36 protein-coding genes are annotated in these 40,741 nt (G+C 53.6%); 14 read left to right on the forward strand and 22 right to left on the reverse strand.

Annotation, left to right across the window (positions count from 1 at the left end; genetic code table 11):
- The coding region (locus tag G9Q73_RS13930; RefSeq protein WP_218649965.1) for a hypothetical protein at positions 1–488 on the forward strand (488 nt) is incomplete at its 5' end.
- 29 nt (positions 489–517) lie between these two features.
- The gene (locus G9Q73_RS20760) at positions 518–688 is read left to right on the forward strand and encodes a hypothetical protein (protein WP_500814665.1); all 171 of its coding nucleotides are present in this window, start codon (positions 518–520) and stop codon (positions 686–688) included.
- A gap of 382 nt (positions 689–1,070) precedes the next feature.
- Here G9Q73_RS20760 and G9Q73_RS13935 read toward each other — a convergent pair whose 3' ends face one another.
- From G9Q73_RS13935 to G9Q73_RS13950, 4 genes are all read right to left on the reverse strand, one after another.
- Positions 1,071–1,424 carry a hypothetical protein gene (locus G9Q73_RS13935; RefSeq protein ID WP_177420310.1) on the reverse strand — a complete coding sequence of 118 codons (354 nt, stop codon included), beginning with the start codon at positions 1,422–1,424 and terminating at the stop codon, positions 1,071–1,073.
- Positions 1,425–1,630: 206 nt separating this feature from the next.
- Positions 1,631–3,883, reverse strand: a complete 2,253-nt coding sequence (locus G9Q73_RS13940) for a methyl-accepting chemotaxis protein (protein ID WP_369408900.1) — start codon at positions 3,881–3,883, stop codon at positions 1,631–1,633.
- A gap of 82 nt (positions 3,884–3,965) precedes the next feature.
- Entirely contained in the window at positions 3,966–4,883 is a 918-nt protein-coding gene (locus G9Q73_RS13945) for a type IV pili methyl-accepting chemotaxis transducer N-terminal domain-containing protein (protein ID WP_177420311.1), read from the reverse strand.
- Positions 4,884–5,116: 233 nt separating this feature from the next.
- Positions 5,117–5,677, reverse strand: coding sequence for an NUDIX hydrolase (locus G9Q73_RS13950; protein WP_177420312.1), 561 nt, complete (start codon positions 5,675–5,677; stop codon positions 5,117–5,119).
- 210 nt (positions 5,678–5,887) lie between these two features.
- On the opposite strand from G9Q73_RS13950, the gene G9Q73_RS13955 reads away from it, so the two are divergent.
- Positions 5,888–6,541 carry a putative metalloprotease CJM1_0395 family protein gene (locus G9Q73_RS13955; protein WP_246345271.1) on the forward strand — a complete coding sequence of 218 codons (654 nt, stop codon included), beginning with the start codon at positions 5,888–5,890 and terminating at the stop codon, positions 6,539–6,541.
- A 54-nt stretch (positions 6,542–6,595) separates the two neighbouring features.
- On the opposite strand, the gene rimI is transcribed toward G9Q73_RS13955, so the two are convergent.
- From rimI to G9Q73_RS13990, 7 genes are all read right to left on the reverse strand, one after another.
- Entirely contained in the window at positions 6,596–7,060 is a 465-nt protein-coding gene (gene rimI / locus G9Q73_RS13960) for a ribosomal protein S18-alanine N-acetyltransferase (protein WP_369408901.1), read from the reverse strand.
- Positions 7,057–7,806 carry a uracil-DNA glycosylase gene (locus G9Q73_RS13965; RefSeq protein WP_177420313.1) on the reverse strand — a complete coding sequence of 250 codons (750 nt, stop codon included), beginning with the start codon at positions 7,804–7,806 and terminating at the stop codon, positions 7,057–7,059. The genes rimI and G9Q73_RS13965 overlap by 4 nt, the downstream gene beginning before the upstream one ends.
- 12 nt (positions 7,807–7,818) lie before the next feature.
- On the reverse strand, positions 7,819–9,369 hold the full coding sequence (locus G9Q73_RS13970) for a 2-isopropylmalate synthase (RefSeq protein ID WP_177420314.1): 1,551 nt from the start codon (positions 9,367–9,369) through the stop codon (positions 7,819–7,821).
- 315 nt (positions 9,370–9,684) lie between these two features.
- Positions 9,685–10,446 (reverse strand): CDP-diacylglycerol--serine O-phosphatidyltransferase, encoded by a 762-nt coding sequence (gene pssA, locus G9Q73_RS13975; RefSeq protein WP_177420315.1) that lies wholly within the window; start codon positions 10,444–10,446, stop codon positions 9,685–9,687.
- A gap of 53 nt (positions 10,447–10,499) precedes the next feature.
- Positions 10,500–11,822, reverse strand: a complete 1,323-nt coding sequence (locus tag G9Q73_RS13980; protein WP_369408902.1) for a DUF58 domain-containing protein — start codon at positions 11,820–11,822, stop codon at positions 10,500–10,502.
- 352 nt (positions 11,823–12,174) lie between these two features.
- Positions 12,175–12,927, reverse strand: coding sequence for a hypothetical protein (locus G9Q73_RS13985; protein ID WP_177420316.1), 753 nt, complete (start codon positions 12,925–12,927; stop codon positions 12,175–12,177).
- 584 nt (positions 12,928–13,511) lie between these two features.
- Positions 13,512–14,324, reverse strand: a complete 813-nt coding sequence (locus G9Q73_RS13990; protein ID WP_178941514.1) for a hypothetical protein — start codon at positions 14,322–14,324, stop codon at positions 13,512–13,514.
- A gap of 204 nt (positions 14,325–14,528) precedes the next feature.
- Here G9Q73_RS13990 and G9Q73_RS20550 point away from each other — a divergent pair, with 204 nt between their 5' ends.
- The 9 genes from G9Q73_RS20550 to G9Q73_RS14035 all read left to right on the forward strand — a co-directional run bounded on the left by G9Q73_RS20550 (position 14,529) and on the right by G9Q73_RS14035 (position 24,709).
- A complete protein-coding gene (locus G9Q73_RS20550) occupies positions 14,529–15,650 on the forward strand; it encodes a 6-bladed beta-propeller (protein ID WP_177420318.1) in 1,122 nt (373 codons plus the stop codon).
- A gap of 223 nt (positions 15,651–15,873) precedes the next feature.
- Positions 15,874–16,482, forward strand: coding sequence for a cytochrome c3 family protein (locus G9Q73_RS14000; protein ID WP_177420319.1), 609 nt, complete (start codon positions 15,874–15,876; stop codon positions 16,480–16,482).
- A 64-nt stretch (positions 16,483–16,546) separates the two neighbouring features.
- Positions 16,547–17,179: a c(7)-type cytochrome triheme domain-containing protein gene (locus G9Q73_RS14005; protein ID WP_177420320.1), complete on the forward strand. Its 633-nt coding sequence runs from the start codon at positions 16,547–16,549 to the stop codon at positions 17,177–17,179.
- A 1,005-nt stretch (positions 17,180–18,184) separates the two neighbouring features.
- Positions 18,185–18,793 (forward strand): cytochrome c3 family protein, encoded by a 609-nt coding sequence (locus G9Q73_RS14010; RefSeq protein WP_177420321.1) that lies wholly within the window; start codon positions 18,185–18,187, stop codon positions 18,791–18,793.
- 64 nt (positions 18,794–18,857) lie between these two features.
- The gene (locus G9Q73_RS14015) at positions 18,858–19,490 is read left to right on the forward strand and encodes a c(7)-type cytochrome triheme domain-containing protein (protein WP_177420322.1); all 633 of its coding nucleotides are present in this window, start codon (positions 18,858–18,860) and stop codon (positions 19,488–19,490) included.
- A 54-nt stretch (positions 19,491–19,544) separates the two neighbouring features.
- The gene (locus tag G9Q73_RS14020) at positions 19,545–19,883 is read left to right on the forward strand and encodes a c(7)-type cytochrome triheme domain-containing protein (RefSeq protein ID WP_177420323.1); all 339 of its coding nucleotides are present in this window, start codon (positions 19,545–19,547) and stop codon (positions 19,881–19,883) included.
- Between the two features lie 71 nt (positions 19,884–19,954).
- A complete protein-coding gene (locus G9Q73_RS14025) occupies positions 19,955–21,907 on the forward strand; it encodes a hypothetical protein (protein WP_177420324.1) in 1,953 nt (650 codons plus the stop codon).
- On the forward strand, positions 21,904–22,911 hold the full coding sequence (locus G9Q73_RS14030) for an NHL repeat-containing protein (protein ID WP_177421459.1): 1,008 nt from the start codon (positions 21,904–21,906) through the stop codon (positions 22,909–22,911). Before G9Q73_RS14025 ends, G9Q73_RS14030 begins: the two co-directional genes overlap by 4 nt.
- A gap of 259 nt (positions 22,912–23,170) precedes the next feature.
- Positions 23,171–24,709: a cytochrome c3 family protein gene (locus tag G9Q73_RS14035; protein WP_177420325.1), complete on the forward strand. Its 1,539-nt coding sequence runs from the start codon at positions 23,171–23,173 to the stop codon at positions 24,707–24,709.
- A 398-nt stretch (positions 24,710–25,107) separates the two neighbouring features.
- Here the strand turns inward: G9Q73_RS14035 and G9Q73_RS14040 are convergent, their stop codons facing one another.
- Positions 25,108–25,437, reverse strand: a complete 330-nt coding sequence (locus G9Q73_RS14040; RefSeq protein ID WP_177420326.1) for a c-type cytochrome — start codon at positions 25,435–25,437, stop codon at positions 25,108–25,110.
- A gap of 538 nt (positions 25,438–25,975) precedes the next feature.
- On the opposite strand from G9Q73_RS14040, the gene G9Q73_RS14045 reads away from it, so the two are divergent.
- Entirely contained in the window at positions 25,976–27,118 is a 1,143-nt protein-coding gene (locus G9Q73_RS14045; RefSeq protein WP_177420327.1) for a c-type cytochrome, read from the forward strand.
- 19 nt (positions 27,119–27,137) lie between these two features.
- On the opposite strand, the gene G9Q73_RS14050 is transcribed toward G9Q73_RS14045, so the two are convergent.
- From G9Q73_RS14050 to G9Q73_RS14080, 7 genes are all read right to left on the reverse strand, one after another.
- Positions 27,138–28,127 carry an AAA family ATPase gene (locus G9Q73_RS14050; RefSeq protein ID WP_177420328.1) on the reverse strand — a complete coding sequence of 330 codons (990 nt, stop codon included), beginning with the start codon at positions 28,125–28,127 and terminating at the stop codon, positions 27,138–27,140.
- A 91-nt stretch (positions 28,128–28,218) separates the two neighbouring features.
- Positions 28,219–29,388: a DUF4350 domain-containing protein gene (locus G9Q73_RS14055; protein WP_177420329.1), complete on the reverse strand. Its 1,170-nt coding sequence runs from the start codon at positions 29,386–29,388 to the stop codon at positions 28,219–28,221.
- Between the two features lies 1 nt (position 29,389).
- Positions 29,390–30,871, reverse strand: coding sequence for a DUF4129 domain-containing protein (locus G9Q73_RS14060; RefSeq protein WP_177420330.1), 1,482 nt, complete (start codon positions 30,869–30,871; stop codon positions 29,390–29,392).
- On the reverse strand, positions 30,858–31,847 hold the full coding sequence (locus G9Q73_RS14065; RefSeq protein ID WP_177420331.1) for a stage II sporulation protein M: 990 nt from the start codon (positions 31,845–31,847) through the stop codon (positions 30,858–30,860). Before G9Q73_RS14065 ends, G9Q73_RS14060 begins: the two co-directional genes overlap by 14 nt.
- Positions 31,847–32,539, reverse strand: a complete 693-nt coding sequence (locus tag G9Q73_RS14070; RefSeq protein ID WP_369408903.1) for an RDD family protein — start codon at positions 32,537–32,539, stop codon at positions 31,847–31,849. The genes G9Q73_RS14065 and G9Q73_RS14070 overlap by 1 nt, the downstream gene beginning before the upstream one ends.
- Positions 32,540–32,548: 9 nt before the next feature.
- Positions 32,549–33,745: a BPSS1780 family membrane protein gene (locus G9Q73_RS14075; protein ID WP_177420332.1), complete on the reverse strand. Its 1,197-nt coding sequence runs from the start codon at positions 33,743–33,745 to the stop codon at positions 32,549–32,551.
- 87 nt (positions 33,746–33,832) lie between these two features.
- Positions 33,833–37,435: a YCF48-related protein gene (locus G9Q73_RS14080; RefSeq protein WP_177420333.1), complete on the reverse strand. Its 3,603-nt coding sequence runs from the start codon at positions 37,433–37,435 to the stop codon at positions 33,833–33,835.
- A gap of 254 nt (positions 37,436–37,689) precedes the next feature.
- On the opposite strand from G9Q73_RS14080, the gene G9Q73_RS14085 reads away from it, so the two are divergent.
- Positions 37,690–38,106 (forward strand): desulfoferrodoxin family protein, encoded by a 417-nt coding sequence (locus tag G9Q73_RS14085; RefSeq protein ID WP_177420334.1) that lies wholly within the window; start codon positions 37,690–37,692, stop codon positions 38,104–38,106.
- A gap of 209 nt (positions 38,107–38,315) precedes the next feature.
- Here the strand turns inward: G9Q73_RS14085 and G9Q73_RS14090 are convergent, their stop codons facing one another.
- The 3 genes from G9Q73_RS14090 to G9Q73_RS14100 all read right to left on the reverse strand — a co-directional run.
- Complete coding sequence (locus G9Q73_RS14090; protein WP_177420335.1) at positions 38,316–38,777, reverse strand: DUF302 domain-containing protein; 462 nt, start codon at positions 38,775–38,777, stop codon at positions 38,316–38,318.
- A gap of 253 nt (positions 38,778–39,030) precedes the next feature.
- Entirely contained in the window at positions 39,031–39,753 is a 723-nt protein-coding gene (locus G9Q73_RS14095) for an outer membrane beta-barrel protein (protein ID WP_177420336.1), read from the reverse strand.
- A gap of 163 nt (positions 39,754–39,916) precedes the next feature.
- On the reverse strand, positions 39,917–40,741 hold an 825-nt coding region (locus tag G9Q73_RS14100), incomplete at its 5' end, for an outer membrane beta-barrel protein (RefSeq protein WP_177420337.1).

A 40,741-nucleotide genomic window follows, 5' to 3' on the forward strand; every position in this document is an offset into this window, starting at 1 on the left:
TTGATACTTCGTTCGGTGCATTATTGCTCTATTACGTCGCATTAAAGCAAAATAATATTATAGAACAGACGTATATGGTTAAGAGCGCCCCACTAAGGTCGCTACCCAGACTCCTGCTTATCATCCTGCTGGGATTAAGCATGGCTGGCGGCATTACTATCATTACCAGCCATGAAGCCGCTGCGGATAGCTATAAAAAACCAAATCCACCGCCTAAAAAGAGCAACAAGGCCAAAAGCACCACCACTAAAGCCAAGGGCGTTAGCAGTTCCTCGAAGAAGGCATATTCAAAAACACCAGCAAGAAACTATAAGGAAAAATCTCAAGTTTCATCTCTTAACCAATCCTACAAAAAATTTAAAAACTACCCCTTTCCAGTAAGCAAGTTTAATCTCGCCGCCAAGAGCAAATGGTCCACCCAAAGTTCATCAAAGGTTAATCATGAACTTACCAAAGAAGGCACCCCAACGATGCAAAATTTACCTTAACATTCGAAAATATTATTGCCTACGATAGCATGGGACATAAGATATGGAGTGTAACCGAGTCTAGCATGACACCAGATCCCTTTAATGGATTACGATACGATAGCAAGCTAGAGAGCCCAATTGCTTTAACATGGAATGCCAAGAGATATAGAATTAATATGAACAACGGAGAATTATCAACCATTGACACAGGATATTAAATTATTAAATAAAACTTTTGATGACAGGCACAATTTGAAAAATCGATAACTGTCACCCCAAGTTCAGGTCTAACTAGTGTCCATCTGGAAACCCACATCTAACCACAAAGGACACGAAGAGCACGAAGGTAAAAGATTGATTAACCATCAATTTTCTTCGTGTTCTTCGTGCGCTTCGCGGTGAAAACAGTGTTTCCGGATGGGCACTAACTAAAGAAACTGTAATAATTCCGTGTAACTAACTTTTATTTGTCCTCCTGCTGACCAGCTTGCCGATTTTTATTTTACTCTAGCATATTGTAAAACTGGATTAGGCGTCCTAAATCGATTTTAATATACTGGTAACAAATCTAAAGCGAAGCAGCAAGCTTGCTAAAGCACGCTAGGTTATCTGTCCTGCCTTAAAGAGAGGCTGGTAGATACCGATGCCTATCAGTGCTACCCAAAAAGCAAACACTGACAACGACAAAATGGCCGCCCAGACCCCACCGTGCGTCCATTTTGATGGGCTATTGCTACCAGTAACCCAAAATAGGGGTGCCAAGAATGTCAAAAACGCCGTTGTCCATTGGTACTTCTCGCACGCAATCTTTGAGGAGTACGGCAATTTCGCACCAAAGTCCACATAGAGTTGCTGAATAGATTCGGCGTACGTTATTCCAGCAGCCAGGACACCCACAACCGGTACGACTATCACAACCACACCCACCCAACGCAGGATTGTGTTTTTAGTCATCTGTCTGAAACCTTCATGCGTTTTAACTTGACAGTTACCGTCGGCAGGGGAAGGGGGCGAAGTCGGTCAGAGCACTCCCCTGCCCCCCCTCCTATGCTCTTCTATCCCCCCCCACTCTAACCTTTCACTGTTAGAGGGAGGGAACTATCGTGCTTCCGGACATTCATTAGGGTAGACGGGAGGGGGGATCGGGAAACAGGTCGGTCCTACACCTCAAACCGTGCAACCATGCCATTCACCTCTGCCGTCTTATCCGACATGGATGCGGAGGCGGCTGATGTCTGCTCGGCCAGGGCTGCATTCTGTTGGGTCATCTCATCCATCGACGTTACGGCTCTGTTGACTTGGTCGATGCCGGCGGATTGCTGTGAGCTGGCAGCGGCAATCTCGGCGATGATATCGCTGACCTTTTTCACTGCGTCGACGATCTCTTCAAGTGTGCTACCGGATTTATCCACCAGCTCTGCGCCCAATTGAACTTTTTCACCGGAATCCTTGATCAACTCTTTGATCTCTTTGGCAGCAGTGGCGCTGCGCCCTGCCAGGTTTCTGACCTCTGTGGCGACCACGGCAAAACCTCTACCCTGTTCGCCGGCACGTGCCGCTTCGACAGAGGCATTCAGTGCCAGGAGGTTGGTCTGAAAGGCAATCTCGTCGATGACACCGATGATCTCGGCGATCTTGGTGCTTGAGGTATTGATGGCATCCATCGCCTGCACGACCTGGCCGACCACTGCGCCACCTTCTTCAGCTTTGTTGCGGGCGTTTGCAGCAAGCTGATTGGCCTGCTGGGCATTGTCGGCATTGTTACGTACGGTGCTGGTCAGCTCCTCCATTGAGGAGGCGGTCTCTTCAAGGCTGGAGGCCTGTTGTTCGGTGCGGGCGCTGAGGCTGTTGTTGCCGGCAGAGATCTCGTCAGCGGTGGTGCGCATCTCATCCATCGACTCCCGCAGCTCACCAAGGGTGCCTCTCAGGTTGTCGAGGGTGCTATTGACGTTGCCTTTCATGACTTCAAAGGAGCCGTGATATTGTCCTTTTACGGGGCGGGTCAGGTTGCCTTGGGCCATCATGGACATGACCTCTGACAGATCCTGAAAGATCAGTTCGACCTGTTCAATGAGGGAGTTGATACCTCCCCCCAGTTCTTTGAAAAAGCCTTGTTTGTTGTGGGTTTCGATGCGGCGTGAAAGGTCCCCTTCACGGGCCGCGGCTACGATTGATTCGACTTCAGCCTCGACAGCAACTTCAGCGGTTCGTTCTGTCCACTCCACAGCGGTACCCAACCGTTCCCCCTGTGGGTTGATGACCGGGTTGGCGACGGTGCGCATGGTCCTGCCGCCAATCATGAACTCCGATTCATAAGGCTTTTCGAGGTTCTCAAGCAGACTGGCCTGATGATCAGCATGGCTGTGCAATGTGTCGATGCTGCTGCCCAACAGTTGGTCGGACTGAAAATCCGGCAGCTCCTTGCGGAAGTCGGCTTCGGCTTCGCTGAAGAGTTTGTCAGCGGCAAAATTCAGATAGATGATGTTACGTTCATTGTCGGCCATCATGACGCTGCTTGATACATTGTCCAGCGCCATGCGGATACGGGATGCCTCATCGGCACGTTGCTGGGTCTCATCGATATTTCGTTTGAGGTTTTTGATCATCACCTTCATGGAACGGCCCAACTGACCGATCTCATCCTTGCTTGTGATATCGACTGTCTGGTTGAGGTCACCACTAGCGATGCCTTTGGCGATCTCATTGGCACGATTCAATGGTTGAGTGATGGCGCGGGTGAGTAGCACGGCTCCCAGCAGAGAGATGATCGCAGTGATGAGTAGAACACCCGCGATGGCATTGCGTGAAACACTGATCTCACCACTGAATGCTTCGGAGAGATTACGGATATCCTGGTTGGCTGAAACCACGCCGCTGCTCAGCGCTTTGACCTTTTTCAGCTCGCTGGCCAAGGCCTTGATGCTGGCAACCTGGGCGTCGATGTTTTGCGCAAACTCGGCCATCTTGCCGACCGTGCGTGAGACGCTGATCAGGGCCTCACGGCGCATGGTCTCCTCGATATCGCCGACTGCATCAGTGACGTCCTCCAAGGCATAACGGGCATCACCTTCAGGTAGTTCCTCCGCTGTTTCGCTTACCTCTTCTACCAGTTCTTTCATGGTAGACGAGATGCCTTTGAGTTTGCGCTCAAGCACTTTGACATGCATGTTGGTGCGGCTGATATCGTCGACGACCGCGAGCATACCCGCTGATATCTGGGCGAGGTTGTTATCTGCCAAGGTGATGTTCTCTTCAGCGGTACGTGAATTATCAACACCGGTGGCTGATTTCGTCACCACGTCGCTAAAGCCGCCACTCAGGCTGCCAAAAGAGAAGAATGTCAGTATCAGTACCGCAAGGAGCAGAAGGCTGACCGTAATGCCTCCTCCCAGCAATTTTAATTTAATGGTCACCTTTTACCTCGTCCAGAATGATTGAAGATGATGAAACAAGCAGGCAATGGAGCCGCATCTGCTCCATCGCCTGGCGCCCATGTCACTTCGCGGCTTCTTTCTCGTACATGCCGACAGCCTTGTTCATCTGCTTGAGCAATGGCAGGTTGGTTGCGGCCAATACTTTGATTTTGTCTTCAGGGATTTGGGTGGTTTTGTGGTCAGCACCATAATCGATGATGGGTTTGAACTTGGCCCACAAGCCGCTCACCACCCCCAGTTGATCGCGAATATGCTGTGGCTTGGTGCCGGGCAGACCCAGGGTCTCATCGCCATCGAGCAAGCCCTTGAGGGTACGCTCGAACAGTGTACTGGTCTCAAGCAGAGCCAGCTTGCTGTCATCCTGTTGATAACCATAGGCAACAAAAAGAAATTCCTTGCTCATCTTCTGGGTCAGCATACGCTGCTTGCCCGACAAGTTGAGGGTGGCAGCCAGGCCGGGGGCGCTTTTCAGACCGCCTTTTTTTGCATCCTTTTCATAGAGTCCTACCGCTTTATTCATCTGTTTGAGCAGGGGTATGTTTTTAGTCGCAACGAAATCAACCTGCGCCTTGGTGACCGCTTTACTGGCGATGATCTCCTTGACTGTCGGGTAGAACTCAGCCCAGATGGCATCGATTTTATCGAGCTGGCGCAGGATGCGACCGCTGTTGGTTGGTGGCAGGCGTAATTCGTCACTGCCATTGCGCAGTCCCTTAAGGGTTTTATCGAAGAGTACCGAGGTTTTTTTCAGGTTGGTGATGTTTTGTTCTTTTGCCTCATTGAGGGCCACGAGCATGATCTCCTTGCTCATTTTCTGGGTCAGCATGCGCTGTTTGCCTGACAGGTTGAGCACCACGCCATACTCGGCAGAGGTTGGGCCTGCCGCCTGCAGGTTGAGGGGAAAACTGGTGATAGTGGTGAGTAGAATCAAAAGAAAACCGATTCGGTTTGATCGTGTGAGGCGCTTGAGAGCTAACATTTGCAAATTCTCCAGAGTGGTGGATCGCAGAGGACGTAGCTCACTGTTGATCACGCCCCTGCGGCAATCAGGTCTAACAGAACTGCTATCGGCTTATTTCCCCGGGACTTTAGGTGATTTGCGTAGAAACTTCCTGTCCGCATCTGTCAGTAGAATATTGCCTGGCGGGAAGATGGCTTTCATCACCTCAGACAACGAATACTGATCGGAAACAAGGGGTAGGGTGGAGCGAATCAAGACGCTTTGCTCTGTAGGATAGAGCGAACAGTCTCTGGTGCATTTTCCAATTGTCGAACGCGTTTCCACAACCTGTTGGGGGCATTTTCATAAATAGTGAGTAACTTGCCCGCAGCCATCCAAACCAACTCACGCCGTTTCTTAAATCGGCCTACCGTATCGGTCTCCCATTCCCGGTTCAGCACTTCGATATCCCGGTACGGAAATTCGATAAAGAACGTTTTCCACCGTTTGGGGGTGAGAGGATTTCCAGGTGCCCGCCTACACCACCAGTCTGGATGAACCGAAAGTGTCTCATCAAACAGAGCCTCAACTATTGGAGTCTGATTCATTACCCTTTCAGCAGTGCGACTTGCCTGCTGCAGGTCATCGGAGAAATACATTGTTTCGGTTTCTTCGATAAACTCCCGTATAGCGGTCTCCCGACAGTCTTCACCCACTCCCAGACCGCCCCCGAAATCAATAAGATAGCCTGTCTTTCTGCCGGTAAAGGTGGTTTGGAACAAAAAGTAGACTTTGCAGTCGCTTACCGCAAAGGGGATTACGCCAGCACCCATCTCTTGTTCCCCCACGCTATTCCCAATGCTGAGTTTTTTATTCTAGGTTAATCTTCGTCATATGGAAGGAGATACGAGATCAGGGTTGCGCAAGGAGAAGAAAAGGAAGTGGTAGGGCGAATATCATTCGCAAACGAACAGACATCAAGAGATGGATCCCGCAGATTTCTCTATACTCGGGGTAGATCTTCTCCGAACCCCATTTTCGCCATGATCGAACCAACGGCCGCCGCCACTTCTTTGAACCCTATGTTGACCCCGCAGATTCAGCGCCAACAGGCGGAAAGTGAAACGTCTGCCGAAGGGACACAACAGGTTTCGGACTCCCCCCACCAATCCTCCCGGAGTGACGAAAAAACCGTTTCCACCAATGAGCCAAAACCGACACAGACCACCGATGAGTTAGGCACAGCTGAACTACGGTTGATACAGGAGTTGAAAAGCCGGGATCAGGCCGTCAGAGCCCATGAACTTGCGCACCTCGCTGCGGCGGGACAATTCGCCCGTGGTGGCGCCCAGTTCGAATACAGGGTCGGCCCGGACGGCAAGCGCTATGCCGTCGGCGGCGAGGTGAGTATCGATTCCTCCAGGGAAAGCGACCCGCAACAGACACTGGAGAAAGCGGAGACTATACGCCAGGCGGCGCTGGCCCCCGCCGATCCCTCCAGCCAGGACCGCCGCGTGGCCATGCAGGCAACCGCAATGGCGGCCCAGGCACGGGGGGAGATTGCCAGGGAGCAGTCACAGGGAGAGACAGAAGCAGGCAATCAACAGTCGTCTTCAACGGCCAGAGGCATCGGCCGGTTGTTAACGGTACAGTCCGCCGACCAACCAGACCCTGTGTTGATCGACATGAGTGCCTGAGATTCATAAAGTGTCATGGTGCGCACAGCGCACCCTACGATCGAGTAGCCCACCTCAAAGCGGCAACGCCATCACCATCGCATCTTCCCGCCCCTTTGCGGCAGGATAGTAGCCGCGGCGCAAACCCACCTCGCAGAAACCGATACGTTCATAGAGTTTCAGTGCGCTTCGATTACTGATTCGCACTTCGAGAAAGGCAGTGTCGGCCCCACGCTGCCTAGCCAGTTTCAACAGCCTGTCGGCAATCTTTCGTCCAAGCCCCAATCCTTGATATTCAGGATGGACACAGATATTGAGCAGATGACACTCATCCAGTACAACCGACATGACACCGTAGCCGATAATCCTCTCATTGAGACTGAGCGCCCAACAAGAGTAACCTGACCTCAGGCAGTCCCTGAAGATACCCATGCTCCAGGGATGCTCGTAGACCAGCTCCTCGAGTGCCAATACCTCATCGAGATCCGACTGGGCCATGAGCCGGAGGTTGAGCAACGGTTCATCAAGTTGCGCGCTCACTGTTCGCGCAGCAAGGATAGCGCCAACTGCAGATCCTGCCAGGATTTTGCCTTCTGCTCCGGCGAACGCAGCAGATAGGCTGGATGATAGGTCACGACCAGCGGAATGGCAGACTCACCAAAATTGTGGATCCGGCCCCGTAAACGACCGACAGGAATATCGGTCTTCAGCAAATTATGGGCGGATACTGCGCCCAGGGAGAGTATGATCTTGGGTTGGATGAGCGCAATCTGCTGCAACAAAAAAGGCTCGCACTGCAGCGCCTCCTCCTGTTTGGGATTTCGATTACTGGGCGGCCTGCACTTGACGATGTTGGCGATGAACACCGCTTCCCGCTGAAACCCCATCGCCAGCAGCATCGCATTCAACAACTGCCCGGCCGGGCCGACGAAGGGTTCACCCTGCCGATCCTCATCCTCGCCGGGAGCCTCCCCGATGATCAGCAGGTCAGCCTGGGTATTGCCGACACCAAATACGGTCTGGGTGCACCCGGCCCGCAGGCTACAGACGGAGCAGGCGCTTACACGCGCCCGTAGATCGCTCCACTGATCCGCTGCGGACTCAGCCGCCGGCGCTGTTGCGACTGTTTCCACCGCGGCACTCTCACCGGCAGTCCGTTCAGGAGCCGGCAGAGACTCTGTCTCAGATACAATCACTTCCGGGACAGCCGCAGCCGGAGGATCACGGCGCTGCCACACCGTGACCCCCATCGCTGTCAGATAGGCTTTGCGCCGGGCCTCTTCCATGGATTCCGGCTGTTACACATCCCCGGACTGGGGATGCGCCTTCTCCATGGGTTCCAGGATCTTGTTGACCGCATTGATATAGGCCTTGGCGGAGGCGATGACGATATCGGTATCCGCCCCCTGACCATTGACGATATGACCATCCTTTTCCAGTCGCACGGTCACTTCACCCTGGGCGTCTGTACCGCTGGTGATATTGTTGACCGAATAGAGCTGCAGTTCGGTGCCACTCTCCACCAGGGCCTCGATCGCCTTGAATGCCGCATCGACGGGTCCCCCTCCGGCAGCACTGTCGGTCATCTCTTCGCCATCGATACAGATCACTATGGTGGCGTGCGGAATCTCACCGGTTTCCGAGCAGACCTTGAGGGATACCAGCTTCACCCACTCGTTCTCCGCCTTGGATCTTGCATCTGTCACCAGCGCCTGCAGGTCTTCATCGAAGATCTCATGCTTTTTATCGGCAATATCCTTGAAACGGGTGAAGGCCGAGTTAAGGTCCTCCTCCGCCTCGAAGCTGATGCCGAGCTCTTCCAGACGGACACGGAACGCATTGCGGCCGGAGTGCTTGCCGAGGACCATGCGGTTATGGCTCCAGCCTACATCTTCAGCGCGCATGATTTCGTAAGTCTCGCGTGATTTGAGCACACCGTCCTGATGGATGCCCGCCTCATGGGCGAAGGCGTTGGCGCCGACGATCGCCTTGTTGGGCTGCACCGGAAAGCCGGTGATATTGGAGACCAGCTTGGAGCTGCTGACGATCTGGGTGGCATCGATATTGGTGCTGCAGGGAAAGACGTCGGCGCGGGTACGCACCGCCATCACAATCTCTTCCAGCGAGGCATTGCCTGCCCTTTCACCAAGGCCGTTGATGGTGCACTCCACCTGCCGCGCCCCGTTGGCCACCGCCGCCAGCGAGTTGGCCACCGCAAGCCCGAGATCGTTGTGACAGTGCACGGAGAAAATCGCCCTATCGGAGTTGGGGATACGTTCACGCAAGGTCCGGATCATTTCGCCGAACTGGTGCGGTACGGCATAACCCACGGTATCGGGCACGTTGAGGGTTGTGGCGCCGGCATCGATCACCGCTTCGAAGATACGACAGAGAAAGTCGATCTCGGAACGACCGGCATCCTCTGCGGAGAACTCCACGTCGTCGGTGTACTGACGGGCTCTCTTCACCGCGCGTATCGCCTGCTCGACCACCTGATCGGGCTGCATGCGAAGCTTCTGCTCCATATGGATCGGCGAGGTGGCGATGAAGGTGTGGATGCGCGCCGAATTGGCGGGTTTCAACGCCTCACCAACGCGGTCGATGTCCTTGTCCAGGGCGCGGGCCAGACCACAGATGGTGGAATCCTGCACCATCTCAGCCACAGCTTTTACTGCGTCAAAATCCCCGGCACTGGCGATGGGAAAGCCCGCTTCGATGACATCCACCCGCATCTTCTCCAGTGCTTTGGCGATGCGGACCTTCTCGTCCTTGGTCATCGAGGCGCCGGGACTCTGCTCACCATCACGCAGGGTGGTATCGAAAACGATCAATCTGTCTGGGTTATTCATAGTTCTGCTCCAACCACGATCGCCGGAGAAAGGCTGAATCGGGATTTGAATCTAAATCTGTTTGGAATGCTCTGCTGTTGCGTGTTATTTCGGCCCCCGCCGGGGCGCTCTCATGTATGCCCGTCAGGGCAGCAGTCGCAGCAGCAGGCTAAAAAGGAAACCAGGCAGGCACGCGTCACCCGCCCCATGAAGGGATGCGGTAATCTGCTGTTGGCGCGCGAAAGAGATCATCTATCAGTTTCCAATGAAGATAGATCGAATATAGCGCATGCTTTGGGGTATGCCAAGCCATGAAATTCGACCCTGCAGTTTTTTCTACTTCTCATCCGACAGGTTGGATCGTTCCGCCCGTCTGCTTCGCAGTTGGATCAGTGTCAACACGGGACCGGAGATAGCATAGATCAGGAATAGCGCAAAAAGCACTGAAGGCGGATGGGTGAGCACGATGGCAAAACTCAGGGTCACCGCGACGATCACAATGAATGGGACCTTGCCGTGAAAGTCGATCTCTTTGAAGCTGTTATAGCGAAAATTACTCACCATCAGCAGACCGGTCAACAGGGTCAATATCGCCGCAGTCCAGCTCAGACTTTCAGCGCTCATCCCATAATCCACGCCGAGCCAGACCGCACCCGCAATGATAGCTGCCGCAGAAGGACTGGGCAGTCCCTGGAAATAACGTTTGTCGGCAATGCCTATCTGGGTATTGAAGCGCGCCAGGCGCAACGCGGTACTGGCGGTGTAGACAAAAGCGGCAATCCAGCCAAATTTACCCAAGCCTGTGAGCGCCCAAAGATACATCACCAGTGCCGGCGCAAGCCCAAAGGCCACCATATCCGCCAAGCTGTCGTATTCTGCGCCAAACTCTGTCTGGGTATTGGTCATGCGCGCCACACGACCGTCGAGGCCATCCATCAGCATCGCCACGAAGATTGCCACTGCTGCCGGTTCAAAGCGGTTATTCATAGCCGCAAGAATGGCATAAAACCCGGAAAACAGTGTCGCTGTGGTAAACAGGTTCGGCAGCAGATAGATACCGCGTCTGCGTTTTTTGCCTTTATCCGGAGATGATTCCATGGTTCTCACAATCTCTTGGGGAGTCATGACTCAGTATAAGTTGAACAGGAGGATCACAACACCCCTGTCGCCTTTACATCCAGGTAGGTATTGACCAGTTCCACCGGGAGTTTGCCGGGCACGGTGTCGAGCAACAGTGCCCCCTGATGACGTAGACTATCATGGGTCAGGGAACGGTTTGAGAGATAGTCGACCACCGATTGAAAAGTCAGCGCACTCTCAAAACCCTCTACCGGCTGTGACAAAGTCTCATCCAACGAAGTCTCCCGTAGGTCCGCCACCACCACCAGATGTCGCCTTGTGAGCAAGGCCAGGGCACGAGAGAGTTCAGCACGATCATCATCCCGGCTGTTGGTAATCAGAATCACCAACGCCCGCCGACGCTGCAGGGAAGTCAGCTCACGGGCAGCCGCCATGTAATCCGCCGCCTCCAAGGTCGAGTCGAGATCATAGGTGCGATCCAATAAACGGCGGATCAGCCCCCCCCCCTTGGCCGGTGGCTGCCACCGCTTCTGCCCGCCAAAGGCGAGAAAACCCACCGCATCCCCCTGTCTCGCCGCGACATAGGCAAGCAGCAGCATGGCATTGAGCGCATGATCGAGATGGGCCCCCCCCCCATCCATGTGACGCATATGGCGACCGCAATCCAACAAAAAGACAAGTTGTTGATCCCGTTCGTCCTGATACTCCTTAGAGATCAGGCGGCGGTAGCGGGAACTCGCTTTCCAGTCGATCTGCCGCATAGTGTCACCTGCGCGATACTCCCGCAGTTGATGAAAATCACTCCCCTCTCCCCGCCTCCGTCGGTGGCGCACTCCCAACTGGCTCAACTTGTTGTCGGTGGCAAGCAGGGTAAAATGGGCAATCTCGCGGAAGTTGGGAAAGACCCGCACAGTCTCCTGCAGCGGCAGATGTATCTTGCGGCGCCAGAGGCGTAGTGGTGAACGTAGAACGATATCACTGCCGTTGAAGTGGCCATCTCCCCGTCGCTCAGGGAGGATGCGGTAAACCAGTGTCGCCGAGCGGCCTGCCGGAAGTTTAAATTCACGAGACTGCCCTTCCACACCATAATCAGGAGGATGAAAATCATGTACCACCAGACTGAGACCATGACCACTGCGATTCTCCAGCTGCAGTTCCACCGGCGACCATACCCCCACCGGAATACTGCCGCGCACCCGGCGGGTTAACTTTGGTGGAACGATACGCCGTGCCTGAAAAAAATCGAGTAACATCGTGGCAACCAATAGTGCTGCTGCGCTCTTCCAAACCAACCCGAGCGCCGGCTGAAAAGCGGTGATCAGTGCCAGAATCAGCAACGCCAGAACAAGATAGACTAAGTTACGATCCGGGGTCGTGGAAAATAGGGGACGCACCACGTTTTCCTCATATCGGTTGTTATTTGCTAAGGTAAAATACTATATATGAAAAAATGGTCACGGAGGACCATCATCATGCCAAGACGATTTCGCAGAAAATGATTACCGATTCTACCTTCAATGGTTGCGGAAATATGCCAAGAAAACGGACTGCATGGTTGATGAAATCAGAAAGGCGACAAATGGAAATTTTGCGTTAGGGAGTGAACGTTTTAAGAATAGCGTAGAAAAAATGTTGGCAAGGCGTGTAGTGCCGGGTAAGCCGGGGAGACCGCGGAAAGACCGAGATAGTTGACTAAAAACGTGGTGCGTCCCCTATTTCTGGTGCGTTTCCGCTTATTTCATTTCCCTATCGAGATGCCAGTTTCGAGCAGAAGGAAACATAATAGACACCCATAGTGCTGAGCCCATCAATTCCCATAGCACAATAGTAAGGTCTCGCCTCCTTGGCATAGGGATCTATCCCCTGTTTTTCGAGTTGTGCGGCCACGTCTTCCAATAAAATCTCTCCGTTATCGCTAACAGTTTCGTCTTCATTCACCGGGTCGACAAATGTCTGTGGCTGACTATTGAGGGAGGAATCGATTGTAGTTTCATATTGTCGATGTGCATATTGCAGTGTGGATTGAAGTTCTGCAAGGCTTGCATCGAGAAGTGGACTTTCACTGGCCTTCGTTCTGTCCACATCATTTTCCAATATGCTGATTGCCTCTTTCTGAACCAAGGGTCTGATTGATGGATCCAGATCATCTATGCGTTTTGCCAGCTTGAGCAGGAGATCAGGTGAAAGTGAATCGAAGAAGTCAGGATTCGATTCGAGTATCACGGTTTGACCTGCCAGTAACTCGACCTCATCCAGCAAACGCTTTGTATCATACGTTTGAATTGTTTGCCCCCATTGAGTGGTCACGGAATAGGTATAACTATTTGCTGTTGCAAGAACATAAGGCTCTACCGCAGCAACGGGTGTCACCACAAACAGGCTAACAACAAAATGTGCAATTTTGCACCTGTTGAGTATAAAATCTACATGTTTCAGTGTTGCAACGTTTCCGGTATTCATCCTAAGTAGCGTTGCGAAGATGTTATGTAAGACTTTCATGGCTGCACCTGCTGATTATATTTCCGTTACCCAGAATATCGGTGCCATATCAGGACTTCTTCAGTCGCCAGTTCACACTTCTCCCGGTATTGGCGCACACATTTTTTTTACTCCCCGAAGAAGTGAGAATAAGTTCATGATTTTTACCGAAAATGGGTAAAAAAACGTACTTATGCCAACGTGTTATAGGAAATAAAACCGTGCAGGCAGGGAACAGGATTCATTTTCCATGCCTTGATTGAGTTGTTATTGATCGATTTCTGACGACAGCAGGAAGGTACTTCTGATCGTTGGGAAGATATGGACTAGAGAAGAGATGCGGGGGGCTGTTCGAGTGAGTTTAGTCTATCTGCATAGACGCTTGGGGGGCTGTCGGTTTTACCGACTCCAAAAGGAATTTGGAAGGCTTCTTGATTGAGATTCTGCTGATTGGCAAAGCCATGGAGCTGGCACAACTGGACACCATAAACCGGGATTGTGACTCGGCGTCACGGCCGACAAATGGTGTCTTGTTTGCGTTGGCTTGGACCTAAAACAGTTACGCGCCTTGACGGGCCAAGGCTCAATTGTCACCACATTCTAAATCAGGGGGCCACTTTACTTTGCGAAAACGTTGTGTTTTCGAGTATGACCTTGTACGTGTAGCCCGAACCGAGATCGATGTCACTCCTTAGCACACCGCTGGCAATTACCAGGTCGCCGGGTGAAACCAGCTCGGAAGAGGTTGCAATCAACTTGTTGTTCGGCTTTGTGCCGGTACCATCCTGCAGAGTAATCCAGTTCTTGCCCATGATGTTCTGACTAACCTTAATGACTCTTGCGCGCATGCTTACTGACTGGTCTTTCAGCTGGGCCGATCCTTCAAGGATGTCGGCAATCGTCTTGCCGGCAGCCAGCGGGGAGATCTCTCCTAGTGCGGGCGCCTGAACTGAAACAGATTTTTGAAACACCCTATTTTCAGTTCCATGGCCTTCCGCTTCTATCGCTGCACGGTGAACGCTGTTCATATCCTGGCCCACTCGGTGGGCCGCCTGCACAAAGAAGATCGACTCAAACGTCCTGTCCAGGGTTCTGCTGTGAAAATCCCTCATCTCCATGCCGCCGCTGAATTCGACCTTGTCTCCCGCAGCCACCGGCAAGCGGCTGGTTGCAATCCATATACCCAGTTCTTCGAGCCGCAAGTAGGTATAGTTCCCCACGTCGATGACTTCGGCCACGGTACCTGTTCCTGAGCCCGCTTGTTCCGCTGCGGTTGTTGTTGAAATCAGCAGGACGCAAATCATTAATATCGATATTATGAACTTCATGGGAAAGCCTCTTGGTTCCTGCTTATAAGTAAAGTCGCAGCATGGCGGCTTAATAAATTTGGACGTGGTCTTTTCTCGACTAATAAGCAACTCGTCGCACCAGCCGACAGGGATTCAACCCGCATCCAGAAATACTTATTCTTCTCACTAAAATATACCATCTGCCGGCAAGCAGGATAAACCTTGACCTAGGCACCGGATACATACGTGCTAGGCTAACATACATTTAAGCGTACTTGACAAGCATTCCAAATACATAAGTACTGGATGATGCCCTACCTTGGGAGTAGAAAAGTGAATCTTGAGTTGACCAAACGTTCTTTGAAACCCATGTTGCAGTCTGGTTTTCTATTGGCAGCTGTTGTTAGTGGCATGCTGCTGGTTTCCGGGTGTGCCACCCACACGCCAACCCCGGAAGCCAAGGTAATATCACCTGAGCAATTTGTGTGGCCCGCGCCCCCGCAACAACCCCGCGTCCGCTATCTCGGCAGCCTGAAATCCCTCGAAGACGTGGCCGGCAAGCCACAGCAAAACCTGCGTGACAGGCTGCTCGGTAAAAAGGAGGGGGAGCACCGCAGCCTGATTAAACCTTACGGTGTACACAGTGATTCGAAAGGACGGGTCTTCGTCGCCGACTCCGGCATCGCTGGCCTGGTGGTGTTTGACATCGAAAAGAAGGACCTCTCCTTCTGGGGTGTCAGTGGACCGGGAGCGCCGCGCAAACCGTTAGGTGTGACATCCGACGCACAGGGCAATGTCTACGTCAGTGATGTCATTGACCATCGAGTGGTGGTTTTCGACAACGAAGGCAACTACCTCAATGCACTGGGTGGGCAAGATATCCTGATTACACCGGTAGGCATGGTTTTCAATGACAGAACCCAGCGCCTTTACGTGGTGGACTCCAAGAAACATCAGATCATCGTATTCGACCGTGAAGGAAATGTGGATTTCACCATCGGCCAGCACGGTAGCGAAACCGGCAACTTAAACTCCCCGACCAACATCGCTATAGATGAGGAGGGCCGCCTTTATGTAGCCGACACCTTGAACTTTCGCGTTCAAATATTTGCAGCGGACGGCACCCATATCAGCACTTTTGGCAATATTGGCGACGGTAGAGGTGATTTTAGCCGCCTGAAAGGGATAGGGGTGGACAAAGAAGGACACATTTACGCGGTCGATGCCGCATTTAATAATTTTCAGGTCTTTAGCCAGGAGGGGCAGCTGCTGCTGGTCGTTGGCCAGGCCGGTACCGGCCCGGGAGGGTTTTACTTACCGGCGGGCGCCCACGTGGATAAGAACAACCGGATATTTATCGCCGATCAGTTTAACACGCGGATACAGATGTTCGAATACCTCGGAGAATCAGACACACCCCCACCACCACTATCCACAACTTCCAATGATCCATAAAAGATAGGGTAATACCCCCATTGATGATTGTCATTGACTATCATAATATTCCCATTGCGCCGGTGGGACTATATTCCCAATCAATACATAACAAAAGACGCTACCGGACGCCGTCAGAAAATGCATTTGAAGACAGCAACAGTCACAAAGCAGCTAGAAGTAAGCTTGCAGTTAATAAAAAAGCATAGGTGCTCCATATTCAACCGTATAGGGAGTTTTTACCATGAAAAAGAAGTTGGCGGCCTTAGGTTTTCTACTTGTATCCTTAGTCCTGTCTGGCATGGCAGTTGCGGCCAGCATTGTCGGCTCAAGTCATGACTTGACTGGTACAGGTGTTTCAGCATCCGTTTGTGTGTTCTGCCACACGCCTCACAACGCAAGCACTACGAATTTAACAACTCCGTTGTGGAACCGTGTTGACACGACCTCAACTTTCCAAATGTACGACAGCCCCACGTTCGATATGAGTCCTGGCGCGGGTTCCCAGCCGGCTGGCGTCTCACTGGCATGTCTAAGCTGTCATGATGGAAGCCTTTCCGTGGATCAATTACTCAATCAACCTGCCGATTTTGTCGCCAACGCAGACACTGTGGGCGGACTCGGAACCGACCTGCGAAATGATCATCCGATCTCCTTTGGTTACAACGTTGGTTTGGATCCGGCTTTCGAGCCTGCTGGTACCGTAGTTGCTTCCGGGCTGCCATTGTTTGGCACTGCCGGGGATCAGGTCGAATGCGGAACCTGCCACAATGTACATGATCCGGCAATCGGAAAATTCCTGCGCATAAGCAATACAGCCAGCGCTATGTGCGTGGCCTGCCACATTAAGTAACGGCTCAAGCAAACCGAGCCGTATGCATACTAAAGCGGATAAGTTGAAATATGGAGCCAGGGCAATGCAAATTGCCCTGGTTCTTACTAGTGTGCTGATCATATCCTCTTGCAGCACTCAAACCCGGCAGTTATTTTTTGATATCCAGCCACCCACGCCCGAGGAGCTGGCTGAGAAAAAGCAAAAAGAGGAAGCTGCACTGGCTGCATTGCAAGCCAGGAATAAACAGAAAAACCAGCTGACTGGCACTGCGGGCATGTCATTCGGTCGATCTGATGATAATCGGTCGCGACCGGAAATCGAGTCAGTCATGGATTGGAAAAAGGCACAGGAGATGCTGCCAAAGGATTACAAAAAGGGCATCGACTGGTCCGCCGCGCTGGAACAGGGTCTGATACGACCGCGCATCGGGGACGATCCCCGGGCAGAGTGGGCCTCCGCTTTCCAGTGGGACTTTATCATCAAGGCTAAAAAGCCTAAGAACCATGCATATTTCCCGCACTCTGCCCATACCGAGTGGCTGGGTTGCAAGAATTGTCACAACACCTCTCTCTATCCCTATAAAAGAAATCCAGCCACGATGAAGGAGATGAAGAAAGGTGCATCCTGCGGTGCCTGTCATGGCAAGAAGAAAGTTGCTTTCTCCCTGAAGGCGTGCAAGCGCTGCCATCTGAATAGGAAGAAGAAGAAAAAGTAATGCTTTTGCCGTTTGTTCTGGCGGCATGCCGATACATGCTGTAAAGGTAGGTGTATGCGTACAAATAGTCTCATTTCAGTCTATCTATTCCTGTTGGCAATCAGCTCAACGTTGGGAGCCGCTCCCGGGGATATCCAATATGAACGCGAGGGGGGGGGATGCCGAAGAACTGAAGACATTTCCACCATCCATCTTTCCGCACTGGATACACCGGATCAATTACCGTTGTGACGCATGCCATAACAAGCTGTTCGAGTTACGTGGTGGACTCCAAGAAACATCAGATCATCGTATTCGACCGTGAATGGTGGATTTCACCATCGGCCACACGGTAGCGAAACCGGCAACTTAAACTCCCCGACCAACATCGCTATAGATGAGGAGGGCCGCCTTTTATGTAGCCGGGACACACCTTGAACTTTCGCGTTCAAATTATTTGCAGCGGACGCAGCCCATATCAGCACTTTTGGCAATATTGGCGACGGTAGAGGTGGATTTTAGCCGCCTGAAAGGATAGGAGGGATAAAGAAGGACATTTACGCGGTCGATGCCGCATTTAATACCCTTCAGGTCTTTAGCCAGGAGGCAGCGTTGCTGGTCGTTGGCCATGCCGGTACCGGCCCGGGATATTTTATTTACCGGCGGGCGCCCACGTGGATAAGAACAACCGGATATTTATCGCCGATCAGTTTAACACGCGGATACAGATGTTCGAATACCTCGGAGAATCAGACACACCCCCACCCCACCACCACACTATCCACAACTTCCAATGATCCATAAAAGATAGGGTAATACCCCCATTGATGATTGTCATTGACTATCATAATATTCCCATTGCGCCGGTGGGACTATATTCCCAATCAACACATAATTAAAGACGCAACCGGACGCCGTCAGAAAACGCATTAAAAATAGCAACAGTCACAAAGCAGCTAGAAGTAAGCTTGCAGTTAATAAAAAAGCATAGGTGCTCCATATTCAATCGTATAGGGAGTTTTTACCATGAAAAAGAAGTTGGCGGCTTTAGGTTTTCTACTTGTCTCCTTAATCCTGTCAGGCATGGCAGTTGGGGCCAGCATTGTCGGCTCAAGCCATGACTTGACGGGTACAGGTGTTTCAGCCTCGGTTTGCGTGTTCTGCCACACGCCTCACAACGCAAGTACTACGAATTTAACAACTCCATTGTGGAACCGTGTTGACACGACATCAACTTTCCAAATGTACGACAGCCCCACGTTCGATATGAGTCCTGGCGGGGGCGCCCAGCCGGCTGGCGTCTCACTGGCATGTCTAAGCTGTCATGATGGAAGCCTCTCCGTAGATCAATTACTCAATCAACCTGCCGATTTTGTCGCCAACGCAGACACTGTGGGCGGACTCGGTACCGACCTGAGAAATGATCATCCGATCTCCTTTGGTTACAACGTTGGTTTGGATCCGGATTTCGAGCCTGCTGGTACCGTAGTTGCTGCCGGACTGCCATTGTTTGGCGCTGCTGGGGATCAGGTCGAATGCGGAACCTGCCACAATGTACATGATCCGGCAATCAGTAAATTCCTGCGCATAAGCAATACAGCCAGTGCTATGTGCACGGCCTGCCACATTAAGTAACTGCTCAAGTTAATCTCACCGCATGCATACTAGAGCGGATAAGTTGAAATATGGAACCAGGGCAATGCAAATTGCCCTGGTTCTTACTAGTGTGCTGATCATATCCTCTTGCAGCACTCAAACCCGGCAGTTGTTTTTTGATATCCAGCCACCCACGCCCGAAGAGCTGGCTGAGAAAAAGCAAAAAGAGGAAGCTGCACTGGCTGCATCGCAGGCCAGGAATAAACAGAAAAACCAGCTTACAGGTACTGAGGGCATGTCTTTCGGTAGATCTGATGATAATCAGCCGCGACCGGAAATCGAGTCAGTCATGGATTGGAAAAAGGCACAGGAGATGCTGCCAAAGGATTACAAGAAGGGCATCGACTGGTCCGCCGCACTGGAACAGAGTCTGATACGGCCGCGCATCGGGGACGATCCACGGGCAGAGTGGGCCTCCGCTTTCCAGTGGGACTTTATCATCAAGGCTAAAAAACCTAAGAACCATGCATATTTCCCGCACTCGGCCCATACCGAGTGGCTGGGTTGCAGAAACTGTCACAACACCTCTCTCTATCCCTATAAACGAAACCCAGCCACGATGAAGGAGATGAAGAAAGGTGCATCCTGCGGTGCCTGTCATGGCAAGAAGAAAGTTGCTTTCTCCCTGAAGGCGTGCAAGCGCTGTCATCTGAACAGGAAGAAGAAGAAAAAGTAATGCTTTTGCCGTTTGTTCTGGCGGCATGCCGATACATGCTGTAAAGGTAGATGTATGCGTACAAATAATCTCATTTCAGTCTATCTATTCCTGCTGGCAATCAGCTCAACGTTGGGAGCCGCTCCCGGGGATATCCAATATGAACGCAAGGGGGGGGATGCCGAAGAACTGAAGACATTTCCACCATCCATCTTTCCGCACTGGATACACCGGATCAATTACCGTTGTGACGCATGCCATAACAAGCTGTTCGAGATGAAAACCGGCACCACCCCCATCAACAAGGACCTGATGAAGGAAGGAAAAGTTTGTGCCGTCTGCCATAACGGCAAACAGGCCTTTGACGATGGTTTCGAGAACTGTAACCGCTGTCATATCAATGACGAGAAATGATCAACATGGTTCTGGGCGAGACCATGCCAAGAATCATGAAGTATCCGGGTTATTCCTGGTTAATCTTCACGATGATCGCGCTGTGGACCACAAATAGCTCGGCCCTGTCTTGGGAAGAACTGACCTTCTATCCCACTAAATTCGAGGCACTTGTCGATTTCGACGGCACCAACAGACGCAAAAGCGGCAGTTCACGGGAGATCGAGTGGAGAGCCGGTGTGCGTATCGAACAGAATGGCTATGTTCTGGATCCCGGGATCGCATTGTTTCATCTGGACATTGAACCCATGTACACATGGGGCGATTTCGAATCCAGCGACACGAGTCGAGACAGCAGTGGTGAACTCCTCAATTACCTACTCCAGCTGAATCTGTTCCGAGAGACGCCGGGGCCGGTTGGCTTCGACTTGTCCGCACAACGGAGCACGAATTTCAACACAGGTTCCCTGGGTAGCCGAATCGATAATGTGATCGACACCAAGCGCGCGACTGTTAACTGGAAAAACCTTGCCTTCCCCACAAATCTCACTTACGAGGAGAGGTCACTCGAAGAGGAATTTCGATCCAGTCTGAGCAGTGCCGTATCTGAGCGTGATGAAACACTGAAGAGATGGATCATCAAAGGGCGAAGCAGCAAGCTGGATTTACGTCTGGAGCACAAGTCCCTGGACGACCGAACCAACCGTGATCAAGACTACGACATCGATGAAGGTAACATCTCCCACCACCTGCCTTGGGGAAACAACAGTCACCTTCGATCACGTTTCGACTATTACGACCGCACCGGCTTTAACGCCAACAAACGCCTGACATTTGATGAGTTCGCGCGTATACAGCATACGCCGAATCTGTATAGCCGCACTTCCTATCATTATCATTCAATCAAGCAGAACATAAAAAATGTAGAACACCGCGGCATCTTCGAGTTGAATCATCAGCTATATAAAAATCTGAATACGAAGGCCCATACAAACATAACTTCCCGCAACTCAGACAACATAGACGAAGACAAATGGCTAATCGGACTGGATGGTAAATACAATAAGCAGGATCTGTTCGGTGTCAGTGTCACGGCAGGCCTGGGAGGCTCCTACCAGGAGACCGACCGGGTTTCCAATCAGGGAGTGGTGGAGGTCATCGATGAGAGCCACGTTGTACCCCTGACTGGCTCGGTAATCCTTAACCAGCGCTTCATTCTGACAAGCACCATCATTGTTACCGACGAAACCGGCACACTGGTATACACGGAGGGTTCCGATTACACGGTATTCCCTCTTGCAGGGGACCTGACCCAGCTGCAGGCCATTCCCGGCGGACGAATCGACACCGGCGACACCCTCCTGGTGAGTTACCAGGCGCAGCCGCTACCATCACAGATGTTTTCCACTATCCGCACCAACTACAACCTGGGCATCGACCTGGGCTGGATGCGCTTTTCCCACTCCGACAACATATCGGATGACAAACTCATGTCCGGTGCCGGTGAGAGCTTCCTCAACGATACCCGCAACACCATTACCGACATCGAATTTCGTGCGGAACTGGCATCCATCGACACCCTCGTGGGGGCCGCGCGACGCTTCACACTGGCCGGTGGATTCGAATCCACGACTTACACCTCTCGCCAAGTGCTATCCTGGACGACATCCAGTAACACAAGTTCCAGGGGGATTCAGTGGAACCTGAACGCCACTCAGTCTTTCACCGAGCAGGAATCTCTGGATACCGACCTGTACCGCATAGAGCTATCGGCCAATTGGCGACCCTATGCGAGACTGTCAATCCATCCCATACTGGGTGCCTGGAAGCGGTACGACACTGGGGATACCATAAACGGTGGCCGTAGGGATGACGAATTCATCACAGCCGGCGTCAGAGGCAGCTGGCGGTACCGGGAACTCGATCTAAGCTTCAACTATCACCACGACCGCCGAACAACCTCGACCTATGCACAGCCAGCCGGCAGTACAACCGAGTCCATCGAGGACAGGCTGATGTTCACCCTGAGGCGAAGATTCAGATGACCAGACGATGGAGTTTCCTGCTGGCGCTGTTACTTGGCGCCTGTGCGACAACCGGCCCGGAGACGCTTCCCAAACCCGGCGAGACACCACGCATGGTCTGGCCAGCAGCACCGGAGCAGGCGCGAATCGAATTAGTTGCATCGTTCAGCAGCGCGGAAGATCTCGGTCTGCGCAAACCCTTCTTCCGCAGGATACTGGATTTCCTTGCCGGCAGCGATGATCGCCGCCTGTCCCGTCCCTACGCGGTCGCCGTCAATAGCGAAAAGGTCGCCGTTGCCGATCCTGATACGGCGACAGTGCACCTGTTCGAGATACAGAAAAAAACCTATCAACAACTTGATCGTGCAGGAAAGCAGCTTTTCGCATCGCCTATCGGGGTGGCTCTCGGCGGTGACAGGCTGTTCGTAGCCGATTCCAGGTTGAACAAGGTGTTTGTCCTGGACTCCAGCCTTGAGATATTAAAGGTTCTGGAAGATTTCCAGCGTCCGACCAGCCTTGCATTCGACCCGGTACGTCAGCGTCTCTACGTGACCGACACTCCGGCACACGAGGTGCAAGTCTTTGATCAAGATGGCGGACTCCTGTTCAAGATCGGCGAGCGCGGCGAACAAGATATGCAATTCAATTATCCCAGCCACTTGGCATTCGCCAATGACCGCTTGTTCGTCAACGACACGATGAATTTCCGTATCCAGGTTTTCGATCCCGATGGCCACCATCTGATGACCTTTGGAAAACATGGAGACGCATCCGGCTATTTCACACAATCAAAGGGCGTGGTGGCTGATTCCGATGGTCATGTCTATATTGCCGACGCCCTGGCAAACCGGGTGCAGATCTTCGATCAGAACGGTTCATTCCTGCTGGAATTTGGCAATGCCGGTGACGCCCCCGGCGCTTTTCACATGCCGTCCGGGCTGGCAACATGGAATGATAAAATTTATGTGGCGGACTCCTATAACCAGCGGATCCAGGTTTTCCGATACCTGAAGGCGAGTGACTGATATGCGAAGAGTATCTGTATTGTGTATGTGTCTTCTGATTGTCCCGGCTGCCACCGTGGGGGACGTGGCAACTACCGTGCATAACCTGTCGTCCTCGGGACCTGGGACAGGGGCGTTTAAGAGCCTGACTGAAGATCGGATCTGTATTTTCTGCCATACGCCCCACGCGGCCACGCCCGATACGCCTTTATGGAACAGGCTCTCCACCGGAGGTTATACCCCTTATCAAAGCAGCACCACGGACGCAGCTGCAGGAAATATGAGTTCTTCTTCAGATTTATGCCTCTCCTGCCATGATGGCACCATAGCCTTGGGTGACCTGGTCAACCCTGGGACTGGGGTTACCAACGACCTGAGCACCACATTTCTGACCGGCCGGGCTCTCATTGGCTCCGACCTATCCAACGACCACCCGGTCGCAATCGTCTACGACCCAAACTTGCTGGCCACCGACCCGGATCTGCTCTCCCCCGCCGTCGTGGATCTTCCACTAAGAAATGGTGAGCTGCACTGCTCTTCCTGCCACGATCCACATAAGAACATACATCCGCCTTTTCTTCACAAGTCGACGCTCAACGGTGAACTATGCATCACCTGTCACATACCAACGGGGGCAACTTGGGATTGGACAACCAGCTCCCATGCCACATCCCTCGCCTCACCGCCCGTGGGGACCGATCCCTGGTCCGAACGCAAACCGGAATGGGTGGGGCAGAATGTACGTGAGAACGCCTGTATGAATTGCCACACGCCGCACAACGCGGCGACACCGGTGAGACTCATCAAAGATCAGGAGGAACAAACCTGTTACCTTTGCCACGATGGCACCGTGGCACAGGATATTCTCGCAGAAGAACTGAAATTTTCTCACCATCCGGTAGAGATGACGCCCAATCTGGATCACGATTCCGTTCGAGCGGAGAACCCTCTTACCATGTCATTCCACGTCGAGTGCGAAGATTGCCACAACCCACATGGCAGTTATAGTTCTCCACCAATGATCTCCTTCAATCCCTCCAACCCAGCGGATACAAACCACACGACGGCGCCATTCGTCAACGGCAGCATGGTGGGTGTGACAGGCATTGACAGCGGCGGAGCTGTGAAGTCCGAGGTGGATTACGAATACGAGGTTTGTTTCAAGTGCCACGGGGTACCCGGAAAGAGTGCATGCGATAACCAGCGCTGTTCGACTGCCACTGGTTACAGCATGACCCGTCAGGACGGTGTTTACAACTTACGCGACAAGGTTGATCCCGGCAATCCGGCACTGGTTTCTTACCACCCTATCACAGCCAACAACCCTTTCAATAACGGCGAGGTCCCCAGTCTGCGCACTGACACTCCCCTGGATACGACCAGCAGCCTGATCTACTGCAGCGATTGCCATAGCAGCAATGTTTCGCCCGCCGCTGGCGGAGTGGGGCCAGCAGGTTCCCATGGATCCACGTACGAAGGCATTCTGGCACTGCCTTATGATTTTGATCCACAAACCGCCACTTCCGCAAACAACCTCTGCTACAAATGCCACAATACAGCCAGCTTAGAGGTCTCTTTCATACACCGCAAACACGTGGGCGCAAACACTACCTGCATCAACTGCCACGACCCCCATGGCTCAGCGAAGTTTCCCCACCTGCTCAACTTCCTGACTTTTGCCAATGTCACAGGACCCATGGAGATCACCGGAACCGGCACCTTTACTGAGCCAACCTGGGTAGATAACGGGCAGTACAGTGGTACTTGCTATTTGGTCTGCCATGGAAAAAAACATGATGGATGGTCATACCGCCCCTGACGTGGTTAAGGGTTTTGTTGTACCAAAGCGGTTGATAGATTTGTATACTCAGTTAAATACTGTTGATTTAACTGAGGTTGAGAGGGATGACAACAATCAGCTGCATCATGCCTGGATTGTATGAGTCCTAATGATTCTTAACAGCAATTGACAGAACAGAAAAGCAGCCTGATAAATACAACATCTTTCCTGCTAACTACCGATACGGTAGTCCACACAAATCAGCCCCCAAACTTTTACTAGATCCTGGACTGTTAGCCTCAAGTTGCTGTCTAAAATTCACGACATGCGAATATAGTTACTTTGGCATAGAGCAGTCTAACTAGGATCTGTAGATTGGAGGCTGATTGTGAATTTATGGGTCAATAGTCGACTAGACCAGACCCGGTTTAATCATATCACTTCTTCGGGGGCGGAGCTGGCAGCGTAGCATAATAGGCGGCAACGTCAGCCATATCCTGTTCACTGAGATCCTCGGCTTCCATGTCTTCATTTTCGTCGACCCGTTTACCCGACTTGTAGTCCATGAGCTCCTGGATATGTTCTTTTGGATCCATTCCGGCAATCGGCGGATTATCTTCGTCGCCCAGGCCATCGTCACCGTGGCAGTCCTCACAATCTTCTTCCGCCAGCTTCTTGCCCTTGGCAACATCACCGGCAGCCTGGACACTGGCAACCGCAAATATGGAGACGAACATAGTGGCAACAATCAATTTCTTGATCAACATATTACACATCCTCCTCTAGGATTATAGTTAAGCTATCGTGTGAGCCCGTCTTTATTCTCAATTATCTGCATTGGCCGCCGAGCATGTATTGTTAAATACGATAGCTTTATAAAAAATAGCTGCACTTATACTAGCAGTCAAGTATTCCAAAAAACCAATAAACGCTATCACCTTATCTACAACCTAGTTTTGTAAACACTTAAATAGTGTCCGTCCGGAAACTGGTTAAAACCACGAAGCGCACGAAGTACACACAACTGCATGGATGCAGAGCAACTCAAGAAACTGTTGCCGAAAGTAGATTTGTAACTATTTACCCTGCCTTATAAGCAGGGGCATAAGGGTTTCTGTGTACATGAATATAAACAGAAACCTACTGATCTAAATAGTTAAAAAAAATTATTATTAATCAACGCTATTACTTTAGTACTCTTCGTGTTCTTTGTGGTTAGATATGGGTTTCCGGACAGATACTGGTTACTTTAATATAAGTTGTTAATGAAACCACAATCAACGACTCCATTACGGGAGACAATCCATGAAAAACCTCATCCAAATGTTGGTAGTGCTGCCTCTACTTCTAATAATAACTTCTGAAGTATCAGCCGATCTCCCTCCCGCCTTTGAGGGGAGAAAGTTATATGTTTCTCACTGTCAGCTATGTCATGCTGTCGATGGAAAGGGAGATGGCCCTCTCGCAAAATCGATGCAGATCGATGCGGAGGATCTAACTACCGTAGTACGCTCCGGAAGTGATAACAACCTCATAAAGATCATCACGGGCAAGGGCCGACATGCATCCACCCACCGCATCAGCGCCAGCATGCCAAAGTGGGAAGAAGTATTCAGCGAGCATCAGATCAAAGCCCTGGTTGCATATCTACGCTTTCTCAGCAGCTCCAAACACGATCTTGTCGGAGATCCTGAGATTGGCCAACAGCTCTACCAGAAATATTGCTCAATCTGTCACGGTGTTGAAGGTGATGGAAAGGGTATCATGACGGAACTCTTGCGAATCAAGCCGATTGATCACACCAATCCATACAAGACTGACAAGCTTGACAATAAAGAACTCGCATCAAGCATTCTGGATGGCAGAGGAAAGTTTATGCCCGCTTTTCGCGGCGTTCTCAACCAAAACGAGGTCGACGGCTTAGTCAGTTATATACGGCTGCTTTACCAAATATGGGGGAAATTAGAGGATGGAGGATTAGTTATTTTGATGAGACCTCCCGCTGTGAAAACAGGAGAAGAAGGCAGCGACTCCCTGCTTCGTGACCCATCGTGCGAAAGCAAGGAGAATCTATCGGAAACAGGCAAGAAGAATGCAGTCAGAATCAGAGAGCAATTTAAATCCAGAGGCGTACCAATAGAGAGTGTATTGGCAAGCCCTGATTGCCTCGCCAAGGAAACTGCAAAAACTGCATTTGGTCAAGTTGAATCAGTGGAATTTCTATCTTTAATGGATACGCTTTCCGAACAACAGGCAGATTCGTACACCGCACAATTAGAACGTCGAATAGGGTCATATTCAGGCAAGGGGAACCTTATTTTGGTAACACACGAATTAAATATCAACGCCATATCTTTTCAAACTTTAGAGGAAGGATACTTTCTCGTACTGAATCCCATGGGCAAAAACGAGTTTGAAGAAATTGGAATATATAGGTTGGATAATTAGCGTGGGTTCCGGTCCGGTGTCATGTTCGTGGGGCAGCCACACTATCGAGTAGATCAGCGAGCACATCATCGGGCGAATAGCCTTCTATCTCCAGGTCGGTGGTCAGCCTGATTCTGTGCCGCAACACCGCAGTTGCTGCAGCCTTGACATCGTCTGGGGTAACAAAGGCACGGGATTGCAGAAAGGCCTCGGCCCGCGCCGCGCGCAGCAAGGAGATGCTGCCTCGTGGCCCAGGCCCCGCTTCGATGCCACTCCATTCACGGGCGGTGCGCACAATGCGCACCGCATAGTTGATAATCTGCTCATCCATCTCCAGTGCCGCCACATGCTCTTGCAGTGGCAGAATCTCCTCCGCCTTTAGCAGTAGGCGCACCGCAGAGGTGTCGAGTTGATCACCCACGGAGCCGACGGTGACCTGCTGCACCATCTGCTGCTCCTCCACTTCTCCTGGATAGTCGATGAAGACCTTGAGCAGGAAACGGTCGAGCTGGGCCTGTGGCAGCGGATAGGTCCCCTCCTGTTCGATGGGGTTCTGGGTGGCGAGCACCAGAAAGGGGCGAGTTAGATTAAAGGTCCTGCCCTCGATAGTCACCTGTTGCTCCTGCATCGCCTCCAACAGCGCCGACTGGGTCTTGGCCGGTGCCCGGTTGATCTCGTCCGCCAGCAGAAAATTACAGAATACTGGTCCCCGGCGTACCCGGAACTCCTCCGATTTCATATCGAACATGATGTGGCCTGAGATGTCGCTGGGCATCAGGTCTGGGGTGAACTGCACCCGGTTGAACCGGCCGCCCAGCGCAGCAGCCAAACTGCGCACCAGCAGTGTCTTACCCAGGCCTGGCACCCCCTCCACCAGCACATGGCCCGCTGCAAACAGGGCGATCACCACCTCATGAATCACCCGGTCCTGACCGATCACCGCCCGTCTGATTTCGGCTTCCAGTCCTCTGGCGCGGCTTAACAGCTCTGCTGAAATGCCGTTTCCGTCCGTTTGTTGTGAATCCACCATAAATTCAGTTTCCAATAAGTGGGTAAGTCGGGTTCGTGTAAGCCTAGCCCGATGGTTTTTGATTTTTTGGGTTACGCTGCGCTAACCCGACCTACATTTTTTTGCTTCGATGGCTATCCGGATGTAGTGCGGCGAGCAACTTCTGCAAGTTCACACTGGCCTGGATCATCTTCTGCTCCTCCACCGGCACAACATAGAGTGTCTCATAGACCGTCTGCGCAGATAGCCCTGCCCGCTTTCCAATCCACTGACAGCGCTGTTGTTGATCCAGACGTGCCAACTGAGGATGGCGCTGCAACCAGCGCTTCTCCACGATGCCGGCAGAGCGTTCCCGCAGTGCGACCGCACGATCCAGTTTCCAGAGATACTCACCCGCTGCCTGAAGATGCTCCAACAGATTTCGTCTGGGGTACTCACCCGTGGTCAGTATCGGCCCACTACGATAGGTCATACGCCATAAAGCCAAGAGCAACAGCAACAGCGCACTCAAAACGGTATAGGGGGCGCTTCGCCAGATCAGCGTCAGTAGGGACGGCATGTCGGCGCTGTAGAGCAGACGTACCGTACCCTGATCTTCCGTTAGCAACGCCAACAGCAGGGCGTGGTCACGCTCCACGATCCGGGTGTTGGTGAAGAAGCGATTATCACTGAGGATGGTCAGATAACCACGACCCAGCTGAAAACCTACCAGGTGGTAACTGTTCAAGCCCGGTACCAGCCAGTCGGCGTCATCCCTCTCTACCATCAACTCCCGACGGATATCGAACTCCACCTGCAGAGGCTCGTCATACCCGCTGTACTCCATACTCACTGGGCTGTCAGTTTGCGAATCTTCCTTATCGCTCTCCCCATACTCCACCAGACTGACCCCGAAAGACTCCAGCAGATGGTTGCCAGGTTCATCCTCATCCGGAGCCTTGCCAGGCGAAACGATCAGATGCCCACCTGCCTCAATCCACTCCAACAGCGCCGTCTCCCGTTCCGGAGCCAGGGATAGACCCAGATCCTTGACCAACAGCACCCCGACATCCGCATCCGGTTTGGTGAGGTATTCCCGACCCGAGAGACTTTTGACATCCCTCCCCTGACGCCGCAGAAAGAGCTCCGCCGCCAGGAAGGGGTTGCGTCTGGCCTCCGCTGACATCCCCAGGCGCACCTCCGTACTCCTGCGCTCAAAATTTTCAAGAAACCAGGCAGCCATTCCAGCAACAACCGCCAGGAGCAGCAACAGGACAAAAAGGATCAGCCGCCTACTCTTCATGCTACTCTCCGAAAACACGATCCCAATCCTGGCAAAGCGCCTCCAGTTCACCGGTGGACGGCAGACGGTGTCCGTATGCCATGCCCTGCCAGGCTGCCGTAAGTCGCCGAAAAAAGGCCGCACTGGAAAAATCCTGACTCGACTCCACCTGCAACAGACACTCACCCTCGGTGGCACCAATATTAATTTGCAGACGAAAACGAAACACCAACACCGAGAGTGCGCCACGATATAGCAGACTCAATGCCGCCCTTGCCTCACCGGCAAGCAATAGAATCTCTGCCTGGCGCACCAGATCCTCTGGTAGGGATTCCGCACGAATATCAAGTCCCGACAAAGTAACAGGCAGGGGTTGTCGGCGCCGCAAACCGGGTAGTTTGTTCAGGTTGGGCCAGTCACGCATCCGTGACACACGGTAGAGCAGAAAGGCGATAATCAATCCCGCACCCAGCCACAGCAGAAACTCACCCACCGTCGCCATGCCCCGGGTATAACCTTCGAAAAGATCGATCAACCACTGCAGCAGCCAGGGCACATCTTCAGCGGACTCATCCGTGTCCCCGACATACTCCCAGGAATCACGCATCTCACGTTTGCCGAAGACGTCATCCTTCAACACCTCCTGGATAGACTGCTGAACCGCATCCCGATCCGGCAATCCTGCAGCTATAGGCGGCTCACCGGGTAATACAAAACCCACCGTCATCAGCAGCAGACCAGCCACCAGGGAGGATGAAGGATGCTTGCCTTCCACTCGCTCAGCCAGGCGTTTGAAGCCAATCTCTATATCCCACCCCTCCAGTTCACTGCGACGGGTCAGGTAGATAGCGAAACCACCAGCCACATAGAAGGGCGCTATCAGCGACATTGCCAGTAGATTTCCGATGTGTTGCAGCCAGAGCTCGATACCCCCCCCAGAGGTAACCAGACTATCCATCTCAAGCCAGTTCAGTTCAGATGGGATCAACATCACCAAAAACACCAGAAAGGAGAGTTCCAACAGAATTTCGAAATTAATGCCGAAAAAGGTCAGCCAACCGGTCACATGCTGCCCCCGTCCCAGCACGGAGATACGCTCACGCCGTTCGCTGCCTTTCAACCCCTCCAGCAACGCCACCGGCATATTGAAGGAGCGGGCAGTGCCAAAACGCCGCCAGGTCAGGTTGGCGAACAGCTGGGGACGAACGACGCGCCACCAATGCTGCCGCATCTCGCTGAATCCAAGCCGCTCACCAAAGATGCGGCGACTCAACCAAAACAGCAGCGGTGGTTCATAGAGCGGTTTGAACCACCATGTCAGCAAAGCCACCAACATAGGTTCACTGAAAAACAACATCGCCACTACAAGATAGAGAGGTAACGCCGAAGCCAGCCACAATAACCAGAGACGCAGAAATTCGCTGCGGGCAAGCGCAAAACCCAAATCCGCCCCTTCCCAGGGCGTTCGCGGTCGCAGGTTGATGGTAATCCTAGAGAGATCCATGCCGTGACCTGCCGACAAAAACCAGATAGACAACCACCAGCGCCCAAAGCAGTACCGCTACGCCATATTTGATCGCAGCATCCAGTGTACTGGAGGACCAGAATGCTTCGACAAAGGCTGCCACCAACAGCATCAGCGCCGCCCCCAACACCAGTTTCAGCGCTTCGGCTGCCGCTGCCTTCAGTGCAGGAATACGTCTTCGCTGACCGGGGGCCAGCAGGGCGTGGCCCAGCATCAGACCCGCAGCACCGCAGATTACGATCGCGGTCAATTCAAAGGCGCCGTGACCGGCGACGAAGGACCAGAAAGTATCCTGATAACCCAATCGGGTGAGATGACCGGCAACCCCCCCCAGCACCAGGCCATTGAAGAGCAGCATGAAGAGCGATCCGACACCCAGCAGCATGCCGCCGGCGAAGGTGCGGAAACCGATACCTATATTGTTGAAGATGTAGAATCCGAACATCATGAAATCGGTCTCGGAACTGCGCGCCTCGGAGCGCCCCGGATGGCTGCCGACCGGGTCGTACATCGACTCCATCTCAGCCACCTGCCGCTCATCCATCAACGAGTAGATCATGTCGGGGTCGACATAACAGGCAAGACCCAGCAACAGGGCCGGCAAGAGAAACGATGCCAGTGCCAGGAAAAAATAGCCGCGATGACGCCGTAGCGCCCGGGGAAATCCGCCGCCGATAAAATTGAGTATGCGCCATAACCAGGCACCGCGCTGCCGATAGAGACGGCGGTGTCCCCGCAGCACAAGATGATGAAGCTGTTCCAGCAGTGCGGGACTGAACCGCCGACTGCGTGCCAGGGCATAGTGACTGCAGACCTGACGATAGAGGGTGGGAAAAGTGGCGGCACGCGCTTTATCGGGATTGCGTTTGCTTCGGGACAGTTCCATCTCATCGAGTAGTGCCCCCAGCTCATCCCACAGAGGCCTGTAGGCCTGTTCAAACGGTTCCTGGCGCATTAGCGTCCCTTCATCAACCAGTTGGCATATCCGTATATCCCGTCAACAGCCCGCTCACCCTTGCGCCCGGAAATTTCGCTCAGGATCTCTGCCAATTCGACGCGGCGTTCGGAGGATAGACCAGGTGCACGCTCGGCAAACGCCAATACGGCCTGTTGCTCCGACTCGGTCAGTTCCACCCCTGGCCTCACTGCGCTCCTGGAGGGCAGTTCAGATCGTTTTTCATAATTGTCCCGATAGACTACCAGCGTTCCCGCCGCCAGATCGCCCAACCGTTTGAACTCCCGATTGAACAGCATGCTCAACAGGCCAAAACCATACATCAGCGGCATGAAGTCAACCGCACGCAGCAGGTTACGGATGACCGAAGCGGATACGGTGACCGGCGTGCCGTTATCGTGGATCACCCAGATCCCCATCGCCTTTTTACCAGGGGTTGCGCCGCTCTTAACCTCAAACAGCACAGGATAGAACCACTCGATGAGAAAGAGGGCGATCAGGATGATCGCCACGCCAACCCCGCCAAAGTAGGAGAAGGACAAGCCGATAACGATATAGAGTACCGCGCGGATCGCCGCATCGATGGCCCAGGCGCTGGCCCGGACAAGCGGCCCCGCCAGGCGGAATTCCAACATTACACCTTCCGGGATCTCATACTGCCGGGTGGTGTCCACTTCCTCTGTTGTTACCACCGCAATATCCTATCGGGATTTGTCGAAATAGATATCCCGATAACTCACATAGATTGAGGCCACCATCATCGGCAACACTACCAGCAGACCCAATCCGAGAGGAATGACGCCCAGAATAAAAAGCACCATTCCCACGATACCGTAGACCAGAAACGGCAGGACATTTTTCAGACAGCCCCTGATGCTCAGCTTCATCGCATCCATCGCCTTCATACCATCCAGCACGACCAATGCAGGTGCAAACCAATAGGCCATCATCAGAGGTATGGCAAGGGCCATGACCAGAAGGAACAGCAGCAGTATGGTCGGAGACAAGATCATCGCCACCATCGCCTCGGGATTCTGCATCATCTCCGAATCACCCATAGTCGCGAACATGCCACCAGCGAATAGCGCAACGATCACCCCAAGCAACAGAAGGCCTGCCATGTAGATCACACCCACGAGTACCAGTTGCCCCATGTTGTTGGAGAATCCGGCGAACAGGTGGCCGAGTTCGAATTTGCCACCCTCATCCTGAGCTTGCGCACCCAACATAAATCCTCCCACTATCACCGGCGCGAAAAGATTGGTCAGGATGCCTCCGAGTAGCGGCACCAGATTGACCAGTATCATCATCACCAACCAGATTATCAGCGCAAGCACCCAGGCGAGCGGACTCTGTTTGAAGTGCCACCAACCCTTGACAATCCAGGCCCAGCCATGACCTGCCGGCACACTGATTGGCCCCGTTATCTCACCCCTTTCATGATCCACAAGATCCGCCTGTGGTGCAGCATAAGGATCAGTTTCATCTGTGCCGGCATCCGCCGCACTCGCCTGTTTCGCCAGATACTTGGCCACGACGACGCCGCACTCGAGACAGGTGCCATCCTCCACTCTGTCAGCACCACATTTGGGGCAGGGAGGCTCAGGCTGTTTTTCCTTCTCTTCTGCCTCCCCCGCATCCATGGGTTCAAGCGACAGCTGATCCGCCATCGGATCTATACGAACAACCAGTCCCGTCTGCTCCAGCGCGGCCTGATACTGCTCAGCCTGTTCCCGTGTCAGGTTTTTCTTAAGATCCACATCACGGTCGGTCTTCAACAGATGCCGCACCGTCTCTTTATCGACCTTGAAGCGTTCACTGAAGGCCACAACAACCTGCTCTGCCTCAGCACCAGACTGTAGCTGTCCGAAAAATACGACTTTGAACACTTCGCTCACTCTATCCACTCCATGATTTTGGGATGACTCCGTAGAGTCTAGATCAACAGATCCATATTTTAAGACAATGATTCACCAAATGGCGACTCATTCGGTTTCCCGTTTCGGCAGGATCGCCATTACCGCTTTACGATCTGATTCCGATGGTGGCCAGATGCCCCGTGGGTTGTCGGGAGACTGTTCACCCAGACTATTGACCCAGGCCTGAAACTCTTCCACCGCCGTCGCCATCTCCTGCTTGAGTGCCCCGGCCTGGAGAGAGAGGCTCTCTCCCTCCATCAACTCGTCGAAGAGTTCATCGAGTTTCCCGTCCAGCACCTTGGCAAACTTATCATCGTCACTCAACCAGCGCTCATTGAAATAGTGGATGGCGGAGAGGGCCACCATCGTGGGCTCTTTCACCTGCCGGCGCAGGCGGATACCGAAGAAACGCACCAGGTTGAGATAGCGTTTCACTCTCCTCGGCGTCGTCTGCCGGCCCATGATCCAGGGCAGCCATATCTCCAGCGCCTTGGTGAATTCGGGCGAATCCTCGCGCGCTTCGTTCTCCTCCAGCCGACCGGCATAGATCAGCGCACCTATGCCCAGGAGTGCCAGCAGCCAGACCAACCAGGGGGTGCTGCGCTCGGAGAGTCGATCCGGTGCGCTAAAGGCAGGGCCATCACTACCGCCGCGAAGCCACCGCCCCTGAGGATCATCCAGCCCGGATTGGGACGCTGTCGGCCCGCTTGTCTGCCCTGTCCCGGACTCATCCTCATCCTGCACCTGTTTGAGCAGCAGGCTGACCCTGGCGCCTTCGACCCCATAACTTGCCAGTTCGACACCCTTTTCCAGAACCTTTGGCTGGCCTTCCAACTCCAGTTTGAAACCTGGTTTCAGCCGCGCCTTTTCCTCGATCAGCCGTAGCGTCGTTTTTCCCGTTTTGATCTCATCGAGCGTCACTGCGCCCAGCGGCCAAGACTTCATTATCGGCGGCGTCTTGTCCGGAATGCTCATTCCGAACCAACTGCCGTAACCGACTGCCATGGCCAGGACCGCATAGGGCACAAGACGTCTGATCTGGGGTGCAAGATACCTGACACGGGTCAAGATAAACCGCAGATACCCTCTCCAGTCCTGATGAGGGACAGTTTCGACAGCCGGTTCCGCGGAATGCATCAGGGCTGAGGCAGCAGACTCCTCCATTTCCGGCATCGGCACTTCGATGTTGATCATCTTCTCCAGATAGTTACGGGCGAATTCGCGGCGCATCTCAAGGTCGTTTCCATCCTCTGGCGTCTCCCGCGCCATCTCTTCCGCCAACTCCTTGTACTTCAGCGCCACGCAGGAGATCACCCAGCGCTGGGACATGCCCAACACCAGAAAACATTCGCCGGAGGTAGCGAGAAAGTTCACGTTCTCCAGTATATCGATCAGGTTCTCTTTGCTGCAGCGATCCAGATCGTCGATGAAGATCACCATCTTGCGCGGCAGACACTGGGTGACGTCGCGAAACTCGTTGGCAAAACGCCCCCGTGCGCCGGGGTCGAGCCCTTTCCGCCCCCGCTTGTCCGGGTTGATCGTCAGCAGCCGGGCAGGATTGATGGCGAACCCCTTGACGCTTCGGAGCATTGCCAACAGCGGTGCCCCCAGACCGAAGATCGCCACCCAGGTCTCCGTCTTGGTTTCGATCACCGACTTGATGGGCTGGGCGATCAGATCACCCAACCAATCGCCATACGCCTTCCACCAGCTCTCAGGGTGCCGCAACAGATGGGCCAGTCCGTTGGCGATATCCTGCAGATGCTGCCGATAGTAGGCCACCGTCGCGCAGAAGATGACCAGGGCGATGGCGTAGAAGAACCAGTGACGCAAGCCGCGACGGGCAGCCAGGCGCAGGCGAAACTGCAGACCACCGCGTTGCAGCCAGCCGGGAATCGCCTGCTCCCGGATGTGGGCAAAAAGGGAGGCGAGCAGCTGTTCACCCTGTTGATGGTGCCAGGCGTTGAACCAGACCGGGCGGAACCCCGCCGTCCGCAATCGCCCGCGCAACAGTTCCATCAGCGAACTCTTGCCGCTGCCCCACTCGCCGGTCACCGCCAGGGTGAAGGGGGCATCAGTATTGCGGTTGTTGAGAAAGGTGAAGAGATCATCCGCCACCCGGTTGAGATCGAGTACATCCCGGTTCTTGTCCCCCGGCTGTAGTGGACGGTCGGTGGCCAGCATGTCCGCTACCGTGGTGCTACGGGTCTTCTCCGGCAGGGGACGCACCGCAAGAAAGGTGAGGAAGACGAGCAGGGAGACGACCAGACCATACCAGGGGGCCAGGTAGCGGCGGTATTGAACAGACTGCCGGTCACTGTTCTGATCTAACTGCAAGACAGTGTCACCCGAGGCCTGGGGGAACCAATTTTCACCTCCATCTCTGGTCGCCAGGATCTCACCGCCATCGCCAATCACCCACCCCTCTCTTCTGGCAGAAAACACAACCTTCACGAAGTCGGATACAGGTATGCCCAGTCGATTTTGTTTCCAGCCGGTGCCGCCGTCCTCGGTGGAAAACAGGATGCCGTCAGCACCGATCACCCAACCATTCAGGGCATCGATGAAGTGGAACGATGTGAGCAGAACACGGGTTCCACGTTTCAGTATCGTCCAGCTTTTTCCGCCATCACCGGTTGCCCTGATGCTCCCTTCATACCCCATCATCCAACCACGATCGGCGTCGATGAACTGTATGGCCTGTACAGACGACAGTCGCCCCTTGACTTCCATGTTCCGCCAGTCCTGTCCGCCATTGCCGGTGGCGAGAAGCTGGCCGCTATCGGTTACCGCCCAGCCGCGTTTTTCATCGAGAAAGAAGAAGGCGGTAATATCCGATGCTGTGCGGCCCCACGTCGTTCCGCCATCCCGAGTCGAGAGCAGATCACCACCGGAAACAAGCTTTTTCCCTTCCAGCACCCAGCCATGTTCCACATCGGAAAACTGTACCTTACGGAGCGATCCATCAACCCCACTCGTCTGGACAGCCCAGTTTTTCCCGCCGTTCCGGGTGACCAGAATCAACCCCCTTTCACCCACCACCCAGCCATTTGCCGCGTCGACAAAATGGACAGAGAACAGATCGGGGATTTTCTTTTCAACTTCAACAACCGGTTCGATAGCAGACTGAACCGGTGACGGCTCTACTGGCTCCACCTTGCCTGTCGGTTGAACCTCTTGTACACGCTGCTCCTGACTGACATCAGGCTCTGTCGGCTCCGGTACTTTTTTGGGCGGAACCTTCTTCGTCAGAGGTGGGCGCTTGTCCACCGCTGCATTGGCGGTTGAGATCAGGGACGGTAATTCCGGCTGCCATTGCAGATCACAGCGGTCTGTTACCTCCTCTGGAATCTCCGGCCCACCGGGAAAGGTCTGAGGCGCCCAGCAGTTGCCGCCATCGCGACTGTGAAGGATCAGCCCCTCACTGCCCACCACCCAAAGATGTGCGCCATCCGGCAGCACATACAGGTCGTTGAGACTCTGCGCAATGACCGGCAGACGTTTGAAGGCGTTCCGCTCAATGGGGTAAAGCAGGAAATCGATGCCGGAGGGTTCGTGAAAAACATCGTGATAGGGCTTCTGGGTCAGGGCCAGCCAGGAGACGGCGATGAAGGCGGCCAGCAGCAGGAGAACCGATAGCGCCCGCTGACGCGCACTACTCAGATTCAAACCTGGAAGTCGTAAACCAGGCTCAGAGGACGAAGGCGCCTCTTCCTTTTCAGGCGCAGCACTCACAAGCAGGTTCCACGACGCAACACAACCGTCCCCTCTATCCGATCATCCTATACAGGAAAATCTAGCACAGGAAACCACAATTAATAGATAAAATCATGGCACTGGGTTTCACCTATGATTGTGTGACAGGCGGGAGAAACCTCCCCCAAAAACCTACTCAAACATCCCAACAACTCTTGGAGAGCGTGATGAACGACCGCCGTCAATTTTTGAAGAACAGCCTGCTGGCATCCGCAGGCCTGGCCCTGGCCCCATTGAGCAGCGCAACCGCCGGCAGTATGGACGGCCTGCCTCAGGGCCTGATCTATACGCAAGCAAACCCCGGCATGTGGGGTAAAAAGGTGGGCGGTCATCTGCCCAGGGTTTCAGTGGATGGAGACAAGGTGGGCGTCTTCACCAAACACGGCATGTCTGAGAAGCACTTCATCGTGCGCCACACCATCGTCGCACACAACGGCAAGGTACTCGGCAGCAAGACCTTCTCACCGGAGGATGAGGAGGCCCGCTCCAGCCACACCATCCCGGCGGAGTATCGCGGCCAAAAACTCTACGCCACCAGCTTCTGCAACAAGCACGATATGTGGGTTGCTGAATTTACGGCCTGATCCTCACAGTCTTTTGCCTGATCCGCTACGCTTGATCATGCCTACGGCTTATTCGATTGAATCTCTGACGGTACCATCCAACAGCCCGGCAGGTTAACTCAATAACCTGCCGGGTTCGTAGGCCGGTTCAAGCTTGCAGAACCGGTAAATACCCGCTTGCTGTACCGAGTCTTTTGCCTGATCCGCTACGCTTGATCATGCCTACGGGTTTACTCGATTGAATCTCTGACGATGCCATCCAGCAGTTCAAGGATCTCTGCGGTCACCTTGTCCGCCTGACCTGCCAACAACTGACTGCGGTAGGCCACATAGACCTGCTCCGGCTCATCCACCTTGACATAGACCGCGATGGTAAAGGGGCAGATCACCATGTTTTCCGGGCTAATCTGGGTCATCTTATGGGAGATTACGGCACTGCAGAACTCCACTGATTCGGCCTTTTTGAAAACCTGCTTGTAACCAAGATCGGGACCTGTGCGATTGAGCATATCGCTGACGTGCAGGATGCCACTGACCAGCATTCCCCGCTCCTCGACCGCCATCTTGATATTGTCGATCACATCCTCATAAGCCTCATCCGCTTTGTAGATCATAACCGGATCAGAGGCGGCTCCCCCCGCGAACACCATACCGGCAATCGACAACATCAAAGCAAGCAACAGAATTCTCATACGCATTCTCCAGTTTTTACCAGCCGTTCTTCGGCGGCTTTTTACAGTCAAGGGTGGTCAGGAGACTAACGCCATCTGTTGCACTAATAAAGCCCAAAGATTCCAGATTCGGGGACAGCGGCACTGCGACTGGGGCCAATACAGGATATGACTACCGATTGGCTTTTACCCGGGCATTTACGCTTCCCGACAGCTTGTCCGGAAGTTGAGTTCGATCTGCTTGGGCTGCCGAGGATCGTATGCCAATAATGGGTCAGGGAAAGCGATATTCGACGCCTGCCGAGAGGAGTTGCACAGAGTCCCTGTCAACTTCATAGCGCTCCCACTCCACCCTCAGCGCCGTTTTTTTGTTGATATGGAACTTCACCCCTGCCCCAAATACCGGATCCACGCCCTGTTTGCTATCAAAGCTGATGGGCTGACCACCCACCTCGAATCGCGCATCGATATCTGCGTCCCAAAAAAACAGTCCCACCTTTCCGAATAGACGGAACCGCTGCGCCACCGGCAGCTCACCTACTATCGAGGCACTGATGCCCCTGGCGGAGTACGGATGCACCCTGGCCACATCGGCCACGAATGCATCGAGGTCGCCAAAGTTGCCGCTGATACGGGATGTCACCTGGCCGAGATCAACCAGGGCCGCCTCCACCGCCAGGTTGGGATTCCACTGATATCCACCGAAGAGTTTCCAACCGATGTCGGTATCGTCCAGAGTGGTAGTGGTGGAATAGCCCAGCGCGGCCAAGCTCGCATCCAACTCGGCAGCGTCGGCAGCGGATTTTGATGCCCCGACCGAGACTCCCATGTACCAGGGTCCATCATCAGCCTGGACGGGACGAGGAAACAGCCCTCCTCCCGTTAGCAGAAAGGCAAGCATCAGTGCCACGGGCAGTTGGGCTGAATTCGACGCCCGCAACGCCCCGGCAATCCCGAGCCAAGCCAGCAACAGCCACAGTTCCAGCCAACCAACCACCGCCCGCACCCACCATGCATCGGGACAGCGGCACTGCGACTGGGGCCAATACAGGATATGACTACCGATTGGCTTTTACCCGGGCATTTACGCTTCCCGACAGCTTGTCCGGAAGTTGAGTTCGATCTGCTTGGGCTGCCGAGGATCGTATGCCAATAATGGGTCAGGGAAAGCGATATTCGACGCCTGCCGAGAGGAGTTGCACAGAGTCTCTGTCAATTTCATAGCGTTCCCACTCCACCCTCAGCGCCATTTTTTTGTTGATATGGTATTTCACCCCTGCCCCAAATACAGGATCCACTCCCTGTTTGCTATCGAAGCTGATGGGCTGACCACCCACCTCGAACCGCGCATCGATATCTGCGTCCCAAAAAAACAGTCCCACCTTTCCGAATAGACGGAACCGCTGGGCCACCGGCAGCTCACCCACTATCGAGGCACTGATACCCCTGGCGGAGTACGGATGCACCCTGGCCACATCGGCTACGAATGCATCGAGGTCGCCAAAGTTGCCGCTGATGCGGGATGTCACCTGGCCGAGATCGACCAGGGCCGCCTCCACCGCCAGGTTGGGATTCCACTGATAGCCACCGAAGAGTTTCCAACCGATGTCGGTATCGTCCAGAGTGGAGGTGGTGGAATAGCCCAGCGCAGCCAGGTTCGCATCCAGCTCGGACGCGTCGGCAGCGGATTTTGATGCCCCGACCGAGACTCCCATGTACCAGGATCCATCATCAGCCTGGGCGGGACGAGGAAACAGTCCTCCTCCCGTTAGCAGAAAGGCGAGCATCAGTGCCACCGGCAATTGGCCGAATCTTCGACGCCCGCGCAACGCTCCGGCAATCCCGAGCCAAGCCAGCAACAGCCACAGTTCCAGCCAACCAAATCCACCGCCGCCCGCACCCACCACATCTCCTCCGGTTCCAGCTTTGGCGCTGACCATGACGTTGTCCGAGTCCTCGCCCGTGCCGTCGGACAGGGTCAGGCG

Origin of the sequence: endosymbiont of Lamellibrachia barhami, assembly GCF_011947365.2 — a bacterium.
In the GTDB taxonomy this organism is placed as follows: Bacteria; Pseudomonadota; Gammaproteobacteria; order Chromatiales; family Chromatiaceae; genus QGON01.

Coding starts and splice junctions, on each gene's coding strand:
- G9Q73_RS14035 (WP_177420325.1), top strand. CDS start 23,171: ATGAGTTCTTCTTCAGATTTATGCCTCTCCTGCCATGATGGCACCATA.
- G9Q73_RS13970 (WP_177420314.1), bottom strand. CDS start 9,369: ATGAATAACCCAGACAGATTGATCGTTTTCGATACCACCCTGCGTGAT.
- G9Q73_RS14020 (WP_177420323.1), top strand. CDS start 19,545: ATGCGTACAAATAATCTCATTTCAGTCTATCTATTCCTGCTGGCAATC.
- pssA (WP_177420315.1), bottom strand. CDS start 10,446: ATGGAATCATCTCCGGATAAAGGCAAAAAACGCAGACGCGGTATCTAT.
- G9Q73_RS14025 (WP_177420324.1), top strand. CDS start 19,955: ATGATCGCGCTGTGGACCACAAATAGCTCGGCCCTGTCTTGGGAAGAA.
- G9Q73_RS13965 (WP_177420313.1), bottom strand. CDS start 7,806: ATGGAAGAGGCCCGGCGCAAAGCCTATCTGACAGCGATGGGGGTCACG.
- G9Q73_RS14090 (WP_177420335.1), bottom strand. CDS start 38,777: ATGAGAATTCTGTTGCTTGCTTTGATGTTGTCGATTGCCGGTATGGTG.
- G9Q73_RS13985 (WP_177420316.1), bottom strand. CDS start 12,927: ATGAAAGTCTTACATAACATCTTCGCAACGCTACTTAGGATGAATACC.
- G9Q73_RS13935 (WP_177420310.1), bottom strand. CDS start 1,424: ATGACTAAAAACACAATCCTGCGTTGGGTGGGTGTGGTTGTGATAGTC.
- G9Q73_RS14050 (WP_177420328.1), bottom strand. CDS start 28,127: ATGGTGGATTCACAACAAACGGACGGAAACGGCATTTCAGCAGAGCTG.
- G9Q73_RS14085 (WP_177420334.1), top strand. CDS start 37,690: ATGAACGACCGCCGTCAATTTTTGAAGAACAGCCTGCTGGCATCCGCA.
- G9Q73_RS14010 (WP_177420321.1), top strand. CDS start 18,185: ATGAAAAAGAAGTTGGCGGCTTTAGGTTTTCTACTTGTCTCCTTAATC.
- G9Q73_RS13950 (WP_177420312.1), bottom strand. CDS start 5,677: ATGGGTGCTGGCGTAATCCCCTTTGCGGTAAGCGACTGCAAAGTCTAC.
- G9Q73_RS13955 (WP_246345271.1), top strand. CDS start 5,888: ATGATCGAACCAACGGCCGCCGCCACTTCTTTGAACCCTATGTTGACC.
- G9Q73_RS14055 (WP_177420329.1), bottom strand. CDS start 29,388: ATGAAGAGTAGGCGGCTGATCCTTTTTGTCCTGTTGCTGCTCCTGGCG.
- G9Q73_RS14005 (WP_177420320.1), top strand. CDS start 16,547: ATGCAAATTGCCCTGGTTCTTACTAGTGTGCTGATCATATCCTCTTGC.
- G9Q73_RS14000 (WP_177420319.1), top strand. CDS start 15,874: ATGAAAAAGAAGTTGGCGGCCTTAGGTTTTCTACTTGTATCCTTAGTC.
- G9Q73_RS14045 (WP_177420327.1), top strand. CDS start 25,976: ATGAAAAACCTCATCCAAATGTTGGTAGTGCTGCCTCTACTTCTAATA.
- G9Q73_RS14015 (WP_177420322.1), top strand. CDS start 18,858: ATGCAAATTGCCCTGGTTCTTACTAGTGTGCTGATCATATCCTCTTGC.
- G9Q73_RS14060 (WP_177420330.1), bottom strand. CDS start 30,871: ATGGATCTCTCTAGGATTACCATCAACCTGCGACCGCGAACGCCCTGG.
- G9Q73_RS13945 (WP_177420311.1), bottom strand. CDS start 4,883: ATGTTAGCTCTCAAGCGCCTCACACGATCAAACCGAATCGGTTTTCTT.
- G9Q73_RS14030 (WP_177421459.1), top strand. CDS start 21,904: ATGACCAGACGATGGAGTTTCCTGCTGGCGCTGTTACTTGGCGCCTGT.
- G9Q73_RS20760 (WP_500814665.1), top strand. CDS start 518: ATGGGACATAAGATATGGAGTGTAACCGAGTCTAGCATGACACCAGAT.
- G9Q73_RS14040 (WP_177420326.1), bottom strand. CDS start 25,437: ATGTTGATCAAGAAATTGATTGTTGCCACTATGTTCGTCTCCATATTT.
- G9Q73_RS14065 (WP_177420331.1), bottom strand. CDS start 31,847: ATGCGCCAGGAACCGTTTGAACAGGCCTACAGGCCTCTGTGGGATGAG.